This window comes from Streptococcus mitis, from assembly GCF_001579045.1.
GTDB classification, from domain to species: Bacteria; Bacillota; Bacilli; order Lactobacillales; family Streptococcaceae; genus Streptococcus; species Streptococcus mitis_D.
This window is the reverse complement of the sequence record NZ_KQ970266.1, coordinates 1-57,671: the sequence shown is the minus strand read 5'-3', so window position 1 is coordinate 57,671 and position 57,671 is coordinate 1. Positions and strand designations below refer to the sequence as shown.

General features: G+C 37.5%; 57 protein-coding genes, 10 tRNA genes and 3 pseudogenes (1 of these 70 running past the window's edge). 3 read left to right on the top strand and 67 right to left on the bottom strand.

Translation table 11 applies throughout. The annotated features are described in order from the left end of the window. The 29 genes and pseudogenes from SMIDD28_RS10590 to SMIDD28_RS10450 form a co-directional block, all read right to left on the bottom strand. On the bottom strand, positions 1-923 hold the 5' portion of the coding sequence (locus SMIDD28_RS10590; protein ID WP_196756379.1) for an ABC transporter permease. It extends 379 nt beyond the left edge of the window; 923 of the gene's 1,302 nt are visible here — the first part of the coding sequence; it begins with the start codon at positions 921-923; the stop codon falls past the left edge of the window. Beyond that, positions 892-1,575: an ABC transporter ATP-binding protein gene (locus SMIDD28_RS10585; RefSeq protein ID WP_061425902.1), complete on the bottom strand. Its 684-nt coding sequence runs from the start codon at positions 1,573-1,575 to the stop codon at positions 892-894. The genes SMIDD28_RS10590 and SMIDD28_RS10585 overlap by 32 nt, the downstream gene beginning before the upstream one ends. Beyond that, the gene (locus tag SMIDD28_RS10580) at positions 1,556-2,764 is read right to left on the bottom strand and encodes a hypothetical protein (RefSeq protein WP_061425901.1); all 1,209 of its coding nucleotides are present in this window, start codon (positions 2,762-2,764) and stop codon (positions 1,556-1,558) included. The genes SMIDD28_RS10585 and SMIDD28_RS10580 overlap by 20 nt, the downstream gene beginning before the upstream one ends. 11 nt (positions 2,765-2,775) lie before the next feature. Beyond that, positions 2,776-3,360: an ABC transporter ATP-binding protein gene (locus SMIDD28_RS11470; RefSeq protein WP_081103301.1), complete on the bottom strand. Its 585-nt coding sequence runs from the start codon at positions 3,358-3,360 to the stop codon at positions 2,776-2,778. A 489-nt stretch (positions 3,361-3,849) separates the two neighbouring features. Continuing rightward, the gene (locus tag SMIDD28_RS10570; protein ID WP_061425900.1) at positions 3,850-4,041 is read right to left on the bottom strand and encodes a hypothetical protein; all 192 of its coding nucleotides are present in this window, start codon (positions 4,039-4,041) and stop codon (positions 3,850-3,852) included. Between the two features lie 459 nt (positions 4,042-4,500). Continuing rightward, positions 4,501-5,408 (bottom strand): annotated as a pseudogene (locus SMIDD28_RS10565) (XRE family transcriptional regulator). Between the two features lie 132 nt (positions 5,409-5,540). Continuing rightward, entirely contained in the window at positions 5,541-6,452 is a 912-nt protein-coding gene (locus SMIDD28_RS10560) for a helix-turn-helix domain-containing protein (RefSeq protein WP_061425899.1), read from the bottom strand. Between the two features lie 132 nt (positions 6,453-6,584). Continuing rightward, the gene (gene adhE, locus SMIDD28_RS10555; RefSeq protein WP_061425898.1) at positions 6,585-9,236 is read right to left on the bottom strand and encodes a bifunctional acetaldehyde-CoA/alcohol dehydrogenase; all 2,652 of its coding nucleotides are present in this window, start codon (positions 9,234-9,236) and stop codon (positions 6,585-6,587) included. Between the two features lie 301 nt (positions 9,237-9,537). Next, positions 9,538-9,948 carry an MORN repeat-containing protein gene (locus SMIDD28_RS10550; RefSeq protein ID WP_000429317.1) on the bottom strand — a complete coding sequence of 137 codons (411 nt, stop codon included), beginning with the start codon at positions 9,946-9,948 and terminating at the stop codon, positions 9,538-9,540. Beyond that, positions 9,935-10,378: a low molecular weight protein-tyrosine-phosphatase gene (locus SMIDD28_RS10545; protein ID WP_061425897.1), complete on the bottom strand. Its 444-nt coding sequence runs from the start codon at positions 10,376-10,378 to the stop codon at positions 9,935-9,937. Before SMIDD28_RS10545 ends, SMIDD28_RS10550 begins: the two co-directional genes overlap by 14 nt. A 46-nt stretch (positions 10,379-10,424) precedes the next feature. Beyond that, a complete protein-coding gene (gene yajC, locus SMIDD28_RS10540) occupies positions 10,425-10,724 on the bottom strand; it encodes a preprotein translocase subunit YajC (RefSeq protein ID WP_000445810.1) in 300 nt (99 codons plus the stop codon). A 117-nt stretch (positions 10,725-10,841) separates the two neighbouring features. After that, positions 10,842-12,818 carry a transketolase gene (tkt, locus tag SMIDD28_RS10535; RefSeq protein WP_061425896.1) on the bottom strand — a complete coding sequence of 659 codons (1,977 nt, stop codon included), beginning with the start codon at positions 12,816-12,818 and terminating at the stop codon, positions 10,842-10,844. 113 nt (positions 12,819-12,931) lie between these two features. Continuing rightward, a complete protein-coding gene (gene ulaG, locus SMIDD28_RS10530) occupies positions 12,932-14,023 on the bottom strand; it encodes an L-ascorbate 6-phosphate lactonase (protein WP_061425895.1) in 1,092 nt (363 codons plus the stop codon). Between the two features lie 111 nt (positions 14,024-14,134). Further along, positions 14,135-15,808: a BglG family transcription antiterminator gene (locus SMIDD28_RS10525; RefSeq protein ID WP_061425894.1), complete on the bottom strand. Its 1,674-nt coding sequence runs from the start codon at positions 15,806-15,808 to the stop codon at positions 14,135-14,137. 166 nt (positions 15,809-15,974) lie between these two features. After that, positions 15,975-16,682 carry an L-ribulose-5-phosphate 4-epimerase gene (locus tag SMIDD28_RS10520; RefSeq protein ID WP_001077566.1) on the bottom strand — a complete coding sequence of 236 codons (708 nt, stop codon included), beginning with the start codon at positions 16,680-16,682 and terminating at the stop codon, positions 15,975-15,977. Between the two features lies 1 nt (position 16,683). After that, positions 16,684-17,547: an L-ribulose-5-phosphate 3-epimerase gene (locus SMIDD28_RS10515; RefSeq protein ID WP_061425893.1), complete on the bottom strand. Its 864-nt coding sequence runs from the start codon at positions 17,545-17,547 to the stop codon at positions 16,684-16,686. 3 nt (positions 17,548-17,550) lie between these two features. After that, entirely contained in the window at positions 17,551-18,216 is a 666-nt protein-coding gene (locus SMIDD28_RS10510) for a 3-keto-L-gulonate-6-phosphate decarboxylase UlaD (protein WP_061425892.1), read from the bottom strand. Between the two features lie 16 nt (positions 18,217-18,232). Beyond that, a complete protein-coding gene (locus SMIDD28_RS10505) occupies positions 18,233-18,718 on the bottom strand; it encodes a PTS sugar transporter subunit IIA (RefSeq protein ID WP_061425891.1) in 486 nt (161 codons plus the stop codon). A 76-nt stretch (positions 18,719-18,794) separates the two neighbouring features. Beyond that, the gene (locus SMIDD28_RS10500; protein ID WP_000241466.1) at positions 18,795-19,076 is read right to left on the bottom strand and encodes a PTS sugar transporter subunit IIB; all 282 of its coding nucleotides are present in this window, start codon (positions 19,074-19,076) and stop codon (positions 18,795-18,797) included. 22 nt (positions 19,077-19,098) lie between these two features. Then, positions 19,099-20,556: a PTS ascorbate transporter subunit IIC gene (locus SMIDD28_RS10495; protein WP_049544470.1), complete on the bottom strand. Its 1,458-nt coding sequence runs from the start codon at positions 20,554-20,556 to the stop codon at positions 19,099-19,101. A 130-nt stretch (positions 20,557-20,686) separates the two neighbouring features. Then, a complete protein-coding gene (locus SMIDD28_RS10490) occupies positions 20,687-21,310 on the bottom strand; it encodes a hypothetical protein (RefSeq protein WP_061425890.1) in 624 nt (207 codons plus the stop codon). A gap of 50 nt (positions 21,311-21,360) precedes the next feature. Next, a complete protein-coding gene (gene jag / locus SMIDD28_RS10485; RefSeq protein WP_061425889.1) occupies positions 21,361-22,347 on the bottom strand; it encodes an RNA-binding cell elongation regulator Jag/EloR in 987 nt (328 codons plus the stop codon). 17 nt (positions 22,348-22,364) lie between these two features. Next, a pseudogene (locus SMIDD28_RS10480) lies at positions 22,365-23,189 on the bottom strand (membrane protein insertase YidC). Beyond that, on the bottom strand, positions 23,164-23,535 hold the full coding sequence (rnpA, locus tag SMIDD28_RS10475; protein WP_000739245.1) for a ribonuclease P protein component: 372 nt from the start codon (positions 23,533-23,535) through the stop codon (positions 23,164-23,166). The pseudogene SMIDD28_RS10480 and the gene rnpA overlap by 26 nt, the downstream one beginning before the upstream one ends. 324 nt (positions 23,536-23,859) lie before the next feature. Continuing rightward, on the bottom strand, positions 23,860-24,258 hold the full coding sequence (locus SMIDD28_RS10470; RefSeq protein WP_061425888.1) for a hypothetical protein: 399 nt from the start codon (positions 24,256-24,258) through the stop codon (positions 23,860-23,862). A 152-nt stretch (positions 24,259-24,410) separates the two neighbouring features. Next, positions 24,411-24,866 (bottom strand): hypothetical protein, encoded by a 456-nt coding sequence (locus SMIDD28_RS10465; protein ID WP_042900233.1) that lies wholly within the window; start codon positions 24,864-24,866, stop codon positions 24,411-24,413. A 294-nt stretch (positions 24,867-25,160) separates the two neighbouring features. Continuing rightward, on the bottom strand, positions 25,161-26,351 hold the full coding sequence (locus SMIDD28_RS10460) for an acetate kinase (protein ID WP_061425887.1): 1,191 nt from the start codon (positions 26,349-26,351) through the stop codon (positions 25,161-25,163). A 49-nt stretch (positions 26,352-26,400) separates the two neighbouring features. After that, entirely contained in the window at positions 26,401-27,354 is a 954-nt protein-coding gene (locus tag SMIDD28_RS10455; RefSeq protein WP_061425886.1) for a class I SAM-dependent methyltransferase, read from the bottom strand. A gap of 60 nt (positions 27,355-27,414) precedes the next feature. Next, positions 27,415-27,618: pseudogene (locus SMIDD28_RS10450) on the bottom strand (SAM-dependent methyltransferase); the annotation flags it as partial. A 462-nt stretch (positions 27,619-28,080) separates the two neighbouring features. Between SMIDD28_RS10450 and SMIDD28_RS10445 the strand changes: the two are divergent. After that, complete coding sequence (locus SMIDD28_RS10445) at positions 28,081-28,557, top strand: GNAT family N-acetyltransferase (protein WP_061425884.1); 477 nt, start codon at positions 28,081-28,083, stop codon at positions 28,555-28,557. Positions 28,558-28,761: 204 nt separating this feature from the next. Here the strand turns inward: SMIDD28_RS10445 and SMIDD28_RS10440 are convergent, their stop codons facing one another. The 8 genes from SMIDD28_RS10440 to SMIDD28_RS10405 are packed head-to-tail and all read right to left on the bottom strand — an operon-like array spanning position 28,762 to position 36,103. Further along, positions 28,762-30,201, bottom strand: a complete 1,440-nt coding sequence (locus tag SMIDD28_RS10440) for an AMP-binding protein (RefSeq protein WP_061425883.1) — start codon at positions 30,199-30,201, stop codon at positions 28,762-28,764. Beyond that, entirely contained in the window at positions 30,191-31,411 is a 1,221-nt protein-coding gene (locus SMIDD28_RS10435) for an MFS transporter (RefSeq protein WP_061425882.1), read from the bottom strand. Before SMIDD28_RS10435 ends, SMIDD28_RS10440 begins: the two co-directional genes overlap by 11 nt. A gap of 8 nt (positions 31,412-31,419) precedes the next feature. Next, a complete protein-coding gene (locus SMIDD28_RS10430) occupies positions 31,420-32,661 on the bottom strand; it encodes an ATP-grasp domain-containing protein (protein WP_196756378.1) in 1,242 nt (413 codons plus the stop codon). A 10-nt stretch (positions 32,662-32,671) separates the two neighbouring features. Then, entirely contained in the window at positions 32,672-32,911 is a 240-nt protein-coding gene (locus SMIDD28_RS10425; RefSeq protein WP_061425880.1) for a phosphopantetheine-binding protein, read from the bottom strand. Beyond that, the gene (locus SMIDD28_RS10420) at positions 32,908-33,894 is read right to left on the bottom strand and encodes a hypothetical protein (protein WP_155719338.1); all 987 of its coding nucleotides are present in this window, start codon (positions 33,892-33,894) and stop codon (positions 32,908-32,910) included. The genes SMIDD28_RS10425 and SMIDD28_RS10420 overlap by 4 nt, the downstream gene beginning before the upstream one ends. Positions 33,895-33,898: 4 nt before the next feature. Beyond that, the gene (locus SMIDD28_RS10415; protein WP_061425878.1) at positions 33,899-34,627 is read right to left on the bottom strand and encodes a HesA/MoeB/ThiF family protein; all 729 of its coding nucleotides are present in this window, start codon (positions 34,625-34,627) and stop codon (positions 33,899-33,901) included. A gap of 2 nt (positions 34,628-34,629) precedes the next feature. Next, on the bottom strand, positions 34,630-34,878 hold the full coding sequence (locus SMIDD28_RS10410; RefSeq protein ID WP_061425877.1) for a ubiquitin family protein: 249 nt from the start codon (positions 34,876-34,878) through the stop codon (positions 34,630-34,632). Further along, on the bottom strand, positions 34,868-36,103 hold the full coding sequence (locus tag SMIDD28_RS10405; RefSeq protein ID WP_061425876.1) for an SUMF1/EgtB/PvdO family nonheme iron enzyme: 1,236 nt from the start codon (positions 36,101-36,103) through the stop codon (positions 34,868-34,870). Before SMIDD28_RS10405 ends, SMIDD28_RS10410 begins: the two co-directional genes overlap by 11 nt. Positions 36,104-36,550: 447 nt before the next feature. Here SMIDD28_RS10405 and SMIDD28_RS10400 point away from each other — a divergent pair, with 447 nt between their 5' ends. Continuing rightward, on the top strand, positions 36,551-37,393 hold the full coding sequence (locus tag SMIDD28_RS10400) for a helix-turn-helix domain-containing protein (protein ID WP_061425906.1): 843 nt from the start codon (positions 36,551-36,553) through the stop codon (positions 37,391-37,393). Between the two features lie 465 nt (positions 37,394-37,858). Here the strand turns inward: SMIDD28_RS10400 and comGG are convergent, their stop codons facing one another. The 12 genes from comGG to tgt all read right to left on the bottom strand — a co-directional run bounded on the left by comGG (position 37,859) and on the right by tgt (position 47,741). After that, complete coding sequence (gene comGG, locus SMIDD28_RS10395; protein WP_061425875.1) at positions 37,859-38,272, bottom strand: competence type IV pilus minor pilin ComGG; 414 nt, start codon at positions 38,270-38,272, stop codon at positions 37,859-37,861. Then, on the bottom strand, positions 38,250-38,711 hold the full coding sequence (gene comGF, locus SMIDD28_RS10390) for a competence type IV pilus minor pilin ComGF (protein ID WP_061425874.1): 462 nt from the start codon (positions 38,709-38,711) through the stop codon (positions 38,250-38,252). The genes comGG and comGF overlap by 23 nt, the downstream gene beginning before the upstream one ends. Further along, on the bottom strand, positions 38,674-38,976 hold the full coding sequence (gene comGE, locus SMIDD28_RS10385) for a competence type IV pilus minor pilin ComGE (protein WP_071478895.1): 303 nt from the start codon (positions 38,974-38,976) through the stop codon (positions 38,674-38,676). The genes comGF and comGE overlap by 38 nt, the downstream gene beginning before the upstream one ends. Then, positions 38,939-39,373: a competence type IV pilus minor pilin ComGD gene (gene comGD / locus SMIDD28_RS10380; RefSeq protein WP_061425873.1), complete on the bottom strand. Its 435-nt coding sequence runs from the start codon at positions 39,371-39,373 to the stop codon at positions 38,939-38,941. Before comGD ends, comGE begins: the two co-directional genes overlap by 38 nt. Continuing rightward, positions 39,336-39,659, bottom strand: a complete 324-nt coding sequence (comGC, locus tag SMIDD28_RS10375; protein ID WP_000738649.1) for a competence type IV pilus major pilin ComGC — start codon at positions 39,657-39,659, stop codon at positions 39,336-39,338. The genes comGD and comGC overlap by 38 nt, the downstream gene beginning before the upstream one ends. Position 39,660: 1 nt before the next feature. After that, positions 39,661-40,677 carry a competence type IV pilus assembly protein ComGB gene (comGB, locus tag SMIDD28_RS10370; protein WP_081103298.1) on the bottom strand — a complete coding sequence of 339 codons (1,017 nt, stop codon included), beginning with the start codon at positions 40,675-40,677 and terminating at the stop codon, positions 39,661-39,663. Next, entirely contained in the window at positions 40,625-41,566 is a 942-nt protein-coding gene (comGA, locus tag SMIDD28_RS10365; protein ID WP_061425871.1) for a competence type IV pilus ATPase ComGA, read from the bottom strand. The genes comGB and comGA overlap by 53 nt, the downstream gene beginning before the upstream one ends. A gap of 76 nt (positions 41,567-41,642) precedes the next feature. Next, the gene (locus SMIDD28_RS10360; RefSeq protein ID WP_061425870.1) at positions 41,643-42,008 is read right to left on the bottom strand and encodes a DUF1033 family protein; all 366 of its coding nucleotides are present in this window, start codon (positions 42,006-42,008) and stop codon (positions 41,643-41,645) included. A 150-nt stretch (positions 42,009-42,158) separates the two neighbouring features. After that, positions 42,159-43,217 (bottom strand): zinc-dependent alcohol dehydrogenase family protein, encoded by a 1,059-nt coding sequence (locus SMIDD28_RS10355; protein ID WP_049534723.1) that lies wholly within the window; start codon positions 43,215-43,217, stop codon positions 42,159-42,161. A gap of 160 nt (positions 43,218-43,377) precedes the next feature. Next, entirely contained in the window at positions 43,378-44,529 is a 1,152-nt protein-coding gene (nagA, locus tag SMIDD28_RS10350) for an N-acetylglucosamine-6-phosphate deacetylase (RefSeq protein ID WP_001134549.1), read from the bottom strand. Positions 44,530-44,680: 151 nt separating this feature from the next. Next, positions 44,681-46,498, bottom strand: coding sequence for an acyltransferase family protein (locus SMIDD28_RS10345; RefSeq protein ID WP_061425869.1), 1,818 nt, complete (start codon positions 46,496-46,498; stop codon positions 44,681-44,683). Between the two features lie 100 nt (positions 46,499-46,598). After that, entirely contained in the window at positions 46,599-47,741 is a 1,143-nt protein-coding gene (gene tgt, locus SMIDD28_RS10340) for a tRNA guanosine(34) transglycosylase Tgt (protein ID WP_001285237.1), read from the bottom strand. A 129-nt stretch (positions 47,742-47,870) separates the two neighbouring features. On the opposite strand from tgt, the gene SMIDD28_RS10335 reads away from it, so the two are divergent. Beyond that, entirely contained in the window at positions 47,871-48,728 is an 858-nt protein-coding gene (locus SMIDD28_RS10335; protein WP_061425868.1) for a DUF975 family protein, read from the top strand. A 26-nt stretch (positions 48,729-48,754) separates the two neighbouring features. Here the strand turns inward: SMIDD28_RS10335 and pcp are convergent, their stop codons facing one another. The 18 genes from pcp to SMIDD28_RS10245 all read right to left on the bottom strand — a co-directional run bounded on the left by pcp (position 48,755) and on the right by SMIDD28_RS10245 (position 57,665). Then, positions 48,755-49,399 carry a pyroglutamyl-peptidase I gene (gene pcp, locus SMIDD28_RS10330; protein ID WP_061425867.1) on the bottom strand — a complete coding sequence of 215 codons (645 nt, stop codon included), beginning with the start codon at positions 49,397-49,399 and terminating at the stop codon, positions 48,755-48,757. A 113-nt stretch (positions 49,400-49,512) separates the two neighbouring features. After that, a complete protein-coding gene (locus tag SMIDD28_RS10325) occupies positions 49,513-49,875 on the bottom strand; it encodes a DUF1304 domain-containing protein (RefSeq protein WP_061425866.1) in 363 nt (120 codons plus the stop codon). 10 nt (positions 49,876-49,885) lie between these two features. Next, complete coding sequence (locus tag SMIDD28_RS10320) at positions 49,886-50,311, bottom strand: MarR family winged helix-turn-helix transcriptional regulator (RefSeq protein ID WP_061425865.1); 426 nt, start codon at positions 50,309-50,311, stop codon at positions 49,886-49,888. Between the two features lie 197 nt (positions 50,312-50,508). Then, on the bottom strand, positions 50,509-51,648 hold the full coding sequence (locus tag SMIDD28_RS10315) for a LysM peptidoglycan-binding domain-containing protein (protein ID WP_061425864.1): 1,140 nt from the start codon (positions 51,646-51,648) through the stop codon (positions 50,509-50,511). Positions 51,649-51,810: 162 nt separating this feature from the next. Beyond that, positions 51,811-52,434 carry an HAD family hydrolase gene (locus tag SMIDD28_RS10310; RefSeq protein ID WP_061425863.1) on the bottom strand — a complete coding sequence of 208 codons (624 nt, stop codon included), beginning with the start codon at positions 52,432-52,434 and terminating at the stop codon, positions 51,811-51,813. Positions 52,435-52,437: 3 nt separating this feature from the next. Beyond that, positions 52,438-53,718, bottom strand: coding sequence for an MATE family efflux transporter (locus SMIDD28_RS10305; RefSeq protein WP_061425862.1), 1,281 nt, complete (start codon positions 53,716-53,718; stop codon positions 52,438-52,440). Positions 53,719-53,778: 60 nt separating this feature from the next. Next, entirely contained in the window at positions 53,779-55,263 is a 1,485-nt protein-coding gene (gene thrC, locus SMIDD28_RS10300; RefSeq protein WP_061425861.1) for a threonine synthase, read from the bottom strand. A 75-nt stretch (positions 55,264-55,338) separates the two neighbouring features. Continuing rightward, positions 55,339-56,616 (bottom strand): glutamate-cysteine ligase family protein, encoded by a 1,278-nt coding sequence (locus SMIDD28_RS10295; RefSeq protein WP_061425860.1) that lies wholly within the window; start codon positions 56,614-56,616, stop codon positions 55,339-55,341. A 106-nt stretch (positions 56,617-56,722) separates the two neighbouring features. After that, positions 56,723-56,806 (bottom strand) — tRNA-Leu (locus SMIDD28_RS10290). A gap of 9 nt (positions 56,807-56,815) precedes the next feature. After that, positions 56,816-56,887: transfer RNA gene (locus SMIDD28_RS10285), tRNA-Gln, on the bottom strand. A 13-nt stretch (positions 56,888-56,900) separates the two neighbouring features. Next, positions 56,901-56,973 (bottom strand) — tRNA-His (locus SMIDD28_RS10280). 14 nt (positions 56,974-56,987) lie between these two features. Continuing rightward, positions 56,988-57,058 (bottom strand) — tRNA-Trp (locus tag SMIDD28_RS10275). Positions 57,059-57,062: 4 nt separating this feature from the next. Beyond that, positions 57,063-57,143: transfer RNA gene (locus SMIDD28_RS10270), tRNA-Tyr, on the bottom strand. A gap of 12 nt (positions 57,144-57,155) precedes the next feature. After that, positions 57,156-57,228, bottom strand: a tRNA-Phe gene (locus SMIDD28_RS10265). A 3-nt stretch (positions 57,229-57,231) separates the two neighbouring features. Further along, positions 57,232-57,305 (bottom strand) — tRNA-Met (locus SMIDD28_RS10260). A 9-nt stretch (positions 57,306-57,314) separates the two neighbouring features. Continuing rightward, positions 57,315-57,404, bottom strand: a tRNA-Ser gene (locus SMIDD28_RS10255). Between the two features lie 82 nt (positions 57,405-57,486). Then, positions 57,487-57,560: transfer RNA gene (locus SMIDD28_RS10250), tRNA-Ile, on the bottom strand. 34 nt (positions 57,561-57,594) lie between these two features. Then, positions 57,595-57,665: transfer RNA gene (locus tag SMIDD28_RS10245), tRNA-Gly, on the bottom strand. Positions 57,666-57,671 lie beyond the last annotated feature (6 nt).

Below are 57,671 nucleotides of genomic sequence, written 5' to 3'. Positions count from 1 at the left end.
GAAAGTACAATCAACAATCCCTGAATGACACGAATAAAAGTAATCACAATATCAAGAACCTTCTGTTGAGAAAGAACAGTATACTTCTTGTTTTTCTGCAATTCTTCTGTTATCGCTTTTGTTTGTGATGGATCTTTAAGTTCCAAGATAAAATAAGATACAGCTTTTGTAAATCCAGCCTCTTTCAAAATCGTTTCCATTTGATGAGACGGCATGAAACTGTTGCTGTCCTCCATGTCATCTTCATCATTGATTACACGTACAATCTTTGTTTGAAATTGAGCAGTCTTGCTAGCTTCGGCAGCATTTTCTACAATGCTGGCTGAAACTGATTTGCCAATAACATCACTAGCTGTCAGATTGTTTCCTGTCTGTTCATTCCAATTTTTAAGTAAACTGATTGGAATTGTCAAACCCTGTTCATTTGCATCAGTATAGAGGGAGCCAGCTAATACTTTGTCCGCCTCATTACTACTAACAGAGATACTTGTATCCTCATAGAGACTCACCACTTGAGCATAAGAAGGCATCGTTTGACTCAGATCCATTTCTTGACCATCTATAGTAATATTTGACATGGTCATCCCAAAAGGACTCTCCAAATATTTAATAGCTTCTTTCCCAACTGTATCCGTGATATAGTTCTTATCGTCTTGGTTCAAAAAGCCTCGTCCAACATTTTTTGTGTTTAAAGCAATCTGAACTTGAGAAGGAATTTGACCTCCATTCGTATTTTCATCAATCATCGAAATCAAAGCATTTCCCAAGCCAAAAGAAATTAAGACTCCTACAAAACCGATTGAGGTTGCTAGCGCAATTAATAGATTACGCCACTTTCTTTCCATAAAGTTATTTAAAGAAAGTTTGAATTTATTTTTCAATGACAATCCTTTATTTTTTGACTTCTTCAACGACTTCACCATCCTTCATTTTGATAATCACGTCTGCATATTCAGCAACCTCTGGATTATGGGTTACAATCAATACTGTTTTCCCTGTTTGGGCTAAATTTTTGAACACTTCCAATACCATTTCTTGGGATTGAGAGTCCAGTGACCCTGTTGGCTCATCGGCTACAATCATATCAGGCTGATTTACCAGCGCACGCGCTATTGCTACGCGTTGCTTTTGCCCGCCAGAAAGCTGTTTAACATTTTTAGCCATAAAAGGCTCCATGCCCAAGTTACTTAATTGCTCCTTTGCAATCATCGTCATCTCCCTGTCAGATAAATCTTTGACATAGAGAGGTAGCTTGACATTGTCTAAGACAGATTGATGAGGAATGAGGTTAAAGTTTTGAAACACAAATCCAATCTTGTTTTTACGAAATTGAGTTAGTTCAATCTCTGATAAGTCACGGAGGGATTCCCCTTTAAATTCTAAATCTCCTTCATATTGTCTATCTAAACCACTGATGATATTGAGTAGACTGGTTTTGCCACAGCCTGACGGCCCGTAAATCGCTGTAATTTTACCTTTTGCAATCTGCAGATTTATATTCTTTAAAGCCTGCTCTTGATGGTTACCGTCCAAGGCATAAAATTTTGAAATATTTTTAATGGATAAAATGGACATGATTATCTCCTTTAATTACTTTTGACAACATATGTCGATATAAACTACAATAAATAATACTGATATAAACTATATTTAACAATATCAAGCCCCATAAACCAAATAGTTTAATTTGATTGAATAATAAGCAAACCATAACTGGTACGAAGCGAATAATGTACAATGTTATCCTTGTATTTATAGGAATTGAAAAAGCATCTAATTCTTTCGCATTCTTGAAATGATACTTTCTAAATATAATTATCTCTAACATTTGTATCCCTTGGCATAAAAAATATGCTAGAGAAACTCCGAAAAGAAATAGGGAAATATCTATAAAACCGTACCCCAGATAATTTAAAAAGAAATATAGCGAGATCGACGGAACTAAGATACTAATAAAATTTAAAGACCAAATTCTTTTTTTTATAAACTTATTAAGATTGACCCCAATAGCCTTCAGATAAGGGAAGTCCTTATTTAAAGTAAGAAAATAAAAATTTATCCCTTTATTGCTAAAAAATACTGTCCCTGAAAATAAAGCTGTATTCAATATCATCGCTTTATTCGAGATATCAATTCCTAAAAAATCTGGTAAAACCAACCACATGAACATAAACATAAAAGTTGAAAATACAGGTATAGTCATCGCTTTAAACACCGTCAAACCATCAACGACAGATAATAAATAGGTCATACTGAACGATTTTTTAAACCTTGGCCTAACATACCTGATTTTCGATATAAAAAATATACTATTAAGTAAAAAAACAAGTAGGCACGCAAATATTCCTAAAGAAATATCATAGAAAAAAATAACTACTAAGATGGGAGAAACTAGAATTAAATTCTTTAAAAATACTATATTCCAAAATTCTCTCCCTGTGACATTGAAAAATATCCTCATTGTACTCTCTGTTTTAGTTTTTAAAACATAAATATTTTCATAAATTATTCCTAATAACAAAATTGCAGGAACAAGTATTTTTACTAATTCAAAGTATGATAGGATACCCAAAATTTGATTTTCACTTAATAGCTTATAAACTTCTTGTTTAGCAAAACAAAATATAAAAATCAAACTAACAGATGAAAAAAAATATTTGTAGGTCGATTGAAGCAACGATAATTCCTTGACATTATTCGAATCATTCCAGTATCCCTGTCGAGATAGGAATAATAGAGTAATAGAATAATAAAACTTTTCCATATAACTTTCCTCTACAAAGAAATAACCTGATCAACTGTCGGTAAAATTTCTTGCCTCTCGTGACTTACAATAATGAAGTGTTTGCCTAGATTTATCTTTTGCTCCATCAATTGAAGCAGATTTTCAACCGAAATTTGATCTAAACCTGATAAAGGTTCATCCATAACATACAAGTCCGAATCCAATAAAAACGCTGCTATAAGCATTACTTTTTTCTTTTCTCCTAATGACAATGATTGAATTGTTTGTGTCATTAATTTCTCATTCAAATAAAATTGTTCTCGTAATTCTCTTAACCGCTCTTCGAACAAATTTGTTTCAATAAAAAATTGTTTCTGTAAAAATTCGAATAATAAATTAGGAGATAAACCAATGAAATAGTTATCCGAAGAATCTGGAACATAGCTAACCTTTTCTTCAGAAATCAATGAGCCAGAATATGGTTGAACAATTCCTAGTAATACTTTCAATAATGTTGACTTTCCTGAGCCATTTTTCCCAGTAATCAGTGTCAGACCTGAATTTGAAGTATCAAAAGAAATATTGTTAAACAGTATCCTACTATTTATCCTATAAGAAATGTTCTCTACTTTCATTTTTTCTCCTTTTATATTATAATTAAAATAGTTGATAGTTATGTCTATAATCTTTTTGAGAATGCCCATTTTCAAACTGAGACATAACTATCAATTATTTTTTTATATTAATTTCTAATTTTACTAATATTTTATGTAAAAATCAACTCTGTTCTATTAATTTCTAAACTAGAACCACTGTTTAACCCAGCCCCAAATTGCTGTTAAAATCCAGTCAATAATAATCCATCTGATAATTCTCCATACGAAACTCCACATAATAATTCCTCCTATTTACTAAACCATTGTTTAACCCAGCCCCAGATAGCTTCCCATAGCAAACTAATCAGAATCCATTTTACAATTTTCCATACCCAACGCCACATATTTTATTTCTTCTTTTTAAATTTCTATTTTAATTTTCTAAAAAAATCAAAATCTCTAAATGTTCTATTACTCTCCAACGTCATATCAAGTCCCTCATTTACTTCTCGTACAATAATAAGTGCATTATTTGCTATACCGACTAATGGATAGACTTTTAATATCTGGGGTTTTATTGTAATCAAATCCAAATAAATAGCCGTTAACTCTTATTTCTACTTGAAGAAGAGTTGATAGCGTTTGTCGAATGAGCAGTACATCTCCTACTTCTGACATGCCAGCTAATAAAATATTATCTATTCTTTCAAATTCTAGCATGCTTCTCACCTTCATAAAAATAGCAACGATTGTCTATTTCCACCAAAGCAACGTTCCTAAAAGTGAAAAAAACTGAACCATCTTTAACTACCTCCTTTGTTATAAATGAAGTTAATGATAAATTACATTATTCAATAACTTTTCAAGTAAGCAAAAATTAGTAAGCCTCTTGCTTACATATTGGATTATATCAGTTTATAAAAAATTCTCCAATGACAGAAATGTCACTATTTTATTTAAACTGGTAAAATTAGAGAAAAAAGCTATCTAAACTAATCTTCAAAAATATTACATTTCTCAAAATATAATATAAATTAGACTAGACAAAAATTCAATTCAAAGCTAACATTTAAAACGTCTTTCCATAATAAAAGGCATAATATCAAAGTTTTTGTATGACTGATATTATGCCTTTTATTGTGAAAACATTTACTTCATTTTCTCCTGTCAAGTTTTTCCTTAGACTCTTTTATTATCCTTACTCCATTCCTTATCTAAACTAACGATTAACTTCTCATTGCCAAACATCCTCGCCATCATTTTTGCTTCTTCATACTTTTGTTTTGCCGTATCATAATCAGTCTGAAGATAATATTTCCACTCCACCATCAAGACAATCGGTTGCTTTTGAAAATCTCGTGTTTTTTCAGAAATCCAATTAAGTTTTTCCACAGCTAACTTAAATAACTCTAAGTCATTCAATAATTCACAACTTCCCAGCCCTGCAAATAATACATCACGAACAAGAAATAAATCATCTGTACCGCTATTTTCTACGTTATTACACACTTTTTGAAACATTAATTGAAGTTTCTGCTGTTCGCTAATAGATAACTGTCCTTTTTTTATATTTTCTAAATAACTACACAAAAAATACAATCTAATTTTTAAAAGGTCTGAAAAGGAAAATTCTCTTTGATTCCATAGTTCCTCAAAAGATTCATCTAAAAGCGCTATTCCATACTGTTCATTATCCGTCGCTCTCACTTCATCTATTGCTTGAAGACAATCCACTATCATCTTCTCATCACGTGGCAAATCATCATAAAAATTCTCAAAAATCTCATCGAAATATTCTTCCTTTTGTTCCTGCAACTCCTTGTCTCCATAGTCAGGATGATGTAAAAGAAAGTACTTTAATTCTTGGTAGCGTTTAGGCAATTCCTTATAATCTGGCATCAAGACATAGGACGGAATTTCTAATCGATCTGCAATATATTCTAGGGTTTTTATCGTCGGTCGAAATTCTCCTTTTTCGATCCTCACCAACTGACGCACTGATAGTTCAGACTCATCCCCGCAAAAACTGGACGAGTAAGTCCTTTCTCCTCTCTAAGGATTCGTACCTTCTCTCCTAATTCATTCACTTCTCTTTACCTCTAGGATCATTCCAAAAACTTTGATAACCAAACAAACATATGCATTTATTATAACATTTTATCAAAAAATGTACAAAAAAAGACATTCCCTATAACAGAAATGTCACTCCTATAAATCATTTAACAATACCTTTCTAAGTCTTCGCTCCATTCATTGTCTAAACTGACGATTAACTGCTCATTGCCAAACATCCTCGCCATCATTTTTGCCTCTTCATACTTTTGTTTGGCTGTATCATAATCAGTCTGAATATAATATTTCCATTCGACCATCAAGACAATCGGTTGTTTTTGAAAATCTCGTGTTTTCTGTCCTATTTTATTTAAGGTCTCAACTGCTCTCTTAAAATAACGAAACAGCCCCATAATTTCTATACAAGCTAAAGAAGCTAACAAGGAATCTCTAAGCAAGTCCAAACAATCGAACTCTATCTTATCAACCTGAGAACTTAGTTTGTCTTGAAAACAAAGAATGGTTTCATGCTCAGATTCTTTTATCTCACCCATATTTAAACCATCCATTAACTGACAGTTGAAATACAGTCTCAGTTTCAACAAGTCCTCGGCTTTATATACATCTCTGGATAGTAAGTCTTGAAGACCGTCCTCAATCACACCACTTCCGTATAAGGAATTACTAGTCGTTCTCACTTCATCTATGGCTTGAAGACAATCCACTAGCACTTTCTCATCACGTGGCAAATCATCATAAAAACACTCAAAAATCTCATCGAAATATTCTTCCTTTTGTTCCTGCAACTCCTTGTCTCCATAGTCAGGATGATGTAAAAGAAAGTACTTTAATTCTTGGTAACGCTTCGGTAATTCCTTATAATCTGGCATCAAGACGTAGGAAGGAATTTCTAATCTATCCGCAATATATTCTAGGGTTTTTATCGTCGGGCGAAACTCTCCTTTTTCGATTCTCACCAGCTGACGCACTGATAGTTCAGACTCATCCCCGCAAAAAACTGGACGACTAAGTCCTTTCTCCTCTCTAAGAATCCTTACCTTTTCCCCTAGCTCATTCATCTCTTACATTTCTCCCTCGCATGATTATAAAAGATTTGATTTTCAAATAAATATATACGATGATTATACCATTTTTCAAATAGAATTACAAAAAAGAGACAGGATTTCTCCTGCCTCTAGGCTGATAAACAATTATTTACGGCGTCCTGGTCTTTCTTTGTAGCCATAGTAAGAATCTTCGATGATTTCTTGCATATGGTCAACCATTGGAAGACGTGGGTTTGCAGGTGAACATTGGTCTTCATAAGCAAGGAAGGCCAATTCACGAGAATGTTCTTTCCATTCTTTTTCATCGATTCCTTGTGCTTTGAAGTTCATTTGGATACCTACGCGCTCACCAAGTTCGTAGACAGCTTTTGCGTAAGATTCCACACCTTCTTCTGGAGTAGAAGCTGGAAGTCCAAGCATGCGTGCGATATCTTGGTATTTTTCATCTGCACGGTAGTAGTTGTACTTAGGCCATGTTGCTGTCTTAGCTGGACGTGTACCGTTGTAACGGATAACGTATGGAAGCAAGATAGCATTTGTACGACCGTGGATTGTGTGGAATTGCGCACCAATCTTATGAGCCATTGAGTGAGAAATACCTAGGAAGGCATTGGCAAAGGCCATACCAGCGATTGTTGAAGCGTTATGCATTTTCTCACGTGAGTGGAAGTCTGCGTTCTTAACTGAGCTTTCAAGGTTTTCGAATACAAGTTTGATAGCTTGAAGTGCAAGACCGTCAGTGTAGTCGCTAGCCATTTGTGATACGTAAGCTTCAGTCGCGTGGGTCAATACGTCCATACCAGTGTCCGCAGCAACAAATCCAGGAACTGTCAATACCAAGGCAGGGTCTACGATTGCTACAGTTGGTGTCAATGAGTAGTCAGCGATTGGGTATTTACGGTTGTTTTCTTTATCAGAGATAACGGCAAATGGTGTTACTTCAGATCCTGTACCAGATGTTGTTGGGATTGCGATGAATTTAGTCTTCTTACCAAGCAATGGGAATTTGAAGGCACGTTTACGGATATCCATGAATTTTTGGACAAGGTCACGGAAGTCCACTTCTGGTTGTTCGTAGAAGAGCCACATTACTTTAGCAGCATCCATTGGAGATCCACCACCAAGAGCAATGATTGTATCTGGTTTGAAGGCACGCATAATCTCAGTACCACGGTTTACAGTTGTGATATCTGGGTCTGGTTCTACATCAGCAAAGATTTGGTAAACAACCTTATTGCGACGAAGGTCAAGTTGTTCGATGATACGATCAAGGAAACCAAGCTCTACCATGGCATGGTCAGTAACGATCATGACACGTTCAACGTCACGACATTTTTGAAGGTATTGAATTGAATCACGTTCAAAGTATGTTTTTGAAGGAAGTTTCATCCATTGCATGTTATTTCTCCGTCTTCCGACTTTTTTGATGTTCAAGAGGTTAATGGCACTAACGTTATCCCCAACTGAGTTGCGTCCGTAAGAACCACATCCAAGTGTCAATGATGGCAAGAAAGCATTGTAAACGTCCCCGATACCACCGAAAGTAGAAGGTGAGTTACAGATAACACGAATAGCTTTAACAGCTTTACCAAATTCTTTAGTCAATTCTTCGTCAGCTGTGTGGATAGCTGCTGAGTGTCCAAGACCGTTAAATTCAACCATTTGACGAGCCTTAGTAATACCATCTTCACGGCTTTCAGATTTCAAAACTGCGATAACTGGTGACAATTTCTCACGAGTCAATGGCTCGTTTTCACCAACTTCTTTACACTCTGCAGCAAGAATGTTTGTTCCTTCTGGAACTGTAAATCCTGCTTGTTCTGCAATCCATGTTGCCGGTTTACCAACGATATCAGCGTTCAATTTTGCACCAGCACAGTTTTTGCTGTTTGCTTTCACGCCAAAGCAGAATTCTTCAAGAAGAGCTTTTTCTTTTTTGTTTACAAAGTAAGTGTGGTAAGATTTGAACTCTGCCACAAATTCATCGTAAATTTCTTTATCAATGATAACCGCTTGTTCAGATGCACAGACCATACCGTTATCAAATGATTTAGACATGACGATATCGTGTGCTGCTTGACGGATGTTTGCTGATTTTTCAACATAAGCTGGAACGTTTCCTGCACCTACCCCAAGAGCTGGTTTACCACATGAATAAGCCGCCTTAACCATGGCATTACCACCTGTTGCAAGGATTGTCGCAACACCTTCGTGGTTCATAAGGGCACTTGTTGCTTCCATAGATGGTTGAGTAATCCATTGCACACAGTTTTCAGGAGCACCAGCTGCGATAGCTGCATCGCGGACGATACGAGCTGCATGAGCAGATGATTCTTGTGCTGATGGATGGAAGGCAAAGACGATTGGGTTACGTGTCTTCAATGAAATCAATGATTTGAAGATTGCTGTTGATGTTGGGTTTGTTGTTGGAGTGATACCACAAACAACACCAACTGGTTCAGCAATAAGAGTCAATCCTGTTACATCATCTTCTTCAATAACACCAACTGTTTTAGTGTGGCGCATATTGTTTACTACGTGTTCACAAGCAAACAAGTTCTTAGTTGCTTTATCTTCAAATACACCACGTCCTGTTTCTTCATAGGCATGTATAGCCAATTCTCCGTGGGCATCCAAAGCTGCCACTGACGCTTTAGCTACGATGTAGTCAACCTGCTCTTGATCCAACTTACGCATTTCTTCAAGAGCAACTAGAGCTTTTTGCACCAACTCATCTACATGTTTTTCAGCAGCGAGTTTCTTTTCCTCTGGTGTCACAGTTTTTTTATCAGCCATATTTTCCTCCATAGCTTTCAAGGATCGATATCCTTTGTTAATTTTTTCACAAGTTTATTATATCGCATTATTTCAACTTTGTAAACAATTTCATAAACATTTCACAAAGAATTTTTTTATTGTTTGTGAATTTTTTCTCATTTTCTTTACTTATCAAGTTTTTTATTTAAAGTTTGTGAAATTTATTTCAAATATTTTTTTATTTCACAAACTTACTTGGAAGGGGAGCTTGGAAAGAAAGGAATTTACAGGTAAGCGCTTACTTCGAGATTCTAACAATACCTACTTTGATAAGGAGGCTTTATTTTTGTTGAAAAACGCCTTGTTTAAAAGTCCCTTCATAAACGACTTCTTGTTCTGTTGTTAGCTTCCCTTTCCCTTCAGCCTGACCATTTACAAAATCACCTTCGTAGGTCCAGCCTTCTTTGGATTGAAAGGTACCTTTTCCGTTGAAGGCTCCATTATTGAAACCACCTGTATATTGGTCTCCATTTTGGAAGGTAATGGTACCTTGGCCATTCATTTTACCACGGACAAGACTGCCGTCGTAAACAATCGTTCCATTATCGAGTTTTAGAACACCTTTTCCGGGAATATTTAGAAAAAAGACGAGTACAGCACAGAAAACAATGGCAACTACTGCTAAAAGCTCTAAACGTGGACGAGTCAGATACACTCGATACTTTTCGTAAAAATTCTTAAGATTTTCCACCTTCACTCTCCTTTTCTAAACGTTCTAGCCAAACTTGACAGCCCTCTTGAACACGTCGATAGGTTTCCTCAAAATCTCCTGTATACCAAGGATCTGGTACACTTTCAGATGCAAATGAGTAAATCTTATCTTGATAGTCTACTGGACACATCTGACGTAAGTCAGAAACATTCGAAGCATCCATGCCGATAATATAATCAAAGGCTTCAAAATCTTCCTTGTTAATCTGAAGCGATGTCTTGTTCTTGTCATAAGGAATCTCATACTCTTGAAAAATCCCTTGCGTCCCCTTATGAATCGGATTACCATGTTCCCAAGAGGAAGTCGCTCGACTTTGGATTTCGTAATTATCTGTCATCGATTTCATAACAAACTCGGCCATAGGGCTGCGGCAAATATTTCCCAGACAGACAAAGACTAGTTTTTTCATCCCATTTCCTTTCTTTTATAGAAAAACGGGAGTTCGTAATCCCGTCTTATTTTTCAATTGCGCCTTCGAGTGAAGCTGTTTCTTTAAGTGGTAATACTGTCTTGATAGCAGCTAGTTCAAAAGTCAAGTAAACCCCATCTACATCAAGAACAATTGTTTTCTTTTCTGTATCTACTTCATCGACTGTTCCATAAAGGCCCCCGATTGTAATAACTTCATAGCCTTTTTGTAATTTATTCAAGCTTTCCATACGCTTTTGTGCTTGTTTCTTTTGAGAGCGTTGCGTAAAGAACATCAAGCCCACCATAGCCACAAGAATGATTAAAAATGTATATTGTGATTCCATTATATTCTCCTTTGTCTTTTACATAGGACTACTATATCAAATTTCAGTTACTTTTACAAGATTGTACCTTACTTTTCTAGTAAGAAAAAACCAGAGCTTGCGCCCTGATTTTTAGAATTATTTCAAGTTTTGAACGACTTTTACAAGATTTTCGACAGTAAAGCCATATTCTGCCAATACTTTTGGTGCTGGTGCAGAGGCTCCGAAGGTATCAATACCGAGAACGGCACCATCGAGACCAACGTATTTGTACCAGTTTTGAGTTGCACCCATTTCGACTGCAACACGACGGCGAACTGCATTTGGAAGAATTTCTTCCTTGTATGCTGCATCTTGTTTATCAAAGACATCTGTAGATGGCATGCTGACTACGCGGACTTTTGCACCTTGACTAGCCAATTCTTTGGCAGCTGAGACAGCAAGATTAACCTCTGAACCTGTCGCAATCAAGATGGTATCAAAGTCTGCTGCATTTTCATAGACAACATAGGCACCTTTTGCAACCTTGTTGAAGTCTGTCCCTTCTTCAACAGTCAAGTTTTGACGGGTCAAGACAAGGGCAGTTGGTGTTTTTTCGCTTGTCACTGCAAGGTACCAAGCTGCTTGCGTTTCACGCGCATCTGCTGGACGGAAAACATTCAGATTTGGCATGGCACGAAGGCCGGCTAAGTGTTCAACTGGTTCGTGCGTTGGACCGTCTTCCCCGACTGCGATTGAATCGTGGGTAAAGACATAAGTCACAGGAAGTCCTTGTAAGGCTGACAAACGGACAGCTGCCTTCACATAGTCAGAGAAGACGAAGAAGGTTCCACCGTATACACGAAGTCCACCATGAAGGGCCATCCCGTTCAAGATCGTTCCCATTGCAAATTCACGAACACCAAACTGAATGTTACGGTTCAAGCGATTGGCATCGTCTTGAAGTCCGTCAGTCTTGATATAAGTCATGTTTGAGTGAGCTAGGTCAGCTGATCCACCCAAGAAAGTTGGCAACTTAGCCGCCACAACATTCAAGGCATCTTGGCTTGAATTACGAGTTGCTTGAGAGAAACCATTTTCTAAAGCTGGGAAGTCTGCTGGAGTCACTTCAACTGGATCACGTCCATCGATGATGGCTTCTACTTCTGCAGCCAATTCTGGATGAGCCTCTTTATAATCAGCAACTAATTTTGTCCAAGCTTGATAAGCTGATGCGCCACGGTCTACAACATTTTCCTTGAAATCAGCATATACTTGTTCTGGGATTTCAAATGGTTCGTAGTCCCAACCAAGGGCTTGGCGAGTTGCTGCAGTTTCATCTGCTCCAAGAGGGGCACCGTGTACAGCATTAGTTCCTTGTTTGTTTGGAGAACCGTATCCAATAACCGTCTTCACTTCAATCAAAGATGGTTTGCCTGAAGCTTTTGCTGTTTCGATAGCTGCATGGATGGCTTCCAAGTCTGTTCCATCTTCAACCAAGGCAGTGTGCCAACCGTAGGCATTGTAACGGTCACGAACGCTTTCTGTAAAGGAATCCTTTGTCTCACCATCCAAGTTGATGTCATTTGAATCATAAAGGACAACCAACTTATCTAGTTTTTGCAAGCCTGCGTACGAAGCTGCCTCGCTTGAGACACCTTCCATCAAGTCTCCGTCTCCACAGATAACGTAAGTATAGTGGTCAAAGATATTGTAGCCTTCGCGGTTATATTTGGCTGCCAAGAAACGTTCTGCTTGGGCAAAACCAGTGGCAGTTGAAATTCCTTGACCTAAAGGACCTGTTGTAGCATCAATCCCTGCTGTATGTCCAAATTCTGGGTGACCTGGTGTTTTTGAACCCCACTGACGGAAGCTCTTAATCTCATCCATGCTAACATCTTCAAAACCAGAAAGGTGAAGAAGGGCATAAAGAAGCATTGAACCATGACCTGCTGAAAGAATAAAGCGGTCGCGGTTGATCCAGTTTGGTTGAGCTGGATTGATACGAAGTTGTTTTGTAAAGAGGCTGTAAGCCATCGGAGCTGCTCCCATGACCACACCTGGGTGACCTGAGTTGGCTTTATTGATGGCGTCAATACCTAGGAAACGAATTGCATTAACAGATAGATTTGACATAGAATTTCCTTTCTATTTGAGGTGATTATTGGATCACACATTCTATTTTACTATTATATGAAAATTATCCGTATCATGCAACATACGGATAACCTCCAAAGAATATTTTTATATTATAGCAAAGCTTTAAATTGAATATTAGAGTCTTGTTCAAAACAATCATCAAAACCACGTGGATGATGGTATTCTACTAAGTGTTGATCTTGAGGATAAGTGTACTTACCGCCGACTTCCCAGATAAATGGATGGAAATCGTATTGCAAGCGATCTTTTCTCATTTTCCAAAGTTCTATAATCTCATTAGTAGAAGCCATGAAGTTAGACCAGATATCATAGTGAACTGGGATAATGACTTTTGTACGCAGATTTTCTGCCATACGAAGAAGGTCGATAGATGTCATTTTATCTTGGATACCTACCGGATTTTCACCATAGTTATTCAAAGCAACATCAATTTTAAAGTCTTTACCATGTTTTGCAAAATAGTTTGAGAAGTGAGAATCTGCACCATGATAGATGGTTCCACCTGGTGTTTCAAAGATATAGTTAACAGCCTTTTGAGCCATTTCTTCATCTGTAACAGCTAAGCCAGCAAGTTCACCGCCTGTCTCATCAGCACCGTTCACTGGGAGAGTTACCAAGCAAGTACGGTCAAATGATTCTACTGCATGAATCTTCATATCTTTTAATTCGATAGTGTCACCTGGTTTAACAACGATGATACGTTCTTTTGGAACACCCCATCCTTCCCAGATTCGTCCACAGTGGTAAGGACCGATAAACTTAACATGCTCTAACTTAGGATTGTTGAGAATTGCTGCAGCTGTGTATGGGTCGATATGATCACTGTGGAAGTGTGAAACTAAGTAATAGTCTAGTTCGTTGATAGCAAATGGATCGATAACCATTGGCTGAACACGCAAGTTTGGTTGCAACTTACGAACACCTGCCATATTTGCCATTTGATGCCCACGAACCATATCTTTCACTTTTTTGGTTGATTTTCCACGGTTTGACCAAAGGTCCATGACAACGTTAGCACCACCTGGTGTCTTAATCCAAGTACCACAGTTGCCTAGCCACCACATGGCAAAGTTGCCTTCAGGTACGACTTCTTCTTCGATTTCTTCGTTCAACCATGTTCCCCACTCTGGGAAAGTAGCTAAAATCCATGACTCTCTTGTAATTTCTTTGACGTTTGGCATATGTTGCCTCCTTTGGATATAATTGTTATCTTTGAGATTAGTATACCACCCTTCAAAACACTAAAAAAGACCAAGAAAAACACAGGTTTGTGTTCATCATTGGACTGTCCTTCAAATATCTTCCAAAAAAGCTTGAACTACTATTTCTTGATTTATAAGTGTTTGAACCTCTTCTTGGAACTTACTAGCCAACTTGCTGTCTACAATATAAGACGAAATAAGACTAGAAAGATTTTCACTGAAACTTTTGCTCTCATTACGAAATATATTGTGTTTAAGATAGTCTAGCATTTTCAAAATATCTTCTGCTTCAAGGATAGGATTAACCCTTAAAGTCGGAAATCTGCTATCCAAATCATCATTAGTTGTAATCACTACATCAACTTGTGCAATATCTTCCACACTCTTAAATTGTTCTGTTGTAAATACAGTGCCAATCTGCTCATTTGGAAAATAAAGTTTGCATTGTTTCAGCAAAAGTCTCGAAACCGCAACACCTTCATCACAAACGAGATAAACTTTTTTCATATTTTTTTGAGACGATGGTGTATACTTTAAAAATCCTCCAATATGAATCGTCAAATAGGCAATATCATCGTCTGTTAGCCGAATAAACCATGCTCCTTCTAAAATTTCCGCAGATTTTCTAGTGACTAAAAATAATTCTCCATACTTGGATCGAATTTGTTTTGTTAGAGGATTTTTAGAAAAAATACCGTAAGTCTTTCTAAATAACAAGGCTTTACAGTGGATCATCAAATTTCTTAACAAATCATCCTTGTTTTCAATCTCCATTCGGATTTGTGATTCAAAATACCAGATAAATTCTTCTAAAGCAAGTTTTAATTGCCGAAAATCATCACTTTCTGCATGAATATCCAAATCTTTACGATAGGAGAGGAGAAGAACAGCTACAAGAGAAACTTCAAGTTCTGACAAAGAAATTTCAAACTTTTGAAACAACCGTTCTCCTAATTTCTTAGACACCTGATACTCTATTCTTTTTCTTATCAAAGAAAATTCTTTCTCTATATCCTGATGTCTTTCTTGATACTGTTCAACATTATGACAGCTTAACAGCAAATAAGGTAGAACCTGCAACATAAAAGTTACTTCATGATGGTTTATTTTCTTCCCTAAATCTTGTTCAACTAAAGGAACCTGTTCCTTAAAAAATTGGTTCATTTCAACAGAAAGCAAACTCTCATCATCTAACCTCTCTTTCATCTTATCTTCTAAAATAGATACAAAAGTGGCATTTTCTTCCATAAAAATATGATATAGAAGCGATTGAAGATACTGAATTTTATTAAGGGGGTGGGCATAAAGGTGGTATCCCTGTGACTTGCTCACTTGCAAGGTCACCTGATATTGTTCCAAAGTTAGTTGATAACGAATACTATTCAAATCATTGAGAACAGTATTCCTAGATACCTCTGTTAACTCCATCAATTTTTCAATCGTAATACGTTCTTTAGAGATACCTATCCATAGTAACATTATCATCATACGTTCATGCGCACTCATGATATAATCGTACGAATCTACTTCCGATAATAGTTCACAACAAGCATCTCTCTGCTCTTCCGTTAAGTGAATACCAATTCGTGGAATACTAATGATTTGAAGCGCCTCGTCACCCAGAGCAGCATTGATTTTGTCAATGTGATAATAAATTTTCCTTCTTGACTCTTTCAAATCTTTCGAAATCGCCATAATCGTTTTGGACGTTTCTTGATCCATCAAATATTGAAGCAAATCACAACTTGCCTTATCCAGTACCATATTTCATACTCCTCTATCAATCAACTGCCTTGAAAACAACTTTATAATAGTATCACATTCACTAATGCATTTCAATTATCAACAGTAGTCTCTTAATAACGAATACTTACAATTACAAAAGCGAGGCTTGGATCGAAAGGTCCTAGCCTCTTTTCAATTCAATTTCTTATTTCTTTTGACCGTAATAAGCATTTGGTCCATGCTTACGTTGGTAGTGTTTTTCTAAAATGTACTGGGGAGCAGGTTCAACTCTTGGATTGATTTGTTCTGTAAAGCGATTCATCTTTGATACTTCCTCTAGTACGACAGAGTGATAAACAGCATTCTCTGGATTTTTGCCCCAGGTGAATGGACCGTGATTGCGTACAACAATTCCTGGTACTTCAACCGGGTTAAGTCCGCGACGTTCAAACTCTTCTACGATAACCAGGCCAGTATCTTTTTCATAGGCCACTTCTACTTCGTCCTTGGTCAAACTACGGGCGCAAGGGATTGAACCGTAGAAATAATCTGCATGGGTTGTTCCATAGAAAGGAATATCACGTCCAGCCTGTGCCCAACCAACTGCTTCTGTCGAATGGGTGTGGACCACACTACCAATCTCTTGCCATGCCTTATATAACTGCACATGAGTTGGGAGGTCAGAAGATGGTCTTAAATCTCCTTCTAGAACTTGGCCATCCAAGTCCGTCACCACCATGTTTTCAGGTGTCAATTCGTCATAATCTACGCCTGATGGTTTAATAACAATGACACCTAGTTCGCGATTGACTTCCGATACATTTCCCCAGGTAAATTTAACAAGTCCATGTTTTGGTAATGATTGATTGGCATTACAGACTCGTTTACGCATATCGTTTATTACTTGATTCATCTTACATCAAACCTGCTTTCTTAATTAGTGGATAGAGAAAAACTTGCGCCTCTTGAATGGCTGCGCGTGTTTCTTCTACAGTTTCACAATTTTCAGACCACATTTCGATTAGGAAAGGTCCATTATAATTGGTTTGTTTTAAAATATCGAAAGCTTCTTCCCATTTGACACAACCTTGCCCAAAAGTTACATCTCGGAACTGGCCCTTTGAACTTTCTGTCACTGCATAAGTATCCTTGAGATGGAGAGCTGCGATGGCATGATGCCCAAGATAAAATTCACTGTAGACATCATTATGCCATGCAGATACATTACCAATATCTGGGTATACAAAGAGGTAGGGAGAGTCAATCTCTTTTTCTACAGCCAAGTATTTTTCGATACTATTAATGAAAGGATCATCCATAATTTCAATAGCAAGTACCACCTGAGCTTCTTCAGCCCAGTCACAGGCTTTTCTCAAATTTTTGATAAAACGTTGGCGTGTCTGGGGTGACTTTTCCTCATAGTAAACGTCGTAACCAGCTAGTTGAATCGTACGAACTCCCAAATCTTGGGCTAATTCGATACATTTTTTCATGAGTTCTAGAGATTTTTCCTCTAGAACTGGATCATTTGATCCCAATGGGTAGCGACGATGGCCTGAAAAACAGATAGAAGGAATACGAACACCAGTTTTATAGATTGCTTTGACAACTTCCAAACGCTCGTCCTTGCTCCAGTCCAGTCTTGCTAAACGCTCGTCACGTTCATCAATAGACATCTCGACAAAATCAAAGCCTAACTCCTTGGCAAAATTTAAACGTTCTAGCCAAGTAAAGTGTGTCGGGGTTGCCTTTTCATAAATTCCAATTGGACGTGCCATGGTTTACCCCCAAATTCGTCTGATTTCATCCTTGAAGGCACGCGCTGCTCCTGCTGGAGCCGCAGCCTCTGTAATTCCACGACCTGCGATAAAGGTAAAGACATCAACGCCTTCAAATAGTTTGAGAGTATCTACATCTAGACCACCTGTTACAGATACCCGGAAGCCCATGTCAATGAGTTTTTTCACCTTGTTAAGATCTTTTTCACCCCAAGTTTCACCAGCAAGTAGCGCATCACGAGATTGGTGATAAATAGCTTGTGAGATACCAGCATCTAGCCAAAGCTGAGCTTGTTCAAAAGTCCAATCGCCATAAAGCTCGATCTGGATTTCGCCTCGTTCTCCTCGTTCAGTCTTGATAGCCTTTAGAGCTGCTTCCATAGTAGGGATGGTTGCACAACAGATACAAGTCATCCAGTCTGCTCCACGAACCACATTATTTTTAGCAACTGTTCCACCAGCATCAGCACATTTTGTGTCTGCCACAATAATCTTATCTGGGAAAAGGCTACGCAAGACTTCAACCAGTTCACTTCCAACTTGAAGCAAGCAAACAGTTCCAGCTTCGATAATATCTACTTCCTGACCAACAGAAACAGCTGCTTTAATCGCTCCTTGCAAGTCTGAATGGTCTAATGCAACTTGTAAATTAGGTATTCTTTTTATCATTTCTTTATTCCTCTTTCTAACTTTCCAAATCCAACCCTTCGAGATAAGGGCTATCCTTAGATTCTTCAATCATAGCCAAGACATCTTCTTTAGTCTGGCAAGCCTGTAAACGTGCAATAGAATCTTCTAATTCAAACAGGGCAATGATTTGTGGAATGGCTACACTTGTGTGAATTTTTGAGCTTGTTGCTGCTAGTGCCAACAAAACAGATACCTCTTTCCCATCTGAAAATACAACAGGATTTTGTAAGGTAATTAATGAAAAGGCATCACTTTGCACACCAGCTTCAGGTCTAGCATGGGGCATAGCCATACCTGGCATTAAGATATAGTAAGGGCCATACTCTTCAGTCGATTCGATAATAGCATCGTAATACTCTGGCAAAATTGCTCCGCTATCAATCAAGGGATCTACTGCTACCTTGACTGCTTCTTTCCAGTCTCTAGCTTCTAAACCCAGTCGGATCGAGTCATTGTCAATTAAAGCTTGTTTTAAATTCATATCTGCCTCCTTTATTTAAAGAGGGAGAAGGACAGAAACGATGACTCTCAGTTTCTGTCCAGCCCCCTCCAACCTTTTACTGTAGTGCTTGACTGAGTTTTTCAGTGATTTCTTTATCATCCATCAAGTTGTCAAGCCCAATTAACTTCCCATTAGTTCGCCCTTCCAATTCTTGAATCAAATGAAGAGAAGCGATTACGATGTCATATCCTGCTGCTAAACCTTTAGCTTCACCGACACTGCATGAATTGACTGTAAAATCTGTTTGATTAAGCTTACGGAGAGCATTTTCAACCTTCATCTTGATAACCATTGATGAACCCATTCCATTTCCGCACGCTGCTAATACTTTAACCATTTTATTTCTCCTTTTCTAGATACTAAGCTTCTTCTTGAACTTCACCGTTGTAATATTTCTCTTTATCTTTTGCTTTGGCAAATTGAAGTTGAGGAATAACAAGCAAGAAGAGACACACAAGTACATAACCAACAATACCAAGGTATTTGAAGATATATCCAAATCCAAGCCATGGGAATTCAAAGTCGATATTTCCATGGTAACCACCATAAGATGCTAAATCAAGAAGAGCTACACAGAGAGCTCCTAAAGCAACTTGGAGAACACCTGAGATGAAGGAAAGGATAACCGCCGCTTTCCATCCACCGCGTTTATCAGCGTAAACCGCAATGGCTGCATTGTCAAAGAACACTGGTACAAATCCTGTAATAATAAGAATCGGATTTTTAAAGACGATGAGCAAGACAATTGTGATCAATTGACCAATCAAACCAAAGGCAAATCCTGACAAAACAGCGTTTGGAGAACCAAATCCATAAGAAGCTGCAACGTCAACCGCTGGGAATGAACCTGGCAACAATTTGTTTGAAATACCTTGGAAGGCGTTTGTCAACTCAGATACGAACATGCGGACACCTTGCATCAAAACGAACAAGTAAACTGAGAAAGTAAAGGCTGTTTGGATAATGTACATAAAGAAATCTTGTTTAGCAGGATTAAATAGAGTTCCTGAAGTGATGACTTCTTTATTAGACATAATATCTGGACCCAAGATTAAAAGAATTGCTCCGAAGAATACGAGCATCAAGGTAGCAGATGCAACAACTGTATCGTGGAAGATTGAGAGGAACTTAGGTAATTTAAGATTGTCTAAACTTTCTTCTTTCTTACCAAAGCGTCCTGCTACTTTATCTACAAACCATATTGCAAATTGCTGTTGGTGACCAATCGCAAATCCGCCACCACCAGTCAAGCGTTGAGTTGCCTCAACAGTCATATTTGAACTAACTGCCCAGTAAAGTCCACAGATGATACCAATCGCTGCTGTACCGTAAGCATTGCGCAATTGTGGTACTAAGAATAGAACCATAAGAGATACTGTTGCAGCTTGTTGTACCATGATGTGACCAGTAATAAAGAGGGTTCTTACCTTCGTAATCTTTCGAAGAGCTACGAGCAAGATATTTATTCCGAAACCAATCAATAGAGCTGTAGTTGCAGTTCCAACAAAATCTGGAAACTCTGCTGCAATTTTGTTGTTTGCTGCAGCAAGACCAAAGTAAGGGTCGATAACCGCTGCACCAATTTGGAATTTGTAGTTAAGGGCTGCTAAGATCGGACGGAAGGTTGTAACCAAACCACCCGCACCCACGTTGAGCAACATATATCCTACTGTTGCTTTAACAAACCCTGAGAAAACGTCGTGGGCAGGTTTTTTCAAAAGTGCGTATCCTATCAACACCAATAAACCTACGAAAAATGCGGGATTCTGCAAAATATTGCTAGAAAACCAATTTAGAACACTTGAAATGACTTCCATAATTGTTCTCCTTTTTAATTGTTTTTGTAGGTTTATTATATACTTTGAAAGCGGAAACAAAAAGACCAAGAATTACACAGCGGACTGTTCACTCTTGGACTGTATGATTTATGATATTTTAATGATTAGCTTAGTTTCTCGTAGCTAGATAAAATGGAAGAATTTTATCATAAGATTTCAATAAATTTTCCACGATATCTTCTTCAGATGAATTTTCTGTCACAGAAACATCTGTCTTAACTAGAACTTTTCGGACTTCCTGATTGGATAGTTTATTTCTTAAAATTTGACGATTCTCTTCGTTCGCCTCCCACCGTTGACTTTGACCATCAGAGTAGACTAGATAATAAATCCCTTCAACGGTTGGAATGTCTAAAACCTTGGCTTGCTTGTCTAAAGTCTGTTCGTCTTTCTTACGTTCAACAAAACTGACCTCTAAAGAAATCCCAAAGTCAGCAGATGTCCCATACAAACGAAGGGCCATCATAGGTTCTGTCACTTGTCCGTCTCTCTGTAGATAAACCCAAAAATGTGGTCGCAAACGCTGCGCTTGATTCATCCACTGGCTAGTCTGTTGAAGTTGCCATTCTGTATGTCTTGCTTGAAAGGATTTGGCCAGCTCTGTAAAAGCCTTTCGTGCCTCTTGACCTTTGTGGCGCAATTCCAGCATTTTCTCTCGCTCTTCTCCCGCTTTATCTGGATTACGGTACTGCAAACCTACAAAGTCTAGATAGTCTCTTATCTTATTCAACATCAGTTTAACCTCCTCTAACTACCAAAAAATCAGGATAAACCTGATTTTACTTATTCTGTATCTACAACAACATAGCGATTTGGTTCATCACCTTCAGAGTAACTAGTCACGCCATCCATACGTGAAATAATACGATGGATAATCTTGCGTTCGCTATTTGACATTGGATCTGTTTTATGACTGCGCCCTTCTTCTAAAACACGAGTCGCCAATTTTTGCGCATAGGTCTGCAAGACTTCTGCACGGTGTTCAACATAATCATTGACATTGATTGTAATGTAGAAGGTTCTTGAATAGCGATTATAAAGATAATTTTGAGCCAACAGTTGCAAGGCCTTCAAGACTTTACCATGGTAGCCGATAATACGACCTGGTTCGTTAGTATCAATTTGCAAGTTGATACTACGACGGTTATAATCATTTGAAAGTGTAGCTTCAACATCCATGTCATCAATAATTGTTTGAACATAAGTCGTTACTTCCGTAGCTACTTGTTCAATATCAAAGCTCGGTTCAACCTTCAAGCCCAAGTCCTCTAGTTCTTGACTTTCAGTTTGCTCAGTTTGGCTTTCAATAATAGGCGTTTCTACTTCTTCGAGAGCAGTTTCTTCAAGTTGTAACTCATTTAAAATCTCAATGTGACCAGTTTCTTCCAAGATAGTGCTGGCATGTCTTTCATGTTTTAAGATTTCAGCCTTGACTTCATCAGAAATACCTTGGCCTCCCTCTTCAATCTTTTTAATTGCTTCTACAACATGACCCAAATCAACGGTCGCTTCACTGACTGTTTTAACTGGTTCATTTTGTTCATTGATTTCTTTAGGAACACCCTTAACAGCTTGTTGATTTGCCTTAATGACAGTTGTTTCACTAATGGCTTCAATGTCAACCTGGGCTGGTTTTTTACCAAATAAACCAAAAAATCCATTTTTTTCACGAGAAATGACTTTGATGTGAGCCTTCATTCTTGGAATATCTAATTCTTTCAATCCTTTCTGGATTGCTTCCTCAACAGTTGAACCTGTAAATACTACCATTACCAGATTCCTCCTTATTATTTCATTTTCTGAGCCTTTTTCTTGGCTTTTCTTTTTCTATTTTCCAAATCTTTCTGTGCCTGTACTAGAGCCTCGCGTTCTGCGATAATCTTGAATGGATTGTTCAAGAAATAGGTTTGTAAGACTTGATAAGCATTGGACACTGCCCAGTAGAGAGCAACTCCGCTCGGAGCATAAACCCCAAAGATAAAAATCAAGACTGGAATCCCATACATCATCGCCGTCGTAGCGCCATTTCGCTCAGACAAGGCTTTATTGGATAACCAAGTACTTAAAAAGGTAAATACTGCTGCTAAAATCGGAAGCACAAGGGTTGTATCCACACCGCCAAGGTTAATCCATAAGAAATGACCTGTCTTTAAAAAGTCAACTCTTGATAGAGCTTGAAACAAGGCCAAAATAAGCGGCATCTGAATCAAAATTGGCCAAAGAGAATCTGAATGTCTGACACCCATTTCTTTAAAGACTTTACGCATTTCCTGCTCTAACTTGGTTCTGCTTTCCATATCTCTGCCTGGATATTGTTCTCGTAGCGCCTTAATGCGTGGTTGAGCTTCCTGCATTTTTCTAGACGCCACCATTTGCACCTAAAAGACTGGCAAAAGCAGTGTACGAATTAAGACCGTAAAGAGAATAATCCCCACTCCGATACTGATATCAAACGATAAAAAGCGAATGATTTCCGCAAAGAAGTAAACAAATTTACTCCAAAAATCAGTCGAATCTGCCGTAATATCGCTAGTTGTCCCATTAGTTGCACAGGCTGTCATAATCAATAGAGACAGTCCTAGCAAACTAGTCAACTGTAGTTTCTTTTTCACTCCCATTTCCTTCCTGGTAAATCTTTGATAATTTTAATACGTGGAGTAGATTTTTCTCCATCTCTGCGTATCCCAAGGTTTCGACCCCTTTTCGAGCAATGACAACAAAGTCAACATCTTCTACCAGACTCCCTTTTGCATTCTGGATAATATGTCGGATTCGTCGCTTGATTTGATTTCTAGTGACGGCATTCCCCAGTTTTTTGCTAACTGATAGACCTACTCGAAAATGGTTTTTCTGGTTTTCTAATTGGTAGACAACAAATTTGCGATTAGCAAAACTTGTTCCCTCCTTGAAAATCGCCTTAAAATCTTTCTCTCTTTTTACACGAAAGTTTTTCTTCAAAACTCAACTCCATCTATTAAATTACTACTATTATACCATATTTTTCAAAAAAGCCAATCATAGCAAGGTTTGGGACAATTCCACCAATATTCTCTTGTTTATTTTTAATCCTTTTCGTCGTGCTTTCATTCTCTTTCTTATTGTCACAATGTCTGCTGTTCCCGTAACATTCTATACTTAAAACTTTAAAAATTTGAAGTCATTTCCCCTGTAAACACTAAAAACGACAAAGTGGTTAGAAATTTATTTTCCAACCACTTTATCACATTCATTAAAGACAGAACTATCATTTTAACATTCTTAATTACAAGTATTTAAGCATAACTAACCCCAAATAGCACATTTTCCAGCAGAGATTCCTAATTGTGCAACGATTCCTGCAACGTTGCTCTTCATGCCAAATTTAGCAAGTTTCATTGCTATATATGAGGCAGCTTTTCCCCACATTTTATCTTGAATATAACTGATAATGTCCCCTCTCATTAAATCAACAAGTTCCATACCTGGAATCATACCAATCAACTCATCACGCATACATGAAACAAAATCTCTATCTTGTAAAGATGCTTGCAAATTTTGAACCAAATTAAGCTCTGTATAAACACGTTCAATGCCCATTGCAATATACGGTGCTAAAGTGCCGTAGCGTTCTGTCAATAATTCTTTATTAACATAAAAAACGCCATTCTCATAACTCGTCGCTTCTGTAAATAAGAATTTCAAATCCTTCTCTACTTCGGCAACATCAATATACTCTACAGTTGTATTTGGAACCTTTGTTTCGTTAGCTTATGCAATCCCTATAAAACTCGGTACCATAATAAGCAAAGTCGTAGCAATAACAATACATTTTGTAATTATCTTTTTCATGTCATTCACTCTTTCTGAAAGAAATCGTGTTGTGCTAAATAGTCATAATGTTGTTTGTTAAATTGATACTGTCCTAAATGTTGACTGATATTACCTACATCTACTGAAAAGATGTACTGTTCACTTTGATAGTGCCATTTAATTCTGACTGTGTTCAAGACTGTGTTATAACTAAAATCTTCAACTTGACTCCAGGACATCTCAATGACTTGATTAGGACGATTTTCAGTTACATCACTAATGTCCATCAAGTAAATCCCCTTAGATGTGAATGACATAATCTTTGGCTTCACACTCGACTGAACATAGTAGGCTCCTCCTATAATGAAAAAATCAATAAAGGATTTCAGCCATGTCTTTTTCTTAAAAGCCATCAGAAAATTCCTTTGTCCCTCGATATGACAAGTTGAAAGAAATGATTCAATCTGTTTTTCTGTTGCAAATTCCATAATAGTACCCATGATGTTACCTCCATAACTATAAACCAAGAACGATACAACAGCTCTTATAACTTATTACAGTTCTATTATAGCATAAATTGTAAGCGAATACAAGCGAAAATTGACATAATATAAAATATTAATCGATGACACCTGTCATTCTAAGCGAAAATTAGAAATAAGTTATCTTTTATCACTTTTAACTCTTCTCAAAAGCAACAACAGCTATCCTTTCAAAGCTAGTTAAGTTTAAAAAAAGAAGCTGGAAAAATCTCTTTCCCAACTCCTTGTACGGAATATTTTTTCTAGTTTTACTTATTTTTTCAAGCGTTCAACATCACGAGCAATGACTAGTTCTTCATCTGTTGGAATAACCAAAACACGAATCTTCGCTGCCTCTGTTGAGATGTCTCCTGTCACGCCAAAGACGTTCTTTTCTGGATCAACATCACAGCCAAACCAAGAAATGCCTGAGATAACATCCTTACGTACAGCAGCTGCATTTTCTCCGATACCTGCTGTGAAGATAATAGCATCTGCTCCATTTAGGACTGCAAGGTATTGACCGATATGTTTTTGGATACGATCAACATACATTTCATAGGCTAAAGTGGCATCGTGGTCCCCTTCTTCCATAGCAGCAATCACATCACGCATATCACTAGATTTGCCTGAAACACCCATAAGCCCTGATTCACGATTAAGGACACGACTAATGTCTTCAGGCGTGTTAAAGTCCTCTGTATATTGCATTAAGTAAGGAATGATGGCTGGGTCAATATCCCCTGTACGAGTACCCATCATCACACCACCAAGTGGAGTGAAGCCCATTGAAGTATCCACAGATTGACCACCTTTAACGGCTGTAATAGAAGCTCCATTACCGATATGGCAAGTGATCAATTTCAAGTCTTCTAATGGACGTCCCAAGAGTTTTGCTGCTTCTCCTGCTACAAACTGATGGCTTGTCCCATGAGCACCATATTTACGAACCTTGTTTTCTGTGTAATATTTTGTTGGTAGAGGGTAGCGATAAGCTTTCTCTGGCATAGTTGTGTGGAATGAAGTATCAAAAACAACTACGCTGGTAATGTCTGGCAACAATTCCTTGAAGGCACGAACACCTGCTGCATTGGCTGGATTGTGGAGAGGAGCCAACAAACTCAACTCTTCAACTTTTTCTAAAACATCTCCCTCAACAACTGTTGATTCTTTGAAATATTCTCCACCTGCAACAACACGGTGGCCAACACCAGTAATCTCATCATAAGCCTTGATAATATCGAAACGAATCAAGTCATCCAATAAAATTTTAACAGCTTGTGTGTGATTTTCGATATCCAAAATTTGTTGTTCAGAACGGCCGTCAAATTTTACAGTTGAAATTGAATCTTTCAAACCGATACGTTCAATCAAACCTTTGGCTAACACTTTTTCCTCTGGCATTAAGTATAATTGCCATTTCAAACTTGAACTTCCTGCATTGATTGCGATTGTTTTTGTCATTATCAATTACCTCTTTTAAGCGTTTTCAACTATTATAACAAAATCTATTTTATATTTCAGTACCTTGAGTCCATTTTTGAAAATTTTCTTTAAATTTCATTAAAACACTTGCATCTTGCAAGCTAGCAAGTGGATAAACAAAGGGTTCTACTGCTATTTCACTTTTCTTCTGTAAGATAAAAATGGTCTTGGATTGTTTGGCATTGGCAAAGAGATTTTCAGGCAAACTAATCATAGCAACCAGACTTGCCTCCTCTTTCAACCACCCCTTTAACAAATCACTTTGAGGACTGGTCAACAAATCACTCGGAGCTAGAAAAATAGCATATCCATCTGACTTGAGGTACTTAAGTCCTTGTTCCATGAGCAAGTGATGGGCGTAAGTATGTTCTTGGCTAGAAGCAACTTGATGGCGCGCTGCAACGGCATCATCAGGATAATAGCCGACAGGTAAGTCGCTGATGACCACATCGCTTTCTTTGAGCATTTGCGGACGAACGGCATCTCCTTGGACAAAGCCAGCCCGCAAACCAATTACATCTGCCATACTAGCTGCCAAATCAATCAGCAAATCATCCACTTCCATTCCCAAGTAATCCACCTTTTTATCAAGCGAGGTCAAGAAAGTAGCACCCAGAATTCCTATGCCAGAACCCATTTCGAGGATAGTGATTTCCTCCTCTTTAAACAACTCTTCCACAATAAACACCAAAAGCAAAGCAATGGCATCTGGCGTAAACTGGTGATTGGCCTGCAAGGGTTCTGTTTGCCCAGCCTTCATCAAGAGAAACTGGTAGGTCTTGAGCCATTCTTCTTTGCGAAGTGCTAAACGTTTAAGGGCCTGATTGTTGTCTTTGACCTGCTCTAGCTCAGTTTCACCATCCAGATAGATGCTGTTTTGCTCCACCAAGGCATCATAAAAATTGGTCGCCAAATCACTTTGGATGACTTGGACATTCTCTAGTAAATAGGTATAAGCTTGTTCAATTTTTTCAAAATCCATATTCCTATCTTATCAAAATTCCCTGCTTTTTTCCATCCTTATAGAAAAATCACTCCCTAACTAGGCGAGTGATTTTTGGGCTACTGTTAAAAAGAGTTCTGAGTAATTTCCTTGAAACAGGTCTTCAGCGCTATAGAGGATCTGACTATGTACAGATGAAAAACCATGCTCAATTAGCTTGTTTTCCAGTTCAGCTAAATCAAATCCATGATGGTTAGCTTCTGTCTTGGTAAAATCAGCAACGAGGAGTTGTCCATCTTTCCTAGAGAAAAAACGGGACATGAACTGATTTACTATTTTTACAGAGTTTTCCAAGTGTTATACTAAGTTTCCATTTATATCTTTTCCCATTTTCCCAACAAATTTTTAAACAGTTTTTATTTATTGTACAATTAGAAATGGTATATTTAATATTATCGTTGGTAAACTTTTATATGATAAAACTGGTTCAAGTGCTGCATTTGGATTAACTTTTATGATTGAAGCTCTTATTGGTATATTGTTGCAGATATTTACGGGCACTGCTATAGACAAACTTAATCCAAAGTGGATTATGAACCTATTTGGATCTATAAAAGATTTTTCTACTTTTAATAAGGAAAATAAAAGATTAAAGCAATAACTCTAAATATATCTGATTTTTATAGGACATTTCATAAAAAAATCTACATACCTAGAGTCCTATTTAGTTATGTATCTTACATAAAGAGAAAGGAATTAATTATTATGAAATTATCTTTATATAGTGAAGTTGACCATTACCATTCTTTAAGTTCTTATTCTTTAAATGATATTACACATACTGATACCCCAAAAAATATTATTGAAAAGTCTAAAAAAGATAAGTATAGATACGCAATAGTAATACTTAATAAAGACCATAAAGTAATTGGATTTTTTTGCCTACATCTAAACACTGGTCCTAAAGAGTATGGCTATTATCAAAATGATTATGCGCTTATTAGAGGATTTTCTATTGATGATAATTTCAGAAATCAAGGATATGGTTCCAATGCTCTGAATGAAATATTTGAATTCATAGACTCAACTTTAAAATTAGAAATTAACCATATTATATTGGCTGTAAATGAAAAAAATATATTGGCTCAAAAAGCATATAGAAATTCAGGTTTTTTTGTTGTGAAGAAAGATTTAGAAGGAAAAAGGGGGAAATTAATTATTATGGAGAAAAGCAGAAACTAGTATCATTGCTAGTTTCTGCTTTTCTCTAAGTCTGCTATAAATTTAGTATTCTATCTTATTTACATATTTTGAGAGAAATAATCTATATACTAAACTTTTATGTTTATAATTCATTCCTTTCGTTTCACTCAAGGCACAATACAGAATGAAAAAGTGTTGTGCTCTTTAACTAAATTAAGTTAGTACCCTTATCACATAACTTTATCAGTTAATATATTTTTCTAAAATAATAGATTTTAAAATTCCTAGATTTCTTTTTCCTGTAACTGTTAATGGAAAGTCTTCATTTAACTTAATTAATTTATTCAAACTACAATATTCAGGTAATACAGATAAAATCAATGAATTTACTGATTGGATATCAACGTCCACACCTTTGTAAACACCAATCAAAAAAGTATTTTCTCCAACCGACAAAGAAATAATCCACAAATCAATATCTGTATAGAATCCACTTACAATTGCCTCTATCTCATGTAAATCAACTCGATATCCACGAATTTTAATTTGAGTGTCTCTTCTTCCTAAAAACTTATACTTACCCTCTGAGTTGTTTATTGCGACATCACCTGTATCAAAAATATTCCCTTGACAGACTGGTTTATCATTTGAATTTAAATATGATTTTAAAATATATGGCGAATTAATTCTAACCATAAATTCTTTTTCTGTCATAGGAATCATCTCAAAGTCTACACCGTCAATGGGTTCACCTAAAATACCAACATCATTAACACTATTAATAAATATACCTGATGTATACGAATGTTCCGTCTGACCATATAATGAGTAGAGTCTGGCACCACTAAACATTGAACTTACTTTTACAAAATCACTTTCCAGTACTGCTTCCCCTCCTAAAACGCAAAGTCTTAAAGATTTTACATCTTTTTTACAAAATCTAAAGAAAGAACGTAGCAATGTGGGAACACTATGCCAAACAGTTATTTCATGTTGTGGCAGCCAAATCTCTAATTTGCGTAACATAAGAATATTTCGTATATCACATACAAATAGAGAAGCACCAGATAGTAAACTTGAATATATATCAATGATAGAGGCATCATGACCTAAGCTAGAAAACAACGTTAGCCTATCTTCGCTATTGATATCTAATCTCTCAATATATTGTGTTGCAAAATGATAAACTGACTTTTTTGTCTGGACAACTGCTTTAGGGATTCCTGTAGAACCCGAAGTATATAAGTGATACATATCGTTAGGAACTTCATTATAAACTTTAGACATGAAAACATTTTTTTTAACAGATCCATTTTTCCTAATTGAAAAAAAATCTAGTTTGGGGTATTTCTCTTTTAAATCTTGCACAACTCTTTTGTCTTCTGTTGCAATTATTATCCCTGTAATATTTGAAATCTCAATCATTTTTTCGATTCTAAAAGTTGGTAAATTATCAACAATAGGAATAAATGTTTTATTAAGAAATAAACAAATTAATTCTGCGATTATACCTTCCGAACTATGTGAAGTTAGTATTCCAACATTCCCCACAGTATTTATTCTATCTAAATTAAGCTTTATAACATCTCCTAGTTTTCCGTAACTAATAGCTTTATCTTTATCCCAAAGAGCAATTTTATCCTTATGCTTTTCAATATTTTCTGCAATTTTCTCAGCTAGCATCTCTTCGTTCTCCCATCCTTAAAAAGACATTCAATAAAATAAAACTCAACAATATAACTCCTCCAATAATTAAAGACATTGTTATATTCCCTAAATTAACCGATTTATTGAGATTTGAACTCAAAAATGGTATTAAAAAAGTTGTTGCTAGTGAAATACTCATTTGTCTTACTCCAGAAATTCGGCCTAAGAATTCCTTTTTAGCTTCAGTCTGTAAAGTCAAATTAAAACTAGAGGATGATATACTATTTCCAACTCCCAATATAAACATTACAGAAACCAAATGATACATATCTATACATATAATAGATAAAAAGCAGACTAATTGAATCGCTAATCCAATAATTGATAAAATTATATTCCCATGAAATTTTCTTGCTCGACCAAACCACTCCACACCTAAAATTGCTCCTATAGCAAACATTGCATCCCAAATCGATAACCAGTAATCTGACAATCTAAAATGATTCAACAATGGTGCATAAAGAATGTTAACATAATTTGCTATTACAACATCGGTTACTCCTAAAATAGCAAGATATAAAATTAACTTTCTTTCAAACAAATGCATTACTAATTCTCTCCAGTCATAAAGAACATTTTTAAACTTTAAAAGATGTAATGACTTTAAAAATCTATTTGTATTCTTATCTTGATGTTCTATTTTAGAAATAAACATGGTATAAGAAGACACAAGATAAGAGACACCGTTTAAAAAGATTGCTAAATATGGTGAGAATCCTATAATTACCCCTGCTATCCCTGCACCTATCAACTGCCCAATTTGTTGAAATGCTGAGACTCGAGAATTATACTTTGCGAGTTCTGCTCCATCTGCAATCATTGGACCGAGTACAAAAATAGAGGTTCTGTAAAATGGTTGAAGTAAACTAAGTAACGTAGCTGCAAGAATTAAAAAATTTACATCAACAAAATAAGCTAGCGCCCCACATGTAATAATTATAGTTCCTCTAAATAACTCTGCCCAAATAGCTGATATCTGAGCAAATCCCTTATCACTTATGACGCTGGCAAAAGATTGCGTTAAGAATGAAAGAAAAGCTTGCAAAACTACAATAAATGCGAAACTGGATGTTTTTCCTGTATGGCCATATAGTATAATGCCGATAGCTAAAGTATACATCCCATTTCCAATATTTGAAATTAACATCCCTATTGGTAATATCACATTCGGTTTCCTTTTTTTCATTATTTTACCTATCCATATGATACAATTATGTTATTATCCATATAGTTCATATAACTTTCTATTTCAAATTCTGAATTCACACTTTCAGGTAGAAGTCCAATTACCCAAGCAAGATACGATGACGACATACCTTCTCTAGGGAGGTATGACCCAATCTTTCTTCTAAATATTACAGACTTAATATTAGAATCTTCAGCTAATTCTTTTTTTACATCAAGCCCCTTTATTTTTCCAGCTCCTTCATAAGATACGTTATACCAAAAAAACCTTTTTTGGGGAGTAACGATGATTTCTTCTGTATTGTTATAAGCTGCTATTAAACTAGGTGTATTTGCAATAATCAAATATTTATAAAAATCAATTTCCGTTGATTCTGTTAAAATTCGGTAAAGAGCTCCACCAGCTCCTGGACGTAAAGCAGCCTCTATTAAAAATACTTTACCATCCATTACTCTAACCTCAGTATGTGTACAGCCATTTTTCACCCCTGCCGCACTAATCCCCTTATAAGTTTCTTCGAGTATTTTTGCTCGTGTTTCATAATCTAGTTCAGTGTCAGTAAAATAAAGTCTATCTGGAAAATCTGGTTCCTTTGGAGTACTCTTACTTAATATGCCACTTAAAATTGGCTTACCATTAACCCAGATAGTATCCACAGAGTATTCTGCCCCTGTTACAAATTGTTCAATGATGAATCCTGATCTCACTTTTCCTTCATTTGCAAGTGTTGTTAAATTATATCTCAAAATTTGCTTAATTTGTGATTGTAGTTCAGAAAAAGAGAAAATCTTTTTCACTCCTGCACTAGCCGCTCCAAAAACAGGTTTTACAATTACGGGATAGTGTAAATCATCTCTATCTATATTGGCGTTATGAAAAATTCCATACGACTTAGGGGTAGAAACTCCATTTTGTTCCCAACATTCTTTCATCGCTTTTTTATCACGTAGGTTTGTGTAGGAACTTCTATTATTGATTGAAACCCCTAAAAATTCAGAGATTTTTGCCATTTTATATGTCAATTGTTCAATACAAGATACAACTCCAACTATATCTTCATATTTTCCTTTTAAATATTTAGCTATGTCCATTTCTGATTTTGAAAAATCAATTAGTTCATATCTGTAATCATTGTTAATGTCCCAAGCATCAATTGTATATAAAAATATAGGTTTATATCCAAACATGATTGCGTTTTTATAAATATATGGAACACTTGAACTCTCAGTTAAAATAAATAGATGTTTCATATAATCATCCTCATGCATTATCCTCTAATAATTTCAAAATCTTACCAACTGTTGATATATCATCAATGTCAAAAGTATCGTAATTAATTTCAATATCACACAATTCCTCAATTCGAAGCACAATTTCCATAGTTGCTAAACTGTCAACACCAATTTCCTTAATGGAACTATCTTGGTACTCTTCTGGATTGTTTATAATACCATTTAGTATAGACTCTTCTATGATTCCGCTAAAAACTTCATTAATCATTTTTTCTCCTTTGATAATACATATGAATGGACTGAATTTTGAAACACTGAATAATCCTCGCTAAGCTTAATAAGTGAAACCATATAGTTTTTATAGAAAGCTTTGTTTAACTTACTATTAAGTAAACTAAACCATTTAAACAGTGATTTTAAATCATTTCTGACATTTGTTATCGATTCTCGTATAATATCATCGTCATCAAACTCTATAATCATTTCCCAACAATTTAATATTGGATTAATTTTATTAGCAATATGTTTATACATTCGCAATTGATTTTTTTTGTTAATCCCATTCTCTAATATTTGGGGCTCTTCATTCTCAAAATATCCAATTAACTTTTGAAAAGCATTGCAGTTAGGAACCATAACCTTTTTATCTCTATAGAGATTGCCGTGCTTTATTTCATATTGGTATTCTCCTATCAAGATATTTTTCAAGACATTTTCAATTTTAAGATTTTGGTGTTTTTCAAAAAATTGATCCGCTTTAATAAATGAAAGTGATACCTTCCCCTCTTCTGTAAGTGGAAATCTATCTAGAAGCTCATTAATAGTTATAGGTGTATAAACCTTCCTCATAGTTTCATTAGTTTTAGTAATATAGACAATATCACCTTTAATATCTTCAATTAATGTATTTGTATTATAAAAACTTCCATCTTTATGAACTGTTTTTAACATAGCATAAGCCATATAGCCATTAGAAAATCGTTCTGTTAGAATTCCAGAAAGCTCTTCGACAGTGCTCTCGATATCCACACCATAATTCGCTTTTAATTTATCAAAACCATTATAATTATATGGTAATAGCGGCTCGTTACCATCAGAATATTGAAAACCTAAGTATCTATCAATAAATAAAACTTTAAAAAAATTGAATTTATTAATTCTTTGAAAATAATGGAACATACTTCTATCATAGCAGACAAATGGTAAGCTTTCACTCTGCTCGTAATCACTTAATTCTCTTATATCTGACATCACATCAACCTCTTTCGCTACAAGCTTTACAGTCGTTTCTTCTTAAAAAATTAATTTTTTCGATTGTATTTCCCAATAAGTCAATTTTTAAAAAATAGTTCTTATAGTTATATCCTACCAAATATTTCAAGGCTTCAGAGGCTTGCCATGTTCCAATTACACCCGCAGTTGAACCAACAATTGGAATTTCTCTTTTTTCACAATTTGATGAATTCGGGAATAAACATTCGTAACAAGGTAAATCCTTATTATTAGGATCGAACATATATAAATATCCTTCAAATGATTCTACTGCTCCAAAAAGAACCGGTACACCATGCTTAATAGAATGCTGGTTTAGAACAAGTCTGGTTGCAATGTTATCAACTGCATCAATTATTAAGTCACAATCTTTAAATATTTCTTCAGCAGATTCTATTGTAATTTTATTTTCATAGTAATCTACTTCAATTTCACTATTCAATCTGCTCAATGTTAAAAATGCGGATCTAGCCTTGGACATTCCCAGTCTAGTTTCATTATGAAGTATTTGCCGATTAAGATTACTAACATCAAATATATCAAAATCAACAATTTTGATATGACCTACTCCAGCTGCTGTTAGATAATATAGAATAGGTGATCCCAGACCTCCCGCTCCTACAACAGCTATTTTTGAATTTGTTAATTCTAATTGTCCCTCTTCTCCTATTTGTTCTATCAAAATTTGTCTTCTATATCTAGTTGTACTCATTTTCATCCTCCACTTAATTGTAACATTAAGAACAATTCATCTGTCGGTTGAATATCTACAACAGCTAAATTATCTCGTTTGAAATCTAGAATAGAGCCATTTTTAGCAATGATACAATTCCATTTTAATTTACCATTTTTGTCTAAAAACGTATCTTTAAATTCTGAATCAATCTCTATTAAATAATTGATACCACTTTCTAAATTATCTGTTGTGTAATCAACTTCCTTACTCAAATACTTAAATTTCATATTTACCTTCTTTCATTACTCTAAACGTTATATCTTTTGCAAAAAAATCTTTCAACTCAAACTGGCTAACGATTTGTCTACACATCTCAGGAAATGCTAAGTAGCTACCTCCTTTTGTAGGAGCTATTGAATTTTTTTCACTCTCACACCATTCCCATGCATTACCTTGCATATCGAATAAACCAAACTGATTAGATTTTTTTGTACCTACTTTATGAAGTTTGTTATTAGAATTTTCTGAATAAACAGCAACTTCCATCAATTCAGGGTTATAATGCTCCCAAAAATTCTCACCAACTTTATCATCACAATACTTAGTCCAAATTTCTTCCGTTAGTAATGAAGTCCCTGTAATTTCGGAAAACAATTTTGCGCTGTACCAGCTTATATTTACTACAGGAAAATCTTTATATTCATCATCAAATATATGTTCTGGAAAGACTTGTTTGTATTGAAAATTTGTTATTGGTGTATTAGAGATCATTCTAGTATTAGAAACTTTGCTATAGTTTAAATCAACTTCTACCTTGTTCATCTCTTTCCAAGTGCTGTATAACCTTTGAATATCTGGTTCCTTCTTATTTTTACAATAAATCAGAATTTCAACGAGAACTTCGTGCGGTAATCCTGGTGTTGATAATAGTTCACTTAAAACAGAAATTTGTGCCTCCCTACTTTGGTTACCAATCGAATTTAAAATGGTATTCACAAAGTAAAATTCTGTCTTTTCTTTAAAATTAGAGACTCGACTATCTAAAGAATCAATAACTACTAGCTCTCTCTCCTCAAACCAGTCTTTTGTAACCTCAAAAACACTTAAAGAAGGCTTATGAAAATTCCTCATACTAATAATCAAGTGCCATAAGTTAGGAGACGGATGTAGTTCTTTATCAACAATTGAAAAAATAGCTGGATGTCTTAAATGTACATGAAAAACACCTAATTTTTTTAAATTATTAGTCATCAAGTGTTGTTCAAACCTAAATGTCTCTTCCATACTTGACACAAAACCAGCATTAACATTATTTTCATAATACTTTCCTAATTTAATAAATCTTTCCGAATTCTCCTCATTTTGCCTATCATCTGAATCAAAAATATAAAATGAACTGGCAATGTTATCATTGTTGTCAGACAAAAAATAGCCAAACATTTTTTTAGGATAATTTCTTTGTAATTCTAAAATAAATTGTTCAATAACATATCTATAAATTTTTATCTCCATCGTCTTCCTCTCATTAACTATAAATTAAGGAGCTGCAGTCTTCTAGTATAAATTTAGTATATTTGATATTTCCTTCAGATAGTACAGAGAAGGGTAACTTACCTTTGAGCTATTATACCTAAAATTTTAAGCACACATCCCCATCTAATTCTAGACATAACTATTTTCTCTTACTTACTACTGCATCGAAAAACATCTTTTAAAAACTCAATATGGACGTTACTTTTTTTGTTCAAATTGAGATTTTAAGCACATCCTACTATAGAATTATGTACCACACTAAAGTACTCCCTATTATCCTCCAACAATTATGATAATGTCCATAAGTAAGGTAAAAATCACAATTAAATTTAAATGTTTTTTCAAAGTTACTCCCCCTTTCAATAATTTTATTGTATAATGGAAATGTGTTAAATGAATTTTTGTTGTGAAAGTGGGAATATCGACATGAAATCAAATCTTGGGCATAGCTTACGAAAAATTAGAAAAAGTAAAAATATCTCCATCACTCAATTAGAGGATGGTTGTTTATCGAAATCTCAAATTTCAAGATTTGAACGAGGAGAGTCTGAAATTTCATGTATAAGACTAATTAATCTTCTTAATAAATTAAATGTTACTATTGATGAGTTTATTTCAATACATAACAATAATACGTTGCCCCGATTTCCGACACTAATTAATAATATAAGAAAACTGTACTCTCGAAATGACGTGGAATCGTTAAAAATCTTACTTAATGCAAACTCAAAATACACCACTAACTCTCTCGAAAATACGATGCTAAAATCTCTATTATATACACTTACTCCTGACATTTCACCAAGTGAAGAGGAGTTGCTTGAATTAACTGATTATCTATTCTCAGTTGAAATTTGGGGTTTTTATGAAATAGTGCTACTTGGAAATTGTGTTAGAACCCTCAATTATAACACTGTCTTCTTGCTAACCAAAGAAATGCTCAAAAATTATCATTTTTCAGTAAATAATAAAACTAATAAAATTTTAGTGACTCAGCTCTCAATAAATTGCTTGATAAGTAGTATAGATAATGAGTTTTTTAACAATTGTCAATTCCTTATCCAAGAAATTAAAGACTTGCTCCGAGACGAGTTAAACTTTTACGAGGAGACTGTTTTTACCTATGCCAATGGATACTATGAGCATAAACTTGGACTAAGTACAGGTAAGAAAAAGATGGAAAAATCTCTTAAAATCTTGGAACTATTAAATAAACATCACTTACATTCAAGTTATAAAAAACATTACCTAGAACATATAAAACAATAAAGACTTATCGCTATCTACTGTTTAGTAGCAAACACGGTAAGTATACGGACACTTACTGAAAAATTGACGAAGCAGACCTTTTAAGATATTGCTTTTTTGTCAATTTTTATCTTAGGAAGAATCCTACCTCTACTCTTTCAAATTTAAAAGAGATCTCATTATGACAAATTGCACTTTTCAAAGAGAAGTTGATACAAAGTCATACCAAAACTATGACTGAGTTTTTTATAAAATGCGTTTCTGAGGAACATATCTACATCATTAATATAAGCCTGAGCAAAAAGTCTTTAAAATCAAAAAACGCATAGTATCAGATATTGAACAATCTTGATATTATGCATTTTATTTCACTTCATTTTCTCCTGAAATTGAGTTTTTCCTATCCTCAACATCTTCTAGCCAATATTGGCAACAACACCAATTAAATGGCAAAGTATGTGAACACCCTTATAGAAAAGACGTGGACTATGAGTTCTCTTTCTTTTCAAGCTCCTCTTCTGATTTTTTCTTCTCCACTTTTTCGCTTGAATCGGTCGCTACCTCTTCCTTTTTCTCTGTTTTCTCTTCTTTGATTTTGACTGAAGGAAACAGGAACTCATATTGACTCTTAGGTGTACGAACCCTTGTCACCAAGCTTGTTTTCTTGTTTTGATAACTCACCTGACCCAGATTAAAGATCTGTTCCCCACTTTCCTTGTCAACCTTATCTTTGGTTCGCTTAGCCATGGCAAAAGCAACCAGCTTTTCTTTATTTAAAGCATAGTCTTGATAGTGGGCGACTTGCCGGTTCAAGTAAAATTGTAACAAAAGACTAAAAATGGCTGCCATGGTGACTGCGTAGAGAAGAACACCTGCCTTAACTTTTTTCTTTTTCCACACGATAGATGAACTCCCTTTCTAAGCCTTTTTGGAACTGAAAACGAAAGCGAACCACTTGATTCTCCTCTGTAATCTGAGCTGATTTGAGGCCATAAACCATAGGTTGATAGCCTCGTCCACTGGCATCGGTTTTCCGAAAATCATCTGACTTGGACTTACCTATCGCAATTTCCTTGCCATCCTGCTTCATATAGAGGCGATTGCCCTCCACTTTTTCGAACTGCGAACGGTCTAATTCTGCCTCCAGCTGGTCCACAAACAAGAGCCACTCCTTTTGCTCGCTCTGTTGCTGGTAGCGAACTTCTGAAATGAGAAGCTGACTCATGGCTTGAAAGAGGAGTAAACTTCCACTGATGACAATGAGGGCAATCAGGGATTCCAACAAAGTGAAAGCCTTGACCTTATGGCTCTTTGATAGCCAACAACTGTTCTGAACCATGGTAGACCTCCAATCCTTTTTCACTAGAAAACACCTGAATCTCAACTCCGTTGATGTTTACCTGATTTTGACCTGTCTGCAGTGCCATCTTAGCGACACGCACAACTTCTTCTTTCTGCAAGATTTTTGCTTCTTCTTGCCTATTCTTTTGAATTTGTCCCAAAAGAAGGGTAGCAATACTGGCAAAGATAGCTAGAGCGACTACTGCTTCCAGTAAAATCACTGCCCTAATTTTTTGTTTCCTTAATGCGTTTAATTTTTCCATTTCCTAGATATAATTGATAACGAATCGCTCCTTTGCTGGTCTGAAATTCAACCTTAGCCAGAGACGAATTGCCCCCAGCTCGGTCAAATGTAATGTTTTGGCCTGATGGTGCCTGAATTCCTTTAGGAACTGTCAACTTTTGACTGCCATTGCCAATCGTCTGCCCATCTAAGTTCAGACTAGTCTTTTGCTGACTGGCTACACTGCGTTTTTGAGTTTCCCGATAGAGTTCTTCAAACTCCATAAAGAAAATCTGCTCCTCTACCGCCGCAAAAGTGGACTGGACAGAGCCTGACAAGCCCAAGGCAAGGATACTCACAAGACCCAAAACCAAGAGGCTTTCCAGCATGGTAAAGGCCTTAATCCGCGACCGTTTGAGTCTTATTTTGTTTTGCATGATATTCTTTATAAGCTTTAGCTTGCTCTTCTGTGATGCGATCATCTGCTTGTAATTTGCTTAGAGTAGCCTCTTCGTTTTTATTCAAACTATAAAGCTCTGCCTGGCTTTCTACCACCTTAACAACAGCAGCTTTTCCTTTGTCATTGACCGCCTCTTTTTGCTTGGTCAAATTAGGTACAAAGAGCAAGAGAAGCACGCTGATGATGAGCAAGACCACCAACATTTCCACAAGTGTAAAAGCTTTAACCTTCGCTTTTTTCAAGAATGTCATCATTTTTTTCATTTTAAAAATTTACCTCCATATTTTGATACATGGGCATGAGCATTGCCGCATAAAGTAAAACGATAATCAGAGCCACAAAGATAAAAACCAGTGGCTGCACCAGATTCATGGTGCGATTGACTCGGGTAAAAAAGGCTTCCCAAGTTTTTTCAGCATAGATTTCCAACTCACTCCCCAGCTTGGACTTGACTTCCCCATACTCGATGATGAGACTCAACTCTTTCTTAAAGAAAGGATAGGTTCCTATAGTTTGAGAAAATTCTCGACCATTTTGCAGGGCTTGAGCCAGATCTTGACCGATTTCTTTAAAGAGCTGGGAACCTTGTTCCTGCATGATATGAAAAATCTGCGTCAACTCCAGCCCTTGCGAAATCATATTCCCCCACTCACGCGCATAATAGGCTGTCAAATAGGTCTGCACAAAGATTCCAAGAAAAGGAATGCGTGCTAGGATAGAAAAGACGCGCATCTTCGAACTTCTTTTATAAAAAGTGAGTGCTAAAAGGACACCAACTGAAACAAAGCCTACTATTCCTAGAAAGATTTGTGGCAGATTGCCGATAATTTGGGTAGCAATATTGCTACTATCCAGTTGTGGTAGTAGGTAGTTCCGTAGCCCCAGCATGATTAGGAGAAGAAAACCCAGCAAAATCAAGGGATAGGTCGCTACTTCAATTAATTTTTTCTTGACCTTGGCCAGATTGTCTAGATACTCTTCTATCTTTCCCAAACTCAGGTGGAGATTTCCATGGACTTCCGCTAGGGATAACTGAGTGACAATGACACTTGAAAATCCCAAACTGTCCATCATTTCTGAAAATGATTTCCCCTGAGACAAGCCCGCACGCATCTGGATCACACACTGCTTGTCCAACAAGGCACTCCTATCTAAAAAGGAGATGGTCTCCACCAGATGAAAACCGCTGGAAAAGAGATTGTTAAACAGGGTGATGATATTTTTTTGCTTAGCTGTAGCTAATTTTTTCCGTTTCAGCCTGAAGACTTGTGATATGTCCATCTTTAAGAAGCTGGTCAATCTGTGCATTCCAGCTAGTTGGCTGGTGTTCTTGATAGTCTTTGTTTGCAAAGTCAACAATTCCTCCTCCCCCAATTAATCTCTGGTAGCAGACTCCTTGCAGAACGACTGCCAATTCCTCCTCACTCACACCCAACTCCAGCAGGCGTTCATAAACACCTCGAATACTCTTGGCATGAATGGTTGAAAAGACTGTCGCACCTGTCAAACTAGCTCTGACCACTGCACGCGCCGTCTCGCTGTCCCGAATTTCTCCGATAATCAAGAGGTCCGGTCGATGACGTAAGGAAAGCTTGATGAGATTTTCATAGGTCAACCCGATTGCTTCGTTCAACTGCAACTGAAGCATGTCGTCCTGCTTGATTTCTACAGGATCTTCGATGGACATAACTTGCTGTCCTTTAAAGAGAGACTTGGCTAATTCGTGCATCAAGGTCGTCTTGCCACTTCCGACTGGACCAGCAAAGAGATAGAGACCACGTTGCCTGTACTGCTTACCCAGTTCTTCAATATCCTGAAACCAAAAATGCAAATCCTGCTCCTCATCGTGCAACAAGCGAATAACTAAACTCTCGTGCCCTCGATAATCACCTACAGTAGATAGACGTAGGGACGCCATCTTATCATCATAGGCATAGTCGCAGGAACCAAGCTGACTACGTCGCTTTTCTCCCACATTCATACCCGCCACAAACTTAAAGTGACTGATGACGGCCGCAAACTTTTCAAAATCATAACAACCGATTTTACAGCGCTCGTCTCCGACCCTCATATGAAGCTCATAGGCGTCTAACTTAGGGACAAAATAAATATCCTGCGCCCCTTTTTTCCGAGCCGAACGAATGATTTCTTGTGCAATTTCTTGAACCATACTTACCTCCTCACCTATACTATTCGCAAAGAATTGGAAAAATAAAAAAAGCAACTCCAAAAAAGTTACTTTTTCTCTATCTTAATTTCATACGGCAAGAACGGTGCCTTTCCTGACCAGTTTGTTTTTCATAGCCTGGACGTAGTTTTTCATCTGGGATAACCTGCTCATCCTGTAAAAGAGCCAAAGAATGGTATTGTTGTAAATACTCATCACATTCATCACACCAGCGTTGGTCTTCTGGATCCCAAAAAATGGTCATCAAGTCACTTCTGCTTTTATAAAGAGGGGATTCTTGTTCCAATCTAAACCAGCAAGTTTTGTAGTATTTGAGAGCATCATAATACTGGTCAAATTTTCTACTTGCTACAATATCTTCTTCCCAACCTTCTAAGAACCACCAAGGTTCAAAATCTCCGTACATTTCTATAACACGATACATATTCATTCATTCCTTTGTACCGTATATTATAACCAATTCCGCCAGACAAGGAAAGAAATATGCTCATCTCTTAATTTTTTGATAAAAAATCCAGCCATCTGATGGATGACTGAATTTCTATGTGCTTATGTTCCAAAATCTTTTTACTACTTAAGCTTCTGAAATATCGTTTTCGATAATGACCTTAATGGCATGGTGGTCTGCTGCCTTACTGAAGACTTCGTAGGCTTTTTCAATTTCACTGAGTTTGAAATAATGAGTTACCAATTTTTCTGGTTCAATCTTATGACTTTCAAGTGCTTTCAACAATTGTGGAGTCGTATTTGTAGATACCAAACCAGTTGTTACATTGATGTTGCGAATCCAAAGTTTGTCTAAATCGAATTCAACTGGTTTACCATGTACACCACAGTTGGCAACTGTTCCGTCTATACCGATAATCTTTTGACAGAAATCAAATGTTGCAGGAATACCAACAGCTTCGATAGCAACATCCACACCACGACCATCTGTCAAATCATAAATTTCTTTAATGGCTTTTTCAGGGTCTGAAGAATTAATCTTATGAGTCGCACCAAATGATACAGCAGTTTCCAAGCGGTTATCGTCTAAATCCACCATAATCAATTTAGCTGGTGAATAGAATTGAGCTGTCAAAAGAGCAGCCAATCCAACTGGTCCTGAACCAATAATGGCTACGCTACAACCAGGTTCTACTTTCCCTTTTAAGACACCAATTTCATATCCAGTAGGTAGAATGTCTGATAGCATAACCAAGGCTTCGTCTGACAAGTCTTCTGGAGTGTGGTAAAGAGTGTTATCTGCATGAGGGACACGTAGATATTCAGCCTGCATACCATCAATCAAGTGACCAAAAATCCAGCCTCCTTCGTCTTCACAGTGGGCATAGATTCCTTTTTTACAGTAGTAGCATTTACCACAGGCACAGACACAAGAAATCAAGACCTTATCGCCTTTTTTGAAGTTCGAAACTCCTTCTCCAACTTCTTCAACAATCCCAATCCCTTCGTGACCAAGAATGGTACCACTTTGGCAAGCAGGAACATCCCCTTTGATAATATGGAGGTCTGTTCCACAAATAGTAGTTTTTACGATACGCACAATAGCGTCTGTTGGCTTGCGAATAACTGGTTTGTCTACATCAACAAAAGAAGCAAGTCCTGGTTTAACATAAGTATAGGCTTTCATAAAGTACTCCTCCGTTTTTTATTTGTACTATTTATAATATAATTGTAAACCCTTTCATTTGTTTCTTCAAGATTTTTTGTGATTTTTTTAACTTTTTTATTTACCGGTAAAGCAATATAGATAAAAAAACAGAAGCTAGTCTAACTTCTGCTTTTTTATCTTATGCTTGATAACGTTTCACACCGTCTAGGTAGGTTGCTACCAATTCCAAATCTTTATCTAATACGATAAAGTCTGCGTCGTAGCCTTCACGGATTTGACCACAGACATCGTCAATGTGAACGGATTTAGCTGGGTTGAGGCTGGCCATCATGACTGCTTCATGCGGATTCGCAATACCCCACTCGACTACATTTCTCATACCATCTTTAAGTTTGAGGATAGAACCTGCCAAATTACCAGTAGATTTGAGACGTGCAGTTCCATTTGCTACTACAACAGGGAATTCTCCCAACATATAGTCACCGTCTTCAAGCCCACCAGCTGTCATACAGTCCGTAATAAGAGCGATGTTTTCTGTCCCCTTTTGCTTAAGTAAAATCTCACAAGCTTTTGGATCTACGTGATAACCATCACAAATCAATTCTGCGTAAGTATGTGGGAGCTCATACATAGCTCCTACCATACCTAGTTCGCGGTGTGTTAAACCACGCATCCCATTATAGGCATGTACCCATACACTAGCTCCAGCATCAACTGCCTTCTTAGCTTGTTCAAATGTCGCATCTGAGTGCCCAAGTGCAACTGTCACACCTTCACCTGTAATAGTACGTACAAAATCTTCCACCCCATCACGTTCTGGTGCAATAGCGATTTTATTTAGCATCCCTTTTGCAGCATCCTGCCAAGAATGAAACTCCTCAACACCCGGGTCTCTCATATAAGTTGGATTTTGTGCCCCCTTAAAAGTTTCTGTGAAATATGGACCTTCATAATAAATCCCACGAATCTTAGCACCTGTTGCTTCTTTATAATGGTTCCCAAGATTTTCAGTGACTGCAAGCAATTGCTCATAAGTGGCTGTTAAAGTTGTGGGCAAGAAACTGGTAACACCGGTACTAAGAAGTCCTTCACTCATAGTATGCAATGTACCTTCAATGTTGTTGTCCATCACATCTACACCTGCATATCCATGAATATGAGTATCCACAAGACCTGGTGCAATGCTATAACCAGTATAGTCAAGAACCTCTGCTCCTTCAGGAATTTGATCCACATGTTTCCCAAATTTGCCATCAACAAGTTCTAAGTACCCACCGCGACGAATGCCAAATGGATAGAAAAACTGATCCGCTTTAACGTAATTAGGCATAATAATGACCTCCTTAAAAGATTACTTTTGATATTTATTATGTCAATTACATTATAAACCTTTCTGATTCATTTGTAAATGGTATAGACCTATTTTCTAGAGATATTTTAAAAGAGCTGGATTTCTCCAACTCTTCTCTTTTTAATACAAGTTATTTTGATTTGACTGGCTTGTCTTGAGCTGCTTGCAAGGCTGTAGCAATGGTCTCTGCATACAATTTAGCTCCGGCTTCAATTTTACTAGTGTCGCTTCCGAAATGGACTTGGTCTGTTCCTGTCCAGATCTCTGGATGTTCCTTAGCAACTTGATTCCAATCTGCTATCGTGATATAAGGAGTCTTCTCTGCCAATTCTCTCATATAGGCAGCCGCCTTCTCAACGATTGCATAGGTCTCTTTTGTCTTATCTCCCTCATAAGGAGTCACCAAAACCATATGGTGTCCCTTAGGAAGATTTTTTACGATACTATCCCAATCTTCCTTGTAATTTTCAGGATTATTTACCCCAGTTGCAATAACCACCATCTTTGGTAGAAATTTATTCTGGCTATTGTTGAGCATGATTTCATTGGCAGTCTTGGTTGTTCTGCTAACTTGTGCATTAATCTGTGCTCCAGGAAGGGCTGTCTGCAGGGCTGTATTTGCCCTTAAAGCCACCGAGTCACCAATTAACATAGTGCCATCAGCAATTCCTAAACTATCAGCTTCTGCTCGTTCTGCCATCACCTTGGTCTGGCCAATATTTGTTGCAGCTTGCTTCAAACCATTGACAGTCAAATCTGTCTCAAACGCTCCCACTTGTGGTGCCAAGAAAGTCACTAAGAAGACAATGAAGGCCAAGATTCCTGTACTTGTTGCAAGAATTGCGTGAATATAAGGCAAGGGACGAAGGGTTTGTATAATAGGTGTGTTCTTGCCTGCAATCCAAGGTTCCAATACATAAAATGAAAGACTGGCGAATCCATAAGAAAAAATCAAAGTTAATAATACAGCAAGAAGATTTGATGTCAACTGTGAGAAAATGATATAGAAAGGCCAATGGAAGAGATAAACTGCATAGCTAGTATCCGCTAAAAAGCTGATAATCTTTGGTTCCTGTATATTAGGAGTCTTTTCATGTAAGACACGCGCCGCCAAAATCATAACAAGGGCTGCAAGACTGGCAAGCAAGAAGCCTATCAGATAGGCAAAGAGATAGGTAAATTTGACAAAGAAGGTCAAAATGAGTAAGAAGCCAAAACCTCCTCCAAAAACTAAAAGGGTCTTGCGTAAATCCCAGATTTTATCCAACTGCTTAACTAAAGAAGTTATCTGACGAACACCTACAATCGTTGCTAGCACACTTCCCAAAAAGAATGGATAGATATGAGTTAAACTGGAGAAGTAAACAGAGGAATAAGAGGTCACTAAAAAACTACCAATAAACATGGAGAAGAAGCTAATCAAGAAGGCAGCAACAGACAAGAGAAAGACCATTCCCCTCAACTGACCATTTGATTTAGCCTGTTTGGATAAGAACCAAACTGCCAATCCCCAAAGAATATAGTAGTGAACCTCAACAGCCAAGCTCCAATTATGAACAAACAAATGAGGAATGAACTGAGATTCATAACTCCCACCTGTTAGGAGTTCATAGAAGTTGGTCATAAAGCCTAAGACACCCGCAATCTGACCGCCAATTCCAGCCACATAATCTTGCCGAACTAGGAAGGTAAAGGGCATGGTTACCAAGACCATCAAAACCACAGGTGGCACAATCCGATAAAAGCGTCTCCTAAAAAATCCTATCAAATCAATCTCATAGTTTTTAGAAAATTCTTCGATGAGTAGAGCTGTAATCAGGAAACCTGAAAATGTGAAAAAGACATCTACCCCGAAAAATCCTCCAGGAAAGATGGTCTGAAAGAAATGATACAAGAGTACCAGTAGTAAACCTGTAATCCTAATCAAGGAAAACCATTTAATGCGCATACGAGTTTATTCTCCCTTTCATTATACACTTTATTCTATCAAAAAAAGAAGAAAAATCCTAAGAGAAAACTTAGGATTTTTAGCTTATATCAATTCCATTTTAGAAATTACGTCCTGACTTATTATAGCCATATTTTTCCACAAAATACTCACGGAATTCCAAGAGATTGTCATCCATAATGGCTTGTCGCACTTGCTTCATCAGGTTAAGCAAGAAGTAAAGATTGTGATAACTCGTCAAGCGGATACCAAAGGTTTCATCAGCCTTGAGCAGGTGACGAAGATAAGCGCGTGTATAGTTCTTACATGTGTAGCAATCACACTCAGGATCCAGTGGCGTAAAGTCCTCAGCAAACTGAGCATTTTTGACAACCAAACGACCTTGACTGGTCATACAAGTCCCATTACGAGCGATTCGAGTCGGCAAGACACAGTCAAACATATCCACCCCACGAATCACCCCATCAATCAAGCTATCTGGCGCTCCCACCCCCATCAGATAACGAGGTTTATTTTCAGGAAGCAGTTGGGTTGTGAAGTCCAAGACAGCATTCATCTCTTCGTGGGTTTCTCCCACTGCCAAACCACCGATAGAGTAGCCTGGGAAGTCCATACTGACAAGGTCGTGAGCTGATTGGCGACGCAGGTCTTCAAATCCTGCCCCCTGCACAATTCCAAACAAACCTTGGTCATGTGGACGACGGTGAGCCTTCAAACCACGCTCAGCCCAACGGCTGGTACGCTCGATTGATTTCTTAACGTAATCATAAGGTTGATAAAACTGAGGACATTCGTCAAAGGACATCATGATGTCTGAGCCCAGATTATTCTGAATAGAAATGGCTTTTTCTGGGGATAAGAACATCTTGGAGCCATTTAGATGGTTTTTAAAGGTTACTCCTTCTTCTGTGATATTTCGGCTATCTGCTAGAGAATAAACCTGGAAACCACCACTATCTGTCAAGATAGGCTGGTCCCAATTCATGAACTTGTGGAGACCACCAGCGCGTGCAATGAGTTCATCTCCAGGGCGAAGCCAGAGATGATAAGTGTTTGATAGGATAATTCCCGAACCCATCTCCTTCAATTCTTCAGGTGACTGAGTTTTGACAGTGGCTTGTGTCCCAACTGGCATAAACATAGGTGTTGGGAAGGTACCGTGGGGAGTGATGATTTCTCCCAGACGAGCTCCTGTGTGTTTTTCTTTCTTAATCAAACGATATTTGATTGGTGAATCTGACATTTTTTACCTCCGAAGCTGGGAAAGACAGTCCCAGTTCATACTTTGTACCCAAGGGCATACTGTATGATTTTATCAAAAAAAGCCGGAACTGTCACGAACTATGTATAAGAACTATGGTATAATGAGAGAATGAAATACCCAAAAATTGATTTAAAAACCGTTCGTCTGCAAGCCAGACAATTTCAGGCTGAAAATCCCCGCCTCTTTCTCGTCTATCTCTTACCTAGCATGCTGGTCATATTGTCTGGCTTTCTTAATCCCTTAGAGCGCATCAACGAGAGTGTTTTAGAACAACCCTTTTTAAGCGTACTTAGTCATGTATTCCAAGCCTACCTTTTTCCACTATTAGTCTCCTTTATCGGAGCTATTCTTCTAACCAGTTCAGTCTATACAACCCTAAAACTCATCAAGAATCCAGATACAGAACTATCCGTCAAAAATAGTCTTACTCTCTTTAACGAAGTACACTTTTCACAAACCTTTTTGACTCTACTTCTCAAACGTTTCTATCTCTTCTTATGGAGCATTCCTAGTTTGCTTGGGATTTACCTCCTTTTTTACAGTAGCTTTCTAGCAAAGAAATTCGTTGCAATCCATCCTGAATTTCCCAATCTGGATCTCTCGTCAGTTGAAACTGAACGTTTCCTCATGACATTTGGTCTCTATTTTCTAGCAAGTATCCTCTTGATGATTGTCGGAAATAGTCTCTATATTCCACAATACTATGCCTATTCTCAGGTAGAATTTCTCCTCTGTGACACCCTAGACTTAGGACAAGCTAAACCAGGACAAATCCTTAAGACTAGCCGTTTCCTGATGAAAGGCTACAAATTTCAACGCTTTGTCCTAGACTTACAACTCCTTCCTTGGTATTTCCTCAATTGGATTACCTTTGGGATTGCTAGTTTCTCACTCCTACCCTACATTCAAATCAATAAAATAATTTTTTACCGAGCAGTACTGGCTCGAAAACGTCCAAAAGCTTGAAGGTTTTCCCTCAAGCTTTTTTTCTATCAATGAGTTTCTCCACCTACCAACTTGAGATCCTGATCTCCATGTTCGATAATAGCCCCGATTGCTGCTTCTATCCCTCGCCTAATATCCACTAAACTCATAGCTGGAGTTGTAGGTCGATTCACCACCTGTTCCATCATATAAGGAATATGCATAAAACCTGCCTTAACATGTGGAAATTTCTTTTCTACCAAATAGAGGGCCTGATACATCAAATGATTGCAGACAAAAGTCCCTGCCGTATTGGAAACAGAGGCCGGCAAGCCCTCTTTTTTTATAGCTTGGACCATCGCTTTAATCGGCAAACTACTAAAGTAGGCCGGAGCACCATCTGGACGAATAGGAAGGTCAAGCGGTTGATTTCCATCATTATCAGGAATGCGTGCATCGTCTTGATTAATAGCCACTCGTTCAGGTGTCAAGCTAGATCTTCCACCTGCTTGGCCGATACAAAGGACAAAGTCCGGTTGATAATGACTCATCTCTTCCTCCAATACATGGGCCGATTTGTGAAAGACTGTCGGCACTTCTAGGCAACGGACCTCAGCACCATGGATTTCAGCTGGTAAACCTTTAACAGCCTCCAAAGCTGGATTAACCTTTTCCCCTCCAAATGGCTCAAAACCTGTCACTAATACTTTCATCTCTAACTCCTTACAAATGATTTCATGAAACACTTTTCTTAAAGACAAGTATAACATATTTCCCTTATTCTGGAGTTGAAAAGGACTAGAGAGGATCAGACCGGCATTAAAGTTTATTTAAAGAGTAAAATACTCATCAAGGCCAAAATAGCTGGTCCTCCTTGCTTTAAAATAATTTTTTTATCTGCTGTGAGAGAGCCATAAGCCGCAGCACCTATCACAAACAGGACAAAAATAGTCACAATTTCTAAATTCTGTGAGAAATAAATCCCATATAAGAGAAAGATACCTAGCAAAGCATTATAAATCCCTTGATTTTTAAACAATGAACTTACTGACGGACGAGCCAGTTCTTCCTTGTCCATGTTAAAGACACGACTAGTCGCATCTGATTTCGTTGCAATACTTTCCAAATAAAAAATGTAAAAATGCTCCAAAGCAACAATCGTTGCTAAAATGGTTGTCATAATTGACATCTATTTCTCCTTAAATTTCTATATTTTCAATACCCAAAACCAATTTATTTACTAAACGGCTGAGTTCTGTTCTTTCAGACTCTGTTAAGATACTTTCCATCTCTTCTTTAACCTTGATATGCTGCAGAGGCGGATTCACCACTAACTGCTCCTTGGCATACTTCGTAGCCTCTACCAACACTTCTCGCTGATTTTCAGGATTACGATGACGCTCCACCAAACCTTCCTTTTCCAGAATTTTGAAATGTCGTGTCAAAGCAGCCTGATCAATCTTCAAACGCTCCTGAACCGCCATTTGGTTACAAGGAGAATACTCCAGCAAAAAAAGCAACATCTGATACCTTGTCAAACTAATCCCAAGTCTTTTTTCAAACAATTGCGTACTCGCTTGCTCAGACAAGCGGAGTTGATAAAGCAGATCTTGAATCTCTATCATTTCTTCTTCCTTTTTATTGATTTATCAATAGTTGATTAATCAAGTATAATATAAAGTAAAATAGATTGCAAGAATGTTGCTTAAAACATTACAAGATGGTAACTTCCTTCACATTGACAAACAAAAAAACGAACGAGAATCGCTTCCTATCACGAAAGCTAGATCTCATTCGTAAACATTATATTATCAAATCTGGTTTATCCATTCATTGAAACGTGAACGTGGTCATAGTGGTTTTCTGTCACGCTACCACGGTCTGGCATTGGGTTCCAAGTATTAGCTGGTCCATATTTGCTATCGAATGGAGCATAGAAACGTTGTTTCCAGATGATGTAACTAATGCCACGGCTGGCCATATTTTGAATAGCATATTCCGCAATCTTATCCCCTAGTTCTGAGCTTTCTGGCACCATAAAATCGATAGCCAAACCTTTTCCGTGATCTCCACTGTCCCCTGGACGGTAACCACTAAAGGATGTGATGCCAAACAAGTTAGCAATTTCTTCTTTAAAGGCAGCCGTTTGTGGTTGAAGGCCTGCATTTTCAGATTTTGCTACTGCCAATCCAGCATAATCAGGCGCAGCTGGAGCTGTGTAAGTTGTTGAAATTATTTTCGTCTCTTCTGGTTTATAAGTAGAAACTGTTGGTGTAGCTTCATTTAATGAGACTTCTTTTTCTTCTACTGGCGTTGTAGTTGCTTCCACTGCTGATTCAGCTTGAGGGCTTGCTTGTGTTTCCTCTTTCTCAGCTGGAGTCGTTGCCTGAGGAACTGCTTCTTCAACTGGACTAGTTGTTTCGGCTGTTTGCTCCTCTGGGACAGAAGTGCCCGTAGATGGTGCCACTTCTTCAGAAGCAATCACTGTCTTTGTAACTTCTGAGCTTGATGCTACTTCTTTTGGCGCTTCTGCAATTGGTTGAGAAAGATCTGCAACCTGAATAGTTTGATCATCAACGGTCACTTGATTGGTTGTCAAATCTGCTGTCGCAGTTGTCACTTCTTCACTAGAAGCCACTTGAGGTGTTTGGATTTCAACTTCCGTTACCTCTTCTGCTTCATTGACGGTCGTTGTCAAAACAGTTTCTGGGAAAATCAAATCCATATTAGTGATTTTATTCAAATTCGCAAGAACTGTGACATCTACACCCAAGGCTTCTGCAATTGTGCTCAAGGTATCACCATACTGTACTGTATAACTTGTTTTGTTATCCGTTTTAGTCAAATCATTTTGGATTTGCTCAACACTACGGGCAGTCCAAAGAACTTCTTCTGCTTGCGTTGCCAATACTGGGGCAAATGACAAGGCTACTGTTGAGGCTAATAACATTCTTTTCTTCATTCTTTCAAATTCCTTTCAAATGAGTACCTGTCTATCATAACACAAAAAATGCAGAAAAAAAGCCCTCTCGGGCCTATTTAACAGAACTGTCTATTCCTTGTAACAAACTCGGTTACTTGAAATAGTTTGTTAGGTCACTGTCACAAAACTGACACAATCTTTTTATCGCTCAGCCTCAAAAATACGGGAAATATCTGCTAACCCTTGAATCCTGTGATTGCCTTCATAAGTCGACTCTAAAAAGTTAATACTTTGAATCTTACTATTCTGCGCAAATTCCACATCCAGAGTCCGATCCCCTATATAATAAGTTTTCTCAGGATTCAGCTGATACTTGTCTAGTAGATATATGGTCGCTTCTGGACTTGGCTTCCGCTCAAAACCACTCTGACTGGTTAAAATCTCAGTGAAATAGGACTCCAACCCCAAGTCTCTGAGAATGGTGAAAGCGTTGTTCCCCTTATGAGTATATATAAACTGCTGAATTCCTACTTGGTCTGCCCAAGACAACACTTCACGCGCACCTGACATCAAAACTACCTGAGCATTCTTCTCAGCCAGACTTTGGGCGCGCACTTGATTCAGCACTTCGACATCCAGTTTTCTATCTTCTGCCACCTGCACAAGTAAATCCTGCACAGAATACTTGAGGATAAACTCCCTCACCTTCTCTTTATCATAAGGAATAGAAAACTGACCAAAAGTCTCCTCAATCCCTGATAAAATTGCTTCGTAAGAGTCCAATAAAGTCCCGTCTAAATCCCAAATAAAAGCTGTTTTTTGCATTTCCTATCCTTTCAAGCTCATATAACGCTGGTAACGGTAGCGTAGAAATAACCAGCGAAAACCATTATCCAAAAGGGTTCCGGTCCAAATACCAGGCAAGCCCCAACCAAGAACAATGCTCATCAGATATCCTGTTCCAATGCGGATACACCACATTCCTATACTTGTCGCATAAAAGGGAAGCCGAGCATTGCCCAAACCCTGCCAGACTGCTGTATAGATGACTGTTCCTATCGTCATAGGAGTACCAAGTAGTGAAAAAAGTGTCACTAGAACACTAGCCTCCACCGCTAGCGGATTAGTCGTATAGAGATGAGTCAGTGGTATCCCTAAGGCATAGATACTAAAGGTCAAGGGCAACATGAGAAGCAGAGAAAGCCAAAAGGCTTGTTTACTCAAACTAGCGACTCTTTTCCAATCATCCTCTCCAACTGCTCGGGCCACCAGCATGACCGTTGCCGTAGCTACACCAAAGGCAGGCATATAGTTAAACTGGGTCAAAACCTCCCCGATTGCATTTCCAGCCACTGCCTCCGTTCCAAAAGAAACGACCAAGGCAATGATAACAACATCACCAGCCCGCATCATAAGTCGCTCTCCAGCTGCTGGTAAAGCCAAGGTCAACAGTTCCTTATCTAAACAAAAAGTTGGCTTCGCATAAGGCAGTTTTAATTGTGACCACAAAATCACAAGACCAACCAAACGAGACAGAATAGTCCCCCAAGCAACACCCGCTATCCCCATATCCAGTACAAAAATAGCTAGACTGGAAAAGAGAATATTCAAAGCATTTGACAAGAGACTAACATAAAGAGGCAGACGTGGATTATGCGTTGCACGAATCAAGGAACCCAGACTGGTCATCAAGCCCAAAAGAACAATCGATCCGCCTACCAAGGATAGGTAGAGTCCACCACTCTCAGCTACAGCCCTCTCCGTCCCCAAAAGTCCTATCATTTCTTGCCCAGCGAAGATGGACAAAGCTCCTAAAAGGAAACTTAATAATAATGTAATCTTCAAGGCCTCGGTCACATGATAAGCTATTTTAGACTGATCCTTCTGCCCCAAACTTTTTGAAATAACACTGGAAATAGCAGCTCCCAGAGCGATGAAAATCGCCTGATAAATCGTAATAATATTGCCAGCTACTGATACACCCGAAATAGCTATCAAGCCCAAGTGGGCTACCAAGTAACTATCCACCATCCCCATGAGCATCTGCAAAAAGTTTTCGCCCATAGCTGGCAAGGCAATATTAAGAATGTCTTTATTTTTCTTAAACAATCCTTCCTCCTGATGAAAAGAAACTCAGTTGGTTTCCCAACCGAGTTTACTCCCTCTGTCTTAAAGCCCAAGATAAGCCTCAACCGCTACTTGCATGTCAGCAGACGTCACAGTTGTCTTATGACGAACAGGAGCTGTTTCAAGGCCATCAACTGCTGGTGGCACAGCCACTCCTGAGATTTCATGTAATTGAGCCAAAGCTTCAAAGTCGCCAAGCCCTGACTTTCCAGTTACAGCTTCTACTGCAACCACTGGGAACTTGTATGGACTCGCTGTTGAAGCAATCACTGTCTTAGTCGCATCGCCAGTAGCAGCTTGGTATTTCTTATAAACTGCAGAGGCAACCGCCGTATGTGGATCCTCGATATAAGAATCTGACTCATAGATACGCTTGATTTCTGCTGCTGTTTCTTCCTCAGTCGCATATTCAGCTGCAAAGAGGTCCAAAATCTCTGCATCAAAATTAGTCAACTCATATTGACCTTGGCTATTCAAAGCATTCATGAGTTCAGCTGTCTTAACAGCATCATTACCCAAAAGATGGAAAATCAAACGTTCCAAGTTTGAAGATACCAAAATATCCATAGATGGACTAGTTGTTACCTTAAACTCACGCTTCTTGTCGTAAACACGTGTCTTGAAGAAGTCAGTCAAAACATTGTTGTCATTTGAAGCACAGATTAATTTGCCAACTGGTAGACCAATTTGCTTAGCATAAAAGGCAGCCAAGATATTTCCAAAGTTTCCTGTTGGTACTGTGAAGTTAACCTTTTCACCAGCTACAATCTCACCAGTCTTGACCAACTGAGCGTAAGCATACACATAGTAGACAATCTGTGGCACTAAACGGCCAATATTCATAGAGTTAGCTGATGAAAATTGCAGTTTATTGGTAGCCAACTTTTCACGAAGGGCTACATCGTTAAACATATGCTTCACATTAGTTTGCGCATCATCAAAGTTACCATCAATAGCGATAACATGAGTATTGTCACCAGTCTGAGTGGTCATTTGCAACTCTTGTACCTTGCTGACACCATCCTTTGGATAAAAGACGATAATCTCAGTACCAGGAACATCCGCAAACCCTGCCATAGCAGCTTTCCCAGTATCACCAGATGTCGCTGTCAAGATGACAATCTTATTCTCCAAACCATGTTTCTTAGCAGCTGTTGTCATAAAGTATGGTAAGATAGACAAGGCCATATCCTTAAAGGCAATTGTTGAACCATGGAACAATTCCAAGTTATATTGTCCGTCTAATTTCACCAAAGGCGCAATAGATGGAGTATCAAATTTACTATCGTAGGCATTGTTGATACAGTAGTCCAACTCTTCAGCTGTAAAGTCATCTAAAAATGCTGACAAAACTAACTTAGCAATTTCCTGATAAGAAGCATCTTTCAATTTGTCAAAGTCCAAATCTACCTTTGGATAAGTAAGCGGTGTAAACAAACCGCCGTCCGTCGCCAAACCTTGCAAAATAGCTTGGCTGGCAGTTACTGTATTATTGGCATCACGCGTTGATTGATAAACTAATGTCATTACTCTCTATCCTTTATCTATAGTCTCTTCCATTATATCATGATTTTTCAGAAAATTCTCCCTTTATAAGAGAAATTATAGTTCCAATTCTTCTTTCAAAGGCTGTAAATAAATCATTTCTTGTTTATTTCTCATCTTCAATCCTTCCTCAGCTAACAGAAGTAAGTCTTTGGAAAATTCAATAATCGTAGTTTCTTCCTCATCTGTAAGCTTTTTCTTAGAAAATTGTCGTCTTAAAGACTTGTAATCACAACCAAATTTCTTAAAGAAAGGTGCTGTTTCTAAGTAAGCTTCTAACTTATCTAAATTAACCAACAATCCCAAGTGAAAGGCTGCAGAAACAAAAGTCCTATCAAGCGGCTGAGTACACACACTACGAAACTCAACTGTTCCTCGAGTCGTTAAATCTTGGTACTGATAACTACGATGAGTTTCAAAATCCTTCTCTTGGGGGTAAATAATAACCTTATCCCCATTCAGAGTAAATGCCTGGATTTCAGGCATAGCCAAATAATCCCTTGCCTGAATCGGATAAAAATAATAGGTCTGCCCATCTCGTTCTGCAGTAAAAATCGCAGAATGAGCTAGATAGTCAAAAAAATCATCTTTATCATCAAAGAGTCTAGCATTAACCCCAACATTCTCTGTATAGATACCATGCATCGATTCTTCCCAGAAAATATCCCTTGAAATTTTCGTATCCCAATCCGCACCCGAAAACTCAGAGTTTGCAAATAAATAAGCCTTAGCCGCTTCAATTTGGGTAAAAGCATTGATCACCCGTAAGTAATTGAATTTTGAAACATCCAACTGAACCTGACTCCCACAGATAAAAGCACCATATTCAGGGAAATGATGTAAATCTGATTTAGTAATATTTCTACTCAAATTCAAATAATCCATCAACATCTGATAGCGTGGATAAGCCACTGGACAATTCTCATTTTTATCCCAGTTGGGATGGATACCACAGCCAACAATAGCATGATTTGATTCAGCTAACTTCTTCTGGATTGCTTCCATATAAATACTAAAACGTTCTTCAACTTCTTGTATCGTTTTAGCCTTACCAAATGCAAACTCAATCGTTGTATAGGAAACTTCAAACAAAATAGCATCCTGACTTATCGGATCTACTAACTGGATCGGATTGCCAAAATCATCTACCTTTTCGACAGTAAAATCTAGAGCGGAAAGTAAATAATGAAATAAATCTTTTATAACTTCAACATCTGTTGCATTCCCTTCTAAATTTGCAACAGGATATTCCAGCTCAATTCCAACAAATAATTCAGGATTTTCTTTAATATTTTTCAAATACCGATGTTTTAATAAATCGATAGAACGAGACATACTATCCTACACTTTCTTAATCTAAATAAAATTTGAATAACTATAATTATACCAAAACTAATATAAAAAAGGAACGAAGAATAACAACGTTCCTAACTCTATACTATACCGGCGGCCGGGGTCGAACCGGCACGTCCTTGCGGACACTGGATTTTGAGTCCAGCGCGTCTGCCAATTCCGCCACGCCGGCAAATAGTAACTGGGGTAGCTGGATTCGAACCAACGCATGAGGGAGTCAAAGTCCCTTGCCTTACCGCTTGGCTATACCCCAATAATATAAAATAGGCGAGTGATGGGGATCGAACCCACGCATGCCAGAGCCACAATCTGGTGTGTTAACCACTTCACCACACCCGCCATAATTCTATTAACACGGGCAGTAGGAATTGAACCCACACTGAAGGTTTTGGAGACCTTAGTTCTACCTTTAAACTATGCCCGTAATATGGAAGGGGAGGGATTCGAACCCCCGAACCCGAAGGAGCGGATTTACAGTCCGCCGCGTTTAGCCTCTTCGCTACCCTTCCAAAATATATAAATGGCGCGAGACGGAATCGAACCGCCGACACATGGAGCTTCAATCCATTGCTCTACCAACTGAGCTACCGAGCCTTATTGCGGGAGCAGGATTTGAACCTACGACCTTCGGGTTATGAGCCCGACGAGCTACCGAGCTGCTCCATCCCGCGTTAATAAAAAGGAGGATGTGGGATTCGAACCCACGCACGCTTTTACACGCCTGACGGTTTTCAAGACCGTTCCCTTCAGCCGGACTTGGGTAATCCTCCAAAATAGTTTATACGGGAACAAACCCGTGTCCTCTTAGTGAACAGATAATATTCCAATCCCCTAGTAATGGACTAAACACTATGGGCACGAGTGGACTCGAACCACCGACCTCACGCTTATCAGGCGTGCGCTCTAACCACCTGAGCTACGCGCCCAAGTCAAAAACTTGGTACAAAGAACAAAGTTCAAAGCGGGTGACGAGAATCGAACTCGCGACAACAGCTTGGAAGGCTGTAGTTTTACCACTAAACTACACCCGCTAAAAT

What these genes read in the sequence shown, in the direction of transcription:
- thrC (WP_061425861.1), bottom strand. Translation starts at nt 55,263, where the DNA reads ATGACATTAGTTTATCAATCAACGCGTGATGCCAATAATACAGTAACT.
- SMIDD28_RS10415 (WP_061425878.1), bottom strand. Translation starts at nt 34,627, where the DNA reads ATGAGTACAACTAGATATAGAAGACAAATTTTGATAGAACAAATAGGA.
- comGD (WP_061425873.1), bottom strand. Translation starts at nt 39,373, where the DNA reads ATGCAAAACAAAATAAGACTCAAACGGTCGCGGATTAAGGCCTTTACC.
- SMIDD28_RS10520 (WP_001077566.1), bottom strand. Translation starts at nt 16,682, where the DNA reads ATGAATCAAGTAATAAACGATATGCGTAAACGAGTCTGTAATGCCAAT.
- pcp (WP_061425867.1), bottom strand. Translation starts at nt 49,399, where the DNA reads ATGAAAGTATTAGTGACAGGTTTTGAGCCATTTGGAGGGGAAAAGGTT.
- SMIDD28_RS10295 (WP_061425860.1), bottom strand. Translation starts at nt 56,616, where the DNA reads ATGTCTCGTTCTATCGATTTATTAAAACATCGGTATTTGAAAAATATT.
- SMIDD28_RS10570 (WP_061425900.1), bottom strand. Translation starts at nt 4,041, where the DNA reads ATGCTAGAATTTGAAAGAATAGATAATATTTTATTAGCTGGCATGTCA.
- SMIDD28_RS10360 (WP_061425870.1), bottom strand. Translation starts at nt 42,008, where the DNA reads ATGTATCGTGTTATAGAAATGTACGGAGATTTTGAACCTTGGTGGTTC.
- SMIDD28_RS10410 (WP_061425877.1), bottom strand. Translation starts at nt 34,878, where the DNA reads ATGAAATTTAAGTATTTGAGTAAGGAAGTTGATTACACAACAGATAAT.
- SMIDD28_RS10425 (WP_061425880.1), bottom strand. Translation starts at nt 32,911, where the DNA reads ATGATTAATGAAGTTTTTAGCGGAATCATAGAAGAGTCTATACTAAAT.
- SMIDD28_RS10400 (WP_061425906.1), top strand. Translation starts at nt 36,551, where the DNA reads ATGAAATCAAATCTTGGGCATAGCTTACGAAAAATTAGAAAAAGTAAA.
- SMIDD28_RS10445 (WP_061425884.1), top strand. Translation starts at nt 28,081, where the DNA reads ATGAAATTATCTTTATATAGTGAAGTTGACCATTACCATTCTTTAAGT.
- tkt (WP_061425896.1), bottom strand. Translation starts at nt 12,818, where the DNA reads ATGTCAAATCTATCTGTTAATGCAATTCGTTTCCTAGGTATTGACGCC.
- nagA (WP_001134549.1), bottom strand. Translation starts at nt 44,529, where the DNA reads ATGCCTAATTACGTTAAAGCGGATCAGTTTTTCTATCCATTTGGCATT.
- comGE (WP_071478895.1), bottom strand. Translation starts at nt 38,976, where the DNA reads ATGGAAAAATTAAACGCATTAAGGAAACAAAAAATTAGGGCAGTGATT.
- SMIDD28_RS10315 (WP_061425864.1), bottom strand. Translation starts at nt 51,648, where the DNA reads ATGAAGAAAAGAATGTTATTAGCCTCAACAGTAGCCTTGTCATTTGCC.
- SMIDD28_RS10495 (WP_049544470.1), bottom strand. Translation starts at nt 20,556, where the DNA reads ATGGAAGTCATTTCAAGTGTTCTAAATTGGTTTTCTAGCAATATTTTG.
- SMIDD28_RS10430 (WP_196756378.1), bottom strand. Translation starts at nt 32,661, where the DNA reads ATGAAACATCTATTTATTTTAACTGAGAGTTCAAGTGTTCCATATATT.
- SMIDD28_RS10465 (WP_042900233.1), bottom strand. Translation starts at nt 24,866, where the DNA reads ATGGGTACTATTATGGAATTTGCAACAGAAAAACAGATTGAATCATTT.
- SMIDD28_RS10310 (WP_061425863.1), bottom strand. Translation starts at nt 52,434, where the DNA reads ATGCAAAAAACAGCTTTTATTTGGGATTTAGACGGGACTTTATTGGAC.
- SMIDD28_RS10335 (WP_061425868.1), top strand. Translation starts at nt 47,871, where the DNA reads ATGAAATACCCAAAAATTGATTTAAAAACCGTTCGTCTGCAAGCCAGA.
- SMIDD28_RS10525 (WP_061425894.1), bottom strand. Translation starts at nt 15,808, where the DNA reads ATGGTACTGGATAAGGCAAGTTGTGATTTGCTTCAATATTTGATGGAT.
- SMIDD28_RS10510 (WP_061425892.1), bottom strand. Translation starts at nt 18,216, where the DNA reads ATGATAAAAAGAATACCTAATTTACAAGTTGCATTAGACCATTCAGAC.
- yajC (WP_000445810.1), bottom strand. Translation starts at nt 10,724, where the DNA reads ATGGAATCACAATATACATTTTTAATCATTCTTGTGGCTATGGTGGGC.
- SMIDD28_RS10420 (WP_155719338.1), bottom strand. Translation starts at nt 33,894, where the DNA reads ATGTCAGATATAAGAGAATTAAGTGATTACGAGCAGAGTGAAAGCTTA.
- SMIDD28_RS10500 (WP_000241466.1), bottom strand. Translation starts at nt 19,076, where the DNA reads ATGGTTAAAGTATTAGCAGCGTGCGGAAATGGAATGGGTTCATCAATG.
- comGB (WP_081103298.1), bottom strand. Translation starts at nt 40,677, where the DNA reads ATGGACATATCACAAGTCTTCAGGCTGAAACGGAAAAAATTAGCTACA.
- SMIDD28_RS10460 (WP_061425887.1), bottom strand. Translation starts at nt 26,351, where the DNA reads ATGACAAAAACAATCGCAATCAATGCAGGAAGTTCAAGTTTGAAATGG.
- SMIDD28_RS10560 (WP_061425899.1), bottom strand. Translation starts at nt 6,452, where the DNA reads ATGAATGAGCTAGGGGAAAAGGTAAGGATTCTTAGAGAGGAGAAAGGA.
- SMIDD28_RS10325 (WP_061425866.1), bottom strand. Translation starts at nt 49,875, where the DNA reads ATGTCAATTATGACAACCATTTTAGCAACGATTGTTGCTTTGGAGCAT.
- SMIDD28_RS10585 (WP_061425902.1), bottom strand. Translation starts at nt 1,575, where the DNA reads ATGTCCATTTTATCCATTAAAAATATTTCAAAATTTTATGCCTTGGAC.
- adhE (WP_061425898.1), bottom strand. Translation starts at nt 9,236, where the DNA reads ATGGCTGATAAAAAAACTGTGACACCAGAGGAAAAGAAACTCGCTGCT.
- jag (WP_061425889.1), bottom strand. Translation starts at nt 22,347, where the DNA reads ATGGTAGTATTTACAGGTTCAACTGTTGAGGAAGCAATCCAGAAAGGA.
- SMIDD28_RS10515 (WP_061425893.1), bottom strand. Translation starts at nt 17,547, where the DNA reads ATGGCACGTCCAATTGGAATTTATGAAAAGGCAACCCCGACACACTTT.
- SMIDD28_RS10405 (WP_061425876.1), bottom strand. Translation starts at nt 36,103, where the DNA reads ATGGAGATAAAAATTTATAGATATGTTATTGAACAATTTATTTTAGAA.
- SMIDD28_RS10435 (WP_061425882.1), bottom strand. Translation starts at nt 31,411, where the DNA reads ATGAAAAAAAGGAAACCGAATGTGATATTACCAATAGGGATGTTAATT.
- SMIDD28_RS10580 (WP_061425901.1), bottom strand. Translation starts at nt 2,764, where the DNA reads ATGGAAAAGTTTTATTATTCTATTACTCTATTATTCCTATCTCGACAG.
- SMIDD28_RS10355 (WP_049534723.1), bottom strand. Translation starts at nt 43,217, where the DNA reads ATGAAAGCCTATACTTATGTTAAACCAGGACTTGCTTCTTTTGTTGAT.
- SMIDD28_RS10440 (WP_061425883.1), bottom strand. Translation starts at nt 30,201, where the DNA reads ATGCTAGCTGAGAAAATTGCAGAAAATATTGAAAAGCATAAGGATAAA.
- tgt (WP_001285237.1), bottom strand. Translation starts at nt 47,741, where the DNA reads ATGTCAGATTCACCAATCAAATATCGTTTGATTAAGAAAGAAAAACAC.
- SMIDD28_RS10505 (WP_061425891.1), bottom strand. Translation starts at nt 18,718, where the DNA reads ATGAATTTAAAACAAGCTTTAATTGACAATGACTCGATCCGACTGGGT.
- SMIDD28_RS10345 (WP_061425869.1), bottom strand. Translation starts at nt 46,498, where the DNA reads ATGCGCATTAAATGGTTTTCCTTGATTAGGATTACAGGTTTACTACTG.
- comGC (WP_000738649.1), bottom strand. Translation starts at nt 39,659, where the DNA reads ATGAAAAAAATGATGACATTCTTGAAAAAAGCGAAGGTTAAAGCTTTT.
- comGA (WP_061425871.1), bottom strand. Translation starts at nt 41,566, where the DNA reads ATGGTTCAAGAAATTGCACAAGAAATCATTCGTTCGGCTCGGAAAAAA.
- SMIDD28_RS11470 (WP_081103301.1), bottom strand. Translation starts at nt 3,360, where the DNA reads ATGAAAGTAGAGAACATTTCTTATAGGATAAATAGTAGGATACTGTTT.
- SMIDD28_RS10545 (WP_061425897.1), bottom strand. Translation starts at nt 10,378, where the DNA reads ATGAAAAAACTAGTCTTTGTCTGTCTGGGAAATATTTGCCGCAGCCCT.
- SMIDD28_RS10320 (WP_061425865.1), bottom strand. Translation starts at nt 50,311, where the DNA reads ATGATAGAGATTCAAGATCTGCTTTATCAACTCCGCTTGTCTGAGCAA.
- ulaG (WP_061425895.1), bottom strand. Translation starts at nt 14,023, where the DNA reads ATGCCAAACGTCAAAGAAATTACAAGAGAGTCATGGATTTTAGCTACT.
- comGF (WP_061425874.1), bottom strand. Translation starts at nt 38,711, where the DNA reads ATGGTTCAGAACAGTTGTTGGCTATCAAAGAGCCATAAGGTCAAGGCT.
- SMIDD28_RS10455 (WP_061425886.1), bottom strand. Translation starts at nt 27,354, where the DNA reads ATGGATTTTGAAAAAATTGAACAAGCTTATACCTATTTACTAGAGAAT.
- SMIDD28_RS10490 (WP_061425890.1), bottom strand. Translation starts at nt 21,310, where the DNA reads ATGTTGAATAAGATAAGAGACTATCTAGACTTTGTAGGTTTGCAGTAC.